Below are 57,671 nucleotides of genomic sequence, written 5' to 3' on the forward strand. Positions count from 1 at the left end.
TGAACATCGCTTGGGTGGTGCGGCCGGCCTTGGACTTCGTCCTGCACTGGAGCCGCTGGCGACGCCGCCATCAGGCCATCGCCAAACGCTGCCATTACCGACGCAGAGACCCTCGCGCCAAAGTCCCACTGTAGTACTAGGCGCATTTGAGATTCTCTGCGTTTAAAATCAGTTTCGGTAAGGACCATTCCAAGACTTCGCCCCAAGCGACCCCATTGAGAAAGGCGCCTTACCGAAACAGGAGCATCAGAGATTATCAAATCAGTCGTACAATAGCAGCTGCCATACCAGCCCAGTCAACGCGACCAGTTAGATGACACCACGAAATGCGCACGGCTCGGCGAACATCAGCGTCCGCGAATCCCATTGCCAACAACACATGGCTAAGCGTGTAAGACTGTGAAGTGCAGGCAGCCCCGTTAGAAACTGCTGAAATACCTTTCCACGCTAGCATCACAGCTTCCGAATCCACCCCCGGGAAGGATATATTCAGGACATGAGGCAAAGTGCGTTCCGTATCTCCGTGGATCGTAACATTTAGCGGTTTAAGCGAAGCCAAAGCCTCTTCACGCATTTTCAGAATCATGCGTTGCCGTCGCTCATTGTCGCACAGAGCTATTTCAGCAGCCAGTCCCAATCCAACAACAAGTGGCACAGCGACAGTTCCAGGGCGAAGCCCTCGCTCTTGCCCTCCACCCACCATCAAAGGGGTAAGCGGAACTCGCTCATAATCCCGACGCCGCATAAGGAGAGCGCCAACGCCTTTGGGGCCATAAATTTTGTGGCCACTGATACTTATTAAGTCAATTCTTGGGTTGCGTATCGCCTTGAACTCCTTGCCGAATCCCTGAGCAGCATCCGTGTGCAAATATGCTGGGTGATCCGTTAATACGCGACATATCTCATCCAGTGGTTGCAGGACTCCGGTCTCATTGTTCACGTGCATCACAGACACAAGCAGTGTGTCTGGGCGAAGTGCTGAACGGATTGCATCCGCGTCCACCCAGCCGCCCCCCGTAGGAGGAACGAGCGTAACCTCAAAGCCGCACTTGCGCAGTCGCTCAAGGGGTTCGAGTACAGCTTTGTGCTCGATCGCCGTGCTTACGATGTGCCGCCGCCCCGTTTTCTCACCGTGCGGCGCCAACCCGAGAATTGCCAGATTGTTGCTCTCGGTCGCTCCGCTGGTAAACAGGACTTCGTCCCGCTTCGCTCCAAGCACGGCTGCGACCTGCTCCCGGGCACGTTGGACCGCCTGCTGCGCCCGAATTCCGAAGTCGTGCGTCCGGCTGCCGGCATTGCCGAAATCCTCGGCCATGAACCGCAGCACTACGTCCCGGACCTCGGGCTCCATGGGGGTTGTCGCGTTGCAGTCGAGGTAGGCCGTCACCGCTGAGTCCTCCTTCAGGTGCGCCCAACTAGGTATACCCCCCGAAGTCAGTCGGCCAGGATCTTGATTTTTTCGCCCTGTTTGCTTTTTTGTTGACGTACAGGCGTCATCTTTCTTATTGACGCATGGGCGTCATCAAAGATACGCCACATGACTTCATGCGTCGTGCTCCTGGCCTATCTGATACGTCATCTTCCGGACGTCGGTCGCAATCTCCGGCCGCCTTTGGGTACGTATTCCCCGCCATCCGGGGAGTACAGGCCCACCGGGAGTTCTACGTCTCCATGTGCCCGCTGCGGCTCATCCCCCGCATCTTCCTCTTCAACGAGGACGAGCTGGTCCCAGAGCTGCGCGCACAGCGAGTCCTCAATAAGGGGCGCATCCCGGAAATGGCGCGCTACATCCTGGGGAACCGCGACTCCTACACGTTCTCGGCGCTCACCGCATCCATTGACGGAGACGTACGCTTCGAGCCCCTAGGCGAGACCGGCGACGCACAGAAGCTCGGTAGCCTCCAAGTGTCGATGCACGCGCGGTTCGTCATCAACGACGGGCAGCATCGCCGCGCCGCCATCGAGGCCGCCATCCGCGAGAACCCGGACCTGGCTGACGAGACCATCGCCGTCGTCTTCTTCCTCGACACTGGTCTCGAGCGCTGCCAGCAGATGTTCGCGGACCTCAATCGGCACGCCATCCGTCCATCGACTTCGCTGGGAGTGCTGTACGACCATCGAGAGGACGGCGCGAAGGTCGTCAAACACTCGGTGCTGAAGCTGCCTCTCTACCGTGACCTCACGGAGATGGAACGTAGCACCCTCTCTGCCCGCTCGCGGAAGCTGTTCACCCTGAGCGCATTGTACACGGCGACCCGAGCCCTCCTGGCCCGCTTGGAGGATCTCAGCGACGAGGAGCGCCGGGAATTGGCGACGGCCTTCTGGGATGAGACCGCGAAGCTGTTCCCCGAGTGGCAGCAAGTTCTGGAGCAGAAGCTGAGCGCCGCGGAAGTGCGTCGCGATCTGCTTCATACGCACGGAGTCGTCCTCCAAGCCCTCGGCCGTGTCGGCAATACGCTTCTGCGTGAGCAGCCACAAGCCTGGAAGAAGTCCCTGAAGAAGCTCTCGCGGCTCGATTGGTCGCGCTCGAACGCGAAGCTCTGGGAGGGCCGAGCCCTCGTGGGTGGCCGGGTATCGAAAGCCGGTACGCACGTCACCCTGACTACGAACCTCATCAAGGCCCACCTCGGACTCCTGCTGACTCCTGAAGAGCAGCGTATCGAGGACGCCTTGCTGCGAGGAGAACATGCAGCGAACTGATTCAAAGCGGGGCTCCGCCTTCGATGCCCTTGGCATGAAGCAGGTGATTGCCTCACTGGTCGAGGAGATCCAGGAACTCTATCTGGCAGACCAGGTTCCATGGGTGGTGGGCTACAGCGGAGGAAAGGATTCGACCGCGTGCCTCCAACTCGTCTGGATGGCGCTCGCCGGGCTTCCCGCAGAGAAGCGGACGAAGACCATCCACGTCATCAGCACCGATACCCTGGTGGAGAACCCGGTCGTTGCCGCCTGGGTGTCCCAATCGCTCGAGACGATGAAGAAGAGCGCGGCCAGTGCGGGCATGCCCATCGAGCCGCGCCGGCTCACCCCCGAGGTCACGGACACGTTCTGGGTCAACCTCATTGGCAAGGGGTACCCAGCGCCACGCCCTAAGTTCAGGTGGTGCACCTACCGGCTGAAGATCCGCCCTTCCAACGCGTTCATCAGCAACGTTGTCCGCAAGAGTGGCGAGGTCATCCTCGTGCTCGGCACGCGGAAAGCGGAAAGTGCCGCCCGGGCCCGCGCCATGGAGCGCCACGAGCGAAGGCGCGTGCGGGAACGCCTCAGTCCCAACGCCAACCTGCCCAACTCCCTCATCTACAGTCCCATCGAGGACTGGACGAACGATGACGTCTGGATGTTCCTGATGCAGTACCCCAATACCTGGGGTTACAAGAACAAGGACTTGCTGACCATGTACCAGGGGGCCTCCGCCGATGGAGAGTGCCCGCTCGTGGTCGACGACACGACTCCCAGTTGCGGAGACAGCCGCTTCGGCTGCTGGGTCTGCACGCTGGTGGAAAAAGACAAGTCGATGCAGGCCATGATCCAGAACGACGAGGAGAAGGAGTGGATGCTCCCGTTGTTGAAGCTGCGTGACGAACTGGATGTCACGGACGACAAGCACCTGCGCGACTTTCGCCGCATGAACGGTCTCGTTCAGCTCCATCACGGAAGGCCCATCCCCGGACCCTACACACAGTCCGCTCGTGAAAACTGGCTGTACCGTGTGCTCAAGGCCCAACGATGGGTGCGCAACAATGGCCCCGAGCACGTCCGCAGCATCGAGCTCATCTCGCTCCCCGAGATGCAGGAGATCCGACGCATCTGGGTGGTCGAAAAGCACGAGATCGAGGACAACCTTCCTCGTATCTACGCCCAGGCCATGGAGGAGCCCTACCCGGGTCCTGCTCTCGACGACAACCTGATCTTCAGCGCCGAGGACATGGAACTTCTACGCGAGGTCTGCGGGCAGGATCGCCTGCGCTTCGAGCTCGCACGCGAGCTGCTCGACATCGAGCGACGCCATCGCTCCATGTCAAGACGCACGGGTCTCTTCGATGCGTTGGAGGGTTCCATCAAGAAAGGCTTCTTCACGGATGCTGCCGATGCGACGAAGTACGCCGTCGCTCGGCAGGACGCACGAGAGAAGATCGACGAAATGCGTCAGACCCTGGAGCCGCAGCAGCTCGACTTGTTGTCCGGAGAGTCTTCGACGGACTCTCAGGACCAGGCCGTCTCATGATTCTCGACCAGCTCATCCTCCACAACTTCGGCATCTATCACGGGCGTCACGTCATCGAGTTGACGCCCACCTCGAAGAACAAGCCGATCATTCTCTTTGGCGGACTGAACGGCAGCGGTAAGACGACCCTGCTCGATGCCCTGAAGCTCGTTCTCTACGGAAAGCTCGCCGATTGCTCGAATCGCCGGGAACTCTCCTACGAGGAGTTCCTACGCCGTTGCATCCATCGCGCTATCGACCCACAGGATGGTGCGGCTCTTGAGCTACGGTTCCGCCACCGTGTCGATGGAGTCGAGCGCATCTTCCGAATTCACCGCGCCTGGTCCGCGAAAGGGCGGACGGTGCGTGAGCACCTCGAGGTGCTTTGCGATGGCAAACTGGATCCCGTCGCTACAGAGAATTGGACCGAGATGGTAGAGGAGTTCATCCCATCACGGCTCTCCGGATTCTTCTTCTTCGACGGCGAAAAGATCGAATCGCTCGCGGACCTGGAAGGCTCCGCGGATGTGCTGGCCACTGCGCTCCAGTCGCTGCTTGGACTCGACTTGGTTGATTTGCTCCAAACGGATTTGAAGGTGGTCGAGCGTCGCAACCGGGAAAAGCAACGCTCCCAAGAGGATCAGAACAAGCTCGCGGCTGCGAATACAGAGGTCGAGCAAATCAAGGAGCGCTACTCCGAGGCGGTCACAACCCGCGGGTCGAAACAGAACCAGGTCGATCGTCAGAAGAAACGCGTTCGCGACCTCGAAGAGAAGTTCCGCAGGGCAGGAGGCGAGCTCTATACCAAGCGCGCCGAGCATGAAGCAGCGCGTCAGACGACTGCTGACAGTCTCGAAAGAACCTACGATCGTCTCCGCGAGTTGTCTGAAAGTGCTGCGCCGCTGCTCCTGGTCAGGGAGCTACTCGACGAGGTGGCTGCCAGATCGGAATCCCCTGACTCCAAGTTGAAAGAAGAGCTGCTCACCGTCCTTTCCGAGCGGGACGAGAAGCTCCTGTCGGAAGCAAAGCGGGCCGGAACACCGTCCGCAGTACTGACCCGGCTCGCACGTTACCTGACTCAAGATCGGGAGAACCGTAAGCCTGTTCATTCCGAGGGACCAAGCCTTCGCCTCACGGACGAAGCCAACCGTGACCTGGCGAGCCTACGCGGCGCCCTTCTCTCCGAGGTCCAGGCGACCGGCACGGTGCTGCTGCGTGAAGTCGACTCTCTCCAACAGGAACTCACGCGGGCGGATCGTACGCTCGAGATGCTGCCCGATGAAGAAGCCATCGGTGACTTGGTCCGCCAGCTAGAGGAGGCCAGGAAAGCCCTCGCGAAAGCGGAAGCCGAGTTGCAGGTCGCCGCAGAAGAAGTCGAGCGCCTCCAGCTGGAACGCTCACGCAAGTGGGATGCCTATACCAAGCTGGTCGAGCACGAAGTGGATGATCGCTTCCGCCAAGAGGAAGCCAACCGCATCATCCAGCATGCACAAGGCGTCCGCTCGGCCATGGAGCAGTTCCGTAAAAAGGTGGCCGAGCGGCACGTGCGGCGCATCGAGCAACTCATCCTGGAAGGATTCAGCCACCTGATCCGCAAGGATTCGCTGGTGACTCGGCTGGCGATCGATCCATCGACGTACCACCTCTCGATGTTCGGCAGGGATGACCAGCCACTGCCTCCCGAGCGTCTTTCCGCTGGCGAACGGCAGCTGCTCGCGATCTCCATCATCTGGGGGCTCGCGCGTGCCGCCGGACGCCCCCTTCCTGTCGTCATCGATACTCCGTTGGGGCGGCTCGACTCTGTACACCGCAGCCATCTCGTCGAGCGTTACTTCCCCTTCGCCAGCCATCAGGTGATCCTGCTCTCCACGGATCAGGAGATCGATGAATCAGGCCTCGAACGCTTGAAGTCCTCCGTGTGTCTCTCCTACCGGCTGGCTTATGACGGTCAGGAGCAGTCCTCTCGCGTGGAAAAAGGTTACTTCTGGGGGTAGGGCGTACATGGTGATCGAGCACATCAAGCTGTCCCAGCAGGCGAAGGAACAGCTCATCAAGCTCAAGCGCGTCACGGGCATCATGCACTGGAACGTTCTGTGCCGGTGGGCGTTCTGCACGTCGCTTGCCGAGCCCACACCGCCGCATTCCATCCGGATTCCGGCGGACAGTTCGGTGGAGATGACGTGGAAGACATTCGGAGGTGAGCACGCAGAGATATACGAGGCCCTTCTGCGGGCTCGTTGTCTTCGTGATGGTCTGGAGCTCTCCGACGAAGTTCTCGCGGACCAGTTCCGACTGCACCTTCACCGGGGCATCGGGTACCTGTTCGCCGACAAGAAGATGCGCGATGTCGCCGACTTGTTCCGGCGCATTCCTGGACTCTCGCCGTGAGCGAGGCTGCACCGGGCTTCGCGCGTCACCGGACTGCACTCGCGCGAACGGACCTGTCTCGTCCAGCCCGTCTGGCGCTGAATGACGGCGTCATTACGCAGAGCACCCGCGTCCTCGATTACGGATGCGGGCGAGGAGGGGACATCCGGCGCCTGCGCGAGCAAGGCATTGATTGCGATGGGTGGGACCCCGCCCACCGTCCTGATGGACCTCGAAACCAGGCGGATGTCGTCAATCTCGGGTACGTCGTGAACGTCATCGAGGATGTGGCGGAGCGAGCCGAGGTACTCCGTACCGCCTGGTCGCTGGCCACGAAGGTCCTCGTCGTAGCAGCCCGACTCGAAGTGGAGGCCCATCAGATCATCGGTGGCTGCCACCAGGACGGGTTCGTGACTCGCCTGGGAACATTCCAGAAGCTCTACCACCAAGATGAGCTCCGCCGCTGGATTGACGGCACTCTGGAAGTAGCGAGCGTGCCCGCGGGTCCTGGCGTCTTCTACATCTTCCGAGACGAGGCTGCCCGGCAGACATTCCTCGCATCCCGGTATCGACGGCTCGGTGCGGCCCCTCGCGTCCGTCGCTCCGACGAACTCTTCGAGCGCCACAAGGACATCTTGCAACCGCTGCTCGATTTCCTTGGCCACCAGGGTCGACTGCCGCAACAGGAAGAACTGAGCGGCGCCCAGGCCATCTGCGAAGCGTTCGGCTCGATTCAACGCGCGTTCCGCGTCGTCCGCGCTGTCGTGGACGAGGCTCAGTGGGAGGACGTGCAGCAACAACGCACGGAGGACCTCCTCATCTACCTTGCACTCTCACGGTTCAGCCGGCGCCCTCGGCTCACCGAGCTTTCTGCCCCGCTCCAGCTCGACATGCGGGCGTTCTTCACCTCGTACAAGGCGGCCTGCGAACTGGCGGATGCTTTGCTGTTCTCAGCAGGTCACATGCCCAGTGTGGACCGGCTCTGCCAGCAATCGAAGATCGGCAAGCAAACCCCCTCGGCGCTCTACGTACACGTATCAGCCCTCGACAAGCTGGCCCCAGTGCTCAGAATCTACGAGGGATGCGCACGTGCCTTCATCGGTGCCGTCGAGAGCGCGAACGTCATCAAACTGCACCGCGGCAGCCCTCAAGTCTCCTACCTCTCGTATCCGGGCTTCGATACCGATCCACATCCCCGCCTGGATTCCTCGTTGCTCGTCGCACTCCAGACGTTCCGCATCGAGGTGCGGCACTTCAGCAACTCGAAAAACCCGCCCATCCTTCACCGCAAAGAAGAATTCGTCGCGGAAGCGTACCCTCAGCATGCGAAGTTCGCCCGGCTCACAGCCCAGGAGGAGCGTCATGGGTTGTATGAGTCCCCAGAGCGGATCGGCACACAGGCTGGATGGGAGCAGGTCCTTCAGGAACGCGGAGTGAGCCTCCGAGGGCATCGCGTCGTGTTGAGCAGGGGCTGAGCCTAGCCCGGTCTTGTGGCTCTCCCGTACTTCGTGGTTCAGACGTGCCTTCGTTCCGAGCCGCCGTCCCGGTCCTACTCCGCCGAGCGCACCGGTGTGAACAAGTCACGCGTGGGCGGACCGGGGTGCTCGCGGAGGTACGCCGTCACGGACTCGGGAACCGCGGCTCCCATGAGGGTGAGGTAACGCTGGATGAGGAGCACTCGGGACCGCTCGAAGAGTTCGCCGTCGCCGGGCACCTGCCAGGGCGTGGGGATGAGCTCTTGCGCAACCCCTCGCGCGAACGCGGCGTCCCCCGCGTCCCCCACCGCCTTCAACCACTCGTAGTCCTGCATCCCCAGGCGGATGAGCTTGAGCCGCATGGACGGCAGGGGCACGCCCGTGCTCCCCCCAATGGCGGAGACCGTCCCCGGATAGAAGAGCGTCCCGTCACCAAAACCTCCAAAGGCGTTCTGGTTCGTCCACGCCGTGGAGAGCATCTGCGCCACCTGATAGTAGAGCTCTCCCGTCGCGCCCACCTGGAAGGAGATCCACTCCAGTGCGCGCGCGCTCGAGGACGGACGGTCCACCATGTACGAGGGCCAATCCCCCCCTGGCGCGGCGCCGCCACAGCCGTGGGTCACACAGCTCTGGTAGACCCACAGCTCCCGCTCCCTCCGGCCGAGGAAGGCCTCGTAGCGAGAGATCGCCCCGGCCCCCACGCGTTGCTCCGGCATCGTGTAGAGCCAGATGACCGTCACCGTGGCGATGTCGATGAGCTCGCTCAACCCTTGCCGCTCCAACTCCTGAAGGGAGGAGATGGTGAGCACCGTGCGCAACCGCGGCTCCGCCTGCCGTGACAGCCTGGCACGGGCCCGCACCTCGTCGAACGAGATGCCATAGGGGGGCTCGTCGCCCGGAAAGCTCAAGGCACGGGGCAACCAGCCGCGCGCTCCCGCCTGGACTCCGAAGTCCGCGAGCGCCTCGGCAGTGAAATCGCCCAGATACTCCACGCTCGTCATCCGCGCTCCCGGCAGACGCAGGGGCGCGAGGCCCTCGACGTACGGGCCCCACCAGGTGTCGAAGGTGGCCCAGTCCGGACGATCCTGGGGATCGAACCGGCTGGAGAGCGTGATGCGGTGCTCGAGCCCCAGCTTCAGGAAGTCCGACGACAACCGGAGCTGCTCCTCCCGGGAGCACTCCCGCTGCCCGGTGAAGGCCATGCACAGGCTGGGAGTCCAGACGGAGAAGCTCGTCCGCAACGACGACGTGCTCGGCATCACCCAGTCCACCACGGTGAGGGACACCTCCACCCGCGCGAAGGACCCGCCGCCCACCACCTCGACCGAGCCGTGGTAGTCGCCCGGGGGTGCGCCCATGGGCACGTGCACGTCCACCCAGAGGGCACGCGACTCGTGCGCGGGCACGTCCAGGGGGAAGGCCAGACGCTTCTCGCCCACCGTCTCGTCGGTGTCTGGCACCAGTCCGTCTGGCCACGCCCCCACCTCCACGCCCGACAGCGACTGGTGGGCGACGGGCACCAGCGTCTCCCGGTAGAGGACGAGGTCCCCCCCCTCGATGCGGCCGGGGCCCTCCAACGCGGAGAGGCGTGCGCTCACCCCAGGCCAGCCCCAGTCCCCTCCGTGCAGTCCCACCTGGAAGGAGACGAACTCGTTGCGCGCGGCGAACAGCTGCACGCGCGAGCCGTCACCCGGTGGCGTCTGGGGCCGCACCTTCTCCATGGCACCCAACCCCCAGGCCGAGGGACCGGAGCCCGCCCTGGCGGGCATGCCGAGAACCAGCGCCAACACACCGACGACCCACACGAGAGCGCTCATGGTGTGTTCACCATGGGAATGAGTCCCGCCCCCGTCGTCCTGTCCTCCGGTGTCGGGTGAACAGAATGGGCGCGGAGGAAGGGGCAACCGCGGTGCTGGCCGTCCCCGCTCCAGGCAGCCCCTGGCACGTGCCCCCGGGTCCAGGTTGCCTTCGGGCTCGGGGCAAAAACACTACCCACTCCGACAGGATCCCTTACTCGAAGGTGGAGAGCGCTCCTCTGGGAGAAGTGACCGGGGACTTCCGGCGGTGGAGTTGCACCGGAGCTGGTGCCCGACAACCCGGCCCCCGCCACACCGCCCGGACGAGACCGGGAACACCACGGTGGGTGCTGGTGCAACGGGGACCGGTCCTCGCCTCCGGGCCTTCACCGCCCATGCCGCATCACTTCCCGCAGGTGTTCGGCCACTCCGATCAAGATGGCCGCTGCTCCCCGGCGGTTGAGTGGTGAGGTGGCCAGCTTCTTTCCCCTGGTACTCCAGGTCCGAGCCGAGCAGCAGACGGTCAGCTCCGCTCCTCGGTGGGGGGCGGTTGTTCCCCCCCTGCTTGTTGGGCTCGACGGGAGGGCTTTTCTCCAACGGAGGGATGGGCTCCGTTCCCGCTGCTGGACGGGGTTGCTCGGTGTCCTTCTGCTTGGACGGAGACGGCCTCGACATCGCGCTCCAGTCCCAGGCCCGCAGAACCACGTCATCCTTGTCCGCCTCCTCCTGGGCGGTGGCGTTGTGCGGCGTCATCAGGTGCGCCGGGTTCTCCTCGCCTCGAAGTACACGGCCGAGCTGATGCAGCCTGTTCTCCACCAGCAGCAGGATGGCGCTGATGATGACGGGCGCGCTGTGCGTCCGAGCCGGGTCGGGCACCGCGCCCATGGCGACGCTGTCCGCGATCCAATGGGCGCCCTCGATGGCGTAACGAATTTCCCCCAGCTCGGCCGAGAGGCCGATGTGTTCCATCTGCGTTCCTCCTCGGGTGGATTGGATGAAGGCGCACTAGCCGACCAGCCAGGACGTCAGCGGGGATGACCGCCATGAGCCTTATCCCGAGGAGCACGCGGCTTTGACGGGCCACGACTACGGAGATGCCGGGCCGCGCGAAGTTGGTGGGCGAGAACACCATCAGGCCCGAGGAGCAAGGACGAGTGGCCATGAAGGTGGAACTGTTCCATCCGGGAGCTATGCCGTGAATACCCACGGGGCAGCCCTGGTGGGCTCCAGGTGTGAGCCGCTGACGAGGCTGCCCCCCCTTCTGGAGCAGGTGTCACATCCCGGTCGCGGCATGTGCGATCAGGATCTACATCCGCATATCCGATGGCGCACGCGCTACGACACTCGCCTGCAAGGCGTCGTAAATTGTCGGTTGCATGCGGTACGCTCCTTCTGGGAGAACCCGCCGCCCGCCATGTCCAGCGACCCCAGTGACTTGAAGGTGTTCGCCGCTCCCGTTTTCCGAGGGGGACGATTCGACGACCACGCCATCCCGGTCGACGTGCTGCCGCAGTTCCTGGCCTACAAGAACTTGGTGCGGGACCTCGCGATGGCCCTCTTCCGGAAGAGGAACAACCGGATCCGCGTCCCCGCCCACTTCGAGGACGCGTTCCAACTTAAGTTGCAGAACGTCGAGAAGGACTGCGCCGTGCCGGTGTTTGCACGTGCGGAGGCGCAGTTCGCTGGCGTGACGATCGACCCCTTGGATGCTGGGCAGGCGGGCGACTACTATGACGAGGCCCGGGATATTATCTCGGATACAATCCACGCCCTGGCCACTCAGCAGGCGTTGCCCGACGACTTCCCCGAGGAATTTCTCGAGGACCTGCTCGCCCTCGGCAAGTACCTCCAGGACGATGAGTCGCTCGAATTCCGCGGCCCATCCCGGGCAGCAGGCCCCAGTACGACGCCATGGTGCGCGTGCTCATTGAGTCCCGCCTGGCACAGCCCTCCTATCGGAAGCTCGCGGAACTGAGCGAAACCGTCGTTGGCTTCGACTGGGATACCGGGCGCTTCCGCCTCCGCACTCTCGATGGTTACTACGTGGTCGGGAGTCACACTGCCAGTACTGCGGGCGCCTTGGCGAAGGCCATCAACGAGAAGAACTTCTCCAGGGTGCGTGTTTTAGGGGAGGTCACCTTTACTCACGACCACATTCCGCAGAAGATCAACGATATCCGCGAAGCGCGCGGTTGGTCTGGAAGCAACGAGGCGAGCGTGCGCCAGGTTGAGGAACGCATCAAGGAACTCCAAACCCTGAAACCAGGGTGGCTCGACAACGAGCATGGCCGCGCGCTACCTGAGGAAGGGTTGTCGTGGCTGGAGGGGTTGCTGATCGGCCTGATGGTTGAGCGCTACCTACCCAAGCCGCGCCTCTATGCTACTCCCGACGGCGAGGTAGAAGCCGAATGGTCGTTCGGCACCTGGGAAGTCAGCGCGACCATCGACCTTGAAAAGAAGAGCGCGTGGATGCACGCGGCGAATGTGGAGACGCTTGAAGACGCGGAGGAAACGCTGGACCTCGGAACGCGGACGGGAGTGGGAAGCCTCGTCGCATTCTTGATGCAGTACGGCACGTTCGGCTCGGAGGTGGCCTGATGTCCGTACTGAAGGAGGAACTGGTGCCGTCCGGCGAACACTTGTACCGCCAAGTGAGCCCAAGTAGTGCATGGCTGAACGACGGCCGAGTGACGAGTGTCGCGTTCAGTCCATGGCCCAAGGACGAAGGGCTCCTCTCGGTGTCATGCGGTTCGCGCACGAGCGCCGAGCAGAGCTACGAGCACTACACGAAGACGCTCGGCTTCCCCTCGGCGGGAGTGTGGGCCGTCACGACCCAGGAAGTTGCGGATGTTGGCATGAAGTCTTACTGGTCGCCTGTCGAGCCGCCCCACCCGCATCCAGATCCCGCGCATGGATCCATCGACTTTCGAGGGCTCGACCAGAAAGCCGTGAAGACGCGCAGCAAAGCGCTCGCGGCGAAGGCGCACAATCGCGGTCGGCGTCATCCGCCGATTGATCAAGCACAGCCGGCAGTGCCACCGCCAACTGCGGCACCCGCTTCGACTGACCAGTCAGCGACTCAAAAGTAGCGTCCGTAGCCGCCATTCCGGGCATCGTGGGGCGATGGGCTTGCCCCGGTAGCACCTACGATCACTCTGGTCGGCTCGTAGGTCCTGTCGGGGCAAGCCGCCTGCGTGCCTCTCTCAAGTAGCCGTCTCCCGGCCTCCCACACGTCGGCGGACACAGCGGTACGCAGGGGCTCGCCGCTCTTGGTCTGCGGACACCCCAACACGCCCGCGACACCCTCGGCATCGCCCCGGTACGGCTCCACGCTTCCCATCTTGGCGAAGCGCACCAGTTCCGTGACGTGCCAGCCGGTGCCCGCCTGCACATCCATCCCGTCACGCCAGTAGGGAGCCAGGTGCTCCCGGGCCAGGAGGTAGTGCTCTCGGGGAATCACCTTGTCCCGCTTCCACTGCTCGGGCCTCGCCTGGGGCACCACCAACGTCTGGAACGTCGGGTCCTCGTTCACCGAGAGCAGGTGCTTCTCCTTGCGCAGCCAGGAGTAGAGGCTCTTGAGCACCGCGATCCGGTGGGGGACGTTTCCGGCTGTCTTCAACGCGGGCTTGATGTGGTCCACGAGGCTGAGCTTCCGCAGGTCGAGCCCCTTGAGCTGGTCCGCCCACCACGCGAGGTAACGCTGCTGCTTCTCCAGCCACTCGCGTGAGTTCTTCTTCGTGTCCCGGCTCCACAGCAGGAACTCTTCCGCGAGCGGCGCATCCAGGTAGATCGGCTGCTCGTGCGGCAGGCCCGCCGGGTTGTAGTTCTCCGGGTCGGTCTCGAACCGCTTGAGCTGCTCCATGGCCGCACGGAGCGTGCTGGCCCGGGTGCTGACCTTGTAGCTCCGCCCGTTGATCATGCGGCGGATCACGTAGACCTTCCGGCCCTTCGAATCGTGGCGGACGAACCCGCCCTCCCACGTCTCCGCGTAGTCCTGGCTCTTGCTCGTGCCCTCGCCCATGTCCTCGACCTCCATTGGGGAGAACGTGCGGGGGCTTGCCCGTATTTTGCCCATGAGCTTCGCGGGTAAAAAGAAAGGGCGTCGAACCGAAGTCCGACGCCCTGAGAACTCTTTGCTTTGTGTGCCCAGGGGCGGAATCGAACCACCGACACGGGGATTTTCAGTCCCCTGCTCTACCAACTGAGCTACCTGGGCGTGCTGCTCAACCGCGCGAAGTACGGGCGATTTACGGGGACTCGGCCCTCCCGTCAAGCGGGTTCTTCAACTCCCCTCCACTTCTCCCCCTTCCCCTCTCCCGCTCGCACGCCCGGCCTCCGTCCCTCCTTCTCCCACGCACCGCCCGTGCGTTTTCCCGTTAGATCCTCCCCTGTCCTCCTGGAGGCCCCTCGCGTGAGCTGGCTCAACTACCACCACCTCCTCTACTTCTGGACCGTCGCCCGCGCCGGCTCCATCGCCAAGGCCAGCCAGGAGCTCCGCCTCGCCCAACCCACCATCAGCGCCCAGCTCAAGCTCCTCGAGGAGTCGCTCGGCCACAAGCTCTTCGAGCGGCAGGGCCGCCGCCTCGTCCTCACCGACGTCGGCCGCACCGTCCTGCGCTACGCCGAGGACATCTTCCGCCTCGGCAACGAGCTCAAGAACGTCGTCAACGGCCTCCCCTCCGGCCAGCACCTCCGCTTCTCCGTCGGCGTCACCGATGTCGTCCCCAAGCTCGTCGCCGAGCGGCTCCTCCAGCCCGCCTTCGACGTCTCCCCCGACATCCACATCACCTGCAAGGAAGGCCCCCTCCCCCAACTCCTCGCCTCCCTCGCCCTCCACGAGCTCGACGCCGTCATCGCCGACGCCCCCTCCTCCGAGCCCGTCAGCATCCGCGCCTTCAACCACCTGCTCGGCAAGTGCGGCGTCTCCTTCTTCGCCGCCCCCAGGCTCGCCCACCTCGCCAAGGGTTTTCCCCGCTCGCTCGACGCCGCCCCCATGCTCCTGCCCTCGGACTCCTCCTCCGTCCGCCGCTCGCTCGAGCTCTGGTTCGACTCCCAGGGCATCCACCCCGTCATCGTCGGCGACTTCGACGACAGCGCCCTCATCAAGGCCTTCGGCCAGCGCGGCCACGGCGTCTTCGCCATCCCCTCCGTCATCGAGGACGAGGTCTCCCGCCAGTTCAACGTCTCCGTCATCGGCCGCACCGATGACATCGAGACCTGCTTCTACGCCATCTCCGTCGAGCGCCGGCTGCGCCATCCCGCCGTCGTCGCCATCGCCGAGACCGCTCGCTCACGGTTGTTCGGGTAGGGGCTCCGGGGGGGAACCCGGGATGCGTGGCACCCTCACCCCGTCCCTCTCCCGGAGGGCGAGGGGAGATTGAACAGAGTGGGGGGTGCTGGTTCACGGGGAACGGTGCACCTCGCGGCCGTCCACCACCGTGGCCACCACCTTCGCGTCCACCAGGGCCTTCGCCTCGTCCGACACCGGGTCCACCGACAGCACCGTGAAGTCCGCGTCCATCCCCTCCACCAGACGCCCCCTCCGCTCCTCCGCGAACGACGCCCACGCCGGCCCCACCGTGAAGCCCTCCAGCGCTTCCTGTCCCGTCAGCCGCTCCTGCCGCTGCCACCCTCCCTCCGGCTTCCCCGCCGCGTCCTGACGCGTCCTCGCCGCGTACAGCCCCGCCAGCACGTCCGGGTTCTCGATGGGGAAGTCACTCCCCAACGCCAGCACCGCCCCCGCCTCCTTCAGGCTCTTCCACGCGTACGCCCCCTTCAGCCGCTCCGCCCCCAGCCTCGCCTCCGCCCACCCCATGTCGCTCGTCGCGTGCGCCGGCTGCACGCTCGCCACCAGCCCCGCTTCCCCCAGCTTCCGGATGTCCTCGGGCCTCAATATCTGCGCGTGCTCCACCCGGTGCCTCAGCGGCTTCGTCCCCGTCGCCGCCGACGCGCGGATCAGCGTGTCCACCACCAGCGTGTTCGCCCGGTCTCCAATCGCGTGCACGCACACCTGGAAGCCCCGCTCCATGAAGGCCCACGTCCTCCTCGCCAGTTCCTCCGGCTCCATCAGCAACAGCCCCGTCTCCCCCGGCGCGTCACTGTAGGCCTCGTGCAGCGCCGCCCCTCGCGAGCCCAGCGCCCCGTCCAGCAGGAACTTCACCGCCTTCATCTCCAGCATCCGCCCCCCGTACGTCCCCAGCTCCAGGTACGTGTGCCGGTCCTCCCCCTGCCCGTCCGCCATCGCGTACACCCGCACCGGCAGCCGCCCCGCCATGTCCCACGCCTGCAGCTTCCGGAACGTCCGCAGGTCCATCCCCGCGTCGTGCACCCCCGTCAGCCCCACCTGCGCGCAGCGCTCCAGCGCCGCCGAGAGTCTCGCCTCCAGCTGCTCGTCCGTCGGCGGCGGCACCCCCTTCACCACCAGGTCCATCGCGTTGTCCACCAGCACCCCCGTCGGCTCCCCCTTCTCGTCCCGGAGGATCCGCCCTCCCGCCGGGTCCGGCGTCTCGCGCGAGATTCCCGCTCGCCTCAGCGCCTCCCCGTTCACCCACGCCGCGTGGTGGTCCACCCGCGTCAGGTACACCGGCGTCCGCGGGAAGCGCGCGTCCAGCTCGCTCCTCCCGGGGAAGCGCTGGCCCGGCCACCCGTTCTGGTCCCAGCCCTTTCCCACCAGCCAGTCGCCCTGGAAGCTCGTCGCCGGGGCCTCCGCCAGGCGCCGCACCACCTCGTCCACCGATCGTGCGCCCTCGAGTCGCGCCACCGTCAGGCTCCGGCCCAGCCCCGCGATGTGCGCGTGCGCGTCCACCAGCCCCGGCACCATCACCGCGTCGCCATAGTCGACGACCCGCGCTCCCTCCCCCGCCGCCTTCAGCACCTCCTCCTTCGTCCCCACCGCCACCAGCCGCCCCCGCCGCACCGCCAGCGCCCGAGCCTCCGGCTTCCGCTCGTCCAGCGTCCGGATCCGCCGTGCCACGTAGACTGTCGTCTCCACTCGCGCTCCCTCGGGCGCCCTCCGGGCGCACCCCTGCCCCAGTGCCAGCACCAGTGCCCCCATCAGGCACATCCGCGCCGCACTCCGGGCTCTCGTTCCTGCTCCGTGTTGGGATGAACGTCCCCGCATCGACGGCGCCACTGTGCGCCAGCCGCTCGCCCCTGTCACCGTCCCCGTGGGACCCGGGGAGCTCTCGTGGGCTCGACCCGGGGTTCTCGATACCCTCACCCCCGGCCCCTCTCCCGGAGGGCGAGGGAGAGGAGCCACGGTGGGCTCCTCTTCACGAGGGCGACCTCGGCGGCTTGGGGCTACGGAGGCGTTCCTCCGTCCGTGTCCGTCGGGATGTTGAGCGGACCCGAGGGCCCCGGCGGCTCCGCCGGCACCAGCTGCGAGTCCTCCTTCTGCGCCGGATCCTGGATCGGCATCGCGTTCTCCGTTCCCGGGGGCTGTGTCGTCCGGCAGGCCAGCAGGGAAACGACCACTCCTATCGTGATGAGCAGGGCATGGCGCATGCGTCCTCCTGAAAGCATCCCCCTCCCACCGTAGGGAGCCCCTCCCTCCTCCGCAATGCGCTCCCTCGCCGCTCCGTCCTCCATCGGATGCACGCGCCCCGGGGGCGCTCAGTACGGCGACGCCGAGAGGACCCCATTGTTCACGCTGCGCAGGTAGTAGCCGCTCGTGGGCCACGTCCACAGGTTGAACTGCCCGCCGGCATCCACCCGCCAGATGCGGTAGTCCGTGTAGCTCAGCGCCACTCCCGGCTCGCACCTCTCCGGCGCGTGCGTGCCCTGGACGAAGTACGCCGGGCCCGCGCCCATCACCGTCGCCAGGCCGTTCCTGTCCACCACCACCGACGTCCCCTCGTTGATGCCCAGCCCCATCACCGTGGCGTCGTACCCGTCGCGGATCCGCCGCGCCACGAAGGCCATCAGCCGCCCCATCCGGTCCCGCTGCCCGAAGTGCGTGTCCACGATGACCTCGTCCATCTGCGGCCACAGGAAGAAGTCCTTCGAGAACGTCATGTACCGGTTGTAGGGGTTGGCCAGCGCCTCATCCGAGTACACGCTGCCACTGCACGCGTTGTAGATGTGCTCCCCCTGCACCATGGCCCCCGCGCTGGTGCCGCCCACCGTGCCGCCGCGCGCCCACACCGCGTCCACCGCGCGCTGCAGCCGCGTTCCGCTGTAGTACGTGATGTAGTCGCACTGGTCCCCGCCCGCGAAGAACACCACCTCCGCGTTGCGCACCGCCGTCTCCACCTCGAGCGTGTTCGCGTCGTTGTAGCTCGGCACCACCAGCGTCTCCACCGAGTCCACCCCGTTCATCGCGGCGACGGGCGCGTTGTAGCCATTGGTGCCCGTGGCGCGGATGACGACCACGTCCACCTTCGTCGCGCACGTGGTGCACCCGCGCGCCTGATCGATCATCCACTGGATGGCCGGATCCACGTCCGGACCGCCACCGCCCAGGTTCAGCGCCGGGCCGTACAGCGTCGGATTCACGTCCGCCGCGTTGCCCGTCAGGTACCGCGTCACCTTCGCCTCCGCTCCCGTCCCCACCAGCACCGCCGCCGTCACCAGCGCTCCACACGCCACACGCAAATCCTTGAACATCATGGATAGCCTCCACTCCGAGTGAGGCGCGGTTCTTAGGTGACGGCGTCGCGAAGGGTCAATCCTCGGGCCCCGCGCCTCGCGTCATGCCATCGTCATTCCATCGTCATTCCAGTGCCGTTGCGCGGGCCGCCGTCTCCACGGCGGCGCGCGGCGTGGACGGCTCCTCCATGGCTGTGCCAAGAGGCGCTCCGCACCGTCACCAGTGACGGGGAGGGGTTCATGCACAATCCAGGTTCATTGGCGCGAGCACATCGCGCCGTGCTGCTGCTCGTGTGGCTCGCGGCACTGCCCGCGCTCGCCCAGGGCACGTCGGTCATCACCGGCACGGTGATGGACGCGGAGACGAAGAAGCCACTGGCGGACGCGGTCGTCACCGCCACCTCACCCAACCTGCAGGGCGAGAAGGTGGCCCTCACGGATGAGTCGGGCCTCTACCGGCTGCCGCAACTGCCGCCGGGCACGTACACGTTGCGGCTGGAGCGCGAGGGCTACCAGCCCTTCGCCCGCGAGGACGTCCAGCTGCGGCTGGAGACCACCCTGCGCGTCAACGTGATGCTGCTGCCCGAGGGGCTCCAGTCCACCATCGACGTGGTGGCGCAGGCGCCCACGGTGGACGTGGGCTCCACCACCACGGGTGTCAACGTGAGCGCCGACTTCGCCCGCCGCATCGCCCTGTCCGCGCCGGGCAGCAAGGGCTCGGCGTCGCGCTCCTTCGAGTCGCTGGCCGAGGTGGCCCCCGGCGTCCAGGCCGACACCTACGGCATGTCCATCAATGGCACCAGCTCGCCGGAGAACGGCTTCGTCATCGACGGGCTGAGCGTGGGAGATCCCGCCTTCGGCCTGCTCGGCACGCAGCTGAGCGTGGAGTTCGTGCAGGAGGTCAACGTCATCAGCGGTGGCTTCATGCCCGAGTATGGCCGGGCCACCGGCGGCGTGATGAACGTGGTGACGAAGTCCGGCTCCAACCAGTTCCACGGCTCCGTCTTCGGCACGCTGGCGCCGGGCGGGCTGTACGCCGGCCGCATGAGCACGCTGCGCGAGGGCGCCATCGGCACGGACGTGCGCATGTGGAACCAGGGGGACGTGGGCTTCGAGCTCGGCGGTCCCATCCTCCAGGACAAGCTGTGGTTCTTCGTGGGCGCCGCCACCGCCGCCAACCGCCAGCGCCTGGAGCGCAGCCTCTACACCGTCGACTTCGACGCCGCCGGCAACGAGACGAACGCCACCCCCATCGCCAACACCCGGCGTGACTGGTTCGCGGATCAGCGCTCGTACCAGTACATCGGCAAGCTCACCTACAACCTCAACGCGGACCACGCGCTGTCGCTCTCCGTCATGGGCACGCCCTACGAGTCGGGCGGCAAGGGCCGCTTCGGCTTCGACCCCGAGGACGGCCGCGTGGAGACGCGCAGCCTCACCGGCAGCTTCGACGCCCTGGCGCACCGCTACACCAACGACTCGCGCGACGTGGCCCTCAAGCTCAACTCGTCCTTCCTGGACAAGCGGCTGCTGCTGGACGCGAGCCTCGGCTGGCACCACCAGAGCAACACCTTCCTCGCCTCGGACGGCAGCGAGCTGGGCGGGAGCACCGGCTTGGCCGGCGTCCCCCGCTTCAACTACCGCCGCGCCAACCCCCACTCCATCAGCGAGTTCGAGGCGCTGGAGGACCCCACGGTGTGCGACCCGGCCACGCCCGGCGGCACCACGCGCTGCCCGGCCTATACGTACGCCTACGCCGGCCCCGGCCGCCTCAATGACGACGTGCTGGACCGCTACCAGGCCAAGGTGGTGGGCACCTACCTGATGGAGGCGCTCGGCCACCACGTGATGAAGGCGGGCCTGGACCTGGACTACGTGACGGCCACCGGCCGCGTGGCCTTCTCCGGAATGGGCACGTACCGCGAGGACCGCCGGGGCCGCTTCTGGCAGCTCCACCGCTCCATGGGCTACATGCTCGGCCCCGACGAGCCGAAGATCCTCCCGCTGTGGAACACCGCCTCCTCGTCCAACGGGATTGGCGCCTTCGTGCAGGACAGCTGGAGCGTGCTGGACAAGGTGTCGCTCAACGTGGGCCTGCGCTACGACATGCAGACGCTCTACGGCGGAGACGGGCGCCTGGCCGTGGCCCTGCCCAACCAGTTCTCCCCGCGCATCGGCGTGGTGTACGACTTCACCCAGCAGGGCCGCTCCAAGCTGTTCGCCAACTACGCGCGCTACTACCAGAACACCGTCATGGAGATGGTGAACGCGCAGTTCCCCGGCGAGCGCCGCCTCCAGTCCTTCTACCGCGCGGCCCGCGGCACCACGCCCGGGTGTGATCCGCTCCGCCAGGAGGCCCCCTACGCCGAGTGCAGGGACCCGGGCAACCTGCAGACGCTCTACGACCGGGGCTACAGCAACGAGCAGGACCCCAACGCGAAGTGGCTCCCCATCCGCGGCGACAACGTGCCCGTGGATCCGAGGCTGGAGGCCCAGTCGTCGGACGAGTTCGTCGTCGGCGGCGAGTACCAGCTCTTCGACGACGCCCGGGCCGGCCTCACGTACACGCGCCGGTACATGAACGCCGTCATCGAGGACATGAGCAACGACCAGGCCACCACCTTCTTCCTGGGCAACCCGGGCCAGGGCATCGCCTCGTCGTTCCCACGGGCCGTGCGCGACTACGACGCCGTCACCGTCTTCCTCGACAAGCGCTTCTCCAACCAGTGGCTGGGCCAGATTTCGTACACCTGGTCCTCGCTGCGCGGGAACTACACCGGCATGTTCCGTCCGGAGAGCGGCCAGCTCGCGCCCAACATCACCTCGGACTTCGACCTGGCCTCGCTGCTGCAGAACCGCCTGGGCCCGCTGCCCAGCGACCGCGCCCACGCCATCAAGGCCTACGGCGCGCGCGAGTTCCTGCTTCCCGGCAAGGTGCTGCTGGACGTGGGCCTCACCTACCGGGGGCAGTCGGGCACGCCGCTGAGCGTGCTGGGCTCGCATGACCTGTACGGCGACGGCCAGGTGTACCTGCTCGAGCGCGGCGCCGCCGGCCGGCTGCCGTGGGTGCACAACATCGACGCCCGCGTGGGCGTGGGCTACCCCGTGGCCCGGGGCGTGGTGGCCACCCTCAGCGCCGACGTCTTCAACGTCTTCAACTTCCAGCAGGAGGTGGCCCGGGACCAGAACTACACGTTCGACGTGGTGGACCCCCTCGTCAACAGCCGCGACCTGGCCGCCCTGGAGGGACTCGACGTCAAGCGCAACCCCAACTACGGCAAGACGACGGCCTACCAGGCGCCCCGCAGCATCCGCGTCTCCGCCAAGCTGAGCTTCTGAGCACTCCGGGAAACCCCATGAGACCGAACATGAAGAGCCCCCTTCTGGGATGTGCCGTCCTCCTGTCACTGAGCGGCTGTGCCTTCGAGCAGCCCCCCGTGCGCTGCATCGTCGGCCGCGGCGGCCACGCCGTGCGCTACGTGCTCAAGGAGGGCAGCGGCGCCTGCGCCTCGAAGAAGCCGGAGATCGTCGGCGTGCAGAAGTACAACCCGCCCGGCGCGCAGACGCAGACGGTGGCGCTCCAACCGGACGCCCTGTTCCGGCTGGTGGGCGAGGACGCGGACGAGAGCCACTCGCCCATCTCCCTGGGCTCGCTGCGCGAGGACATGCCCGGCCAGGACGGCTTCTGCCGCGTGCAGGACGTGTCCGAGGGCCGCCAGCAGGTGACGGAGGAGCCGGGCGTGGACGTGCGCTACGCGTGGAGCGACGTGCGCTTCCACGTGAGCGCCGCCGCGCCGGGCACGCAGTGGCTCGCCACGGTGCGCTACACCGAGGGCACCTGCTCGGCCACCTACGAGGCCATTGGCGTCTTCCCCGCCGTCTCCTGCCACGTGCGCAACGACGACGGAGACCTCGAGTACAACGAGGACGGCACGCCGAAGACGGATGCCCGGCTGTGCCGCGAGCCCGACTACGACACCCTGCTCGCCCTGGACGAGTCGTTCCCCGTCCGGTGCGACGAGGCCAGCGCCCTGTGCGTGCTGGACTCGGACAGCGTGCCCGCCTTCAAGCGCGGCAACTGAGGCACGCCGGAGGAAGGACGAGGGGGCTCAGGGCCTGGAGCGGCCCGCCCGCACCAGGAAGGCGCACAGGCCCACCACCAGCGCCAGCGCGGCGAGGCTGCCCGCCCCCGCCTCCAGCAGGGGGAGCTTCGGCCGCGCATAGCCGAAGCCGCCCACCAGCACCGCCACCGCCAGCCCCGCGAGCCCCTCGCCCGCCACCAGGCCCGAGGCCGCCAGCACGCCGGGGCCTCCCTCCGCGTCCTCCTCCGTCTTCCGGCTCCAGCCGTCCGCGAGCCGCCGCGCCACGCCTCCCACGAAGATGGGCGCCATCGCCGCCAGCGGCAGGTACACGCCGATGGCGAAGCCCAGCCCGTTCACCCCCGCCAGCATCGCACCCACCGACAGCCCCGCGCCCGCCAGCACCAGGTCCTTGGGCAGCGAGCCCGACATCAGCCCCTCGATGATCGTCTTCATCAACGTGGCCTGGGGCGCCGGCAGCTCCTGCGAGCCGAACCCGTACGCCTTGCCCAGGAAGAGCAGCGTCGCCGCCACCGCCCAGCACGCCGTCGCCGCGCCGATGTACTGGCCCACCTGCTGCACCGCGGGCGTGGCCCCCACGAGCTGCCCCGTCTTCAAGTCCTGCGAGATGTCTCCCGCCTTGGACGCGGCGATGGCCACCACCGTGCCCACCATCAGCACCGCCGCCTTCATGCCCGGGCCCGTCCACCCCAGCAGCGTGAACACCCCGCCAATGCACAGCAGCGTCACCAGCGTGATGCCCGACGTGGGCTGCGACGACACACCCACCAGCCCCACGATGCGCGAGGCCACCGCCACGAACGCCACACCCAGCACGCCCACGCCCACCGCGCACACCACCCGCTGCACCAGGCTCAGCTCGCCGCCCAGCAGCCCCGGCACCACCACCAGCGCGCCCACCACCCCCACCAGCACCACCCCCACCACCCTGCCCGGGATGTCCCGCTCCGTCCGGCCCCCGGCCTCGTCCGCGGACTCCCCGCGCGAGCCCCGCCACCCGCTCGCCACCGCCAGGAAGGCCCCCGCCATGGACGGCAGCGCCTTCACCACCGTGGCGATGCCCGCCGCCGCCACCGCGCCCGCGCCGATGTAGCGCACGTACCGGCTCCAGATGGTGCCCGCGTCCATCTGCGACACCAGCTTCGTGGCCTCCGGCGCCAGCGGCACCGTCAGCGCCCCTCCCACGTGGGTGATGAGCGGAATGAGCACCAGCGAGGAGATGACGCTGCCCGACACCACGATGGCCGACTGCCGGAAGCCCAGGATGTAGCCCACCGCGATGAGCGCCGGGGCGATCTCCATCGCCAGCTCCGCGTTGCGCAGCCCCGGCAGCGCCAGGCCCACTTCCCCCGGCACCAGCCGCAGCAGCTCCAGCACCAGCTTCACCCCCGCGCCCAGCAGCAGGCCCCGGAAGATCCACGTCCCCGCGGACGTGCTCGCGCGCTCGCCCGTGGTGGCGTGGAGCACCTCCGCGCACGCCCGGCCCTCCGGGTACGGCAGCTCCTTCGCCGAGCGCACCAGCAGCAGGCGCCGCAACGGAATCATCGCCGAGATGCCCAGCAGGCCGCCCAGCAGCGCCAGCCCGGCGATCTGCCAGTACGACGGCACCAGCCCCCACAGGAAGAGCGCCGGCAGCGTGAAGATGGAGCCCGTGGCCAGCGCCGTCGACGCCGAGCCGATCGTCTGCGCCAGGTTCGCCTCCTGGATGGAGGCCCGGCCGCCCAGGGCGCGGAAGAGCGCCACCGTCATCACCGCCACCGGAATGGAGGTGGCCACCGTCATGCCCACCCGCAGGCCCAGGTAGGCGTTGGCCGCGCCGAACATCGCCCCGAACACCACGCCCGCCACCACCGCGCGCCGCGTGAGCTCCACGGGCGCCAGGGAGGAATCGGCCACGGGCACCGCGACCGGTGCCGCGGGCGTGGGCTCGTGGGAAGGAGCCGGAGAACCGCTCGCCGGAGAACCACTCATGGAGACACCGTCCGTTGCGGAAGATTGAAGCGCTGGCCATCCACCAGCACGTGCTGCACCAACCCCGAGACCGACAGGCGGTTGTCCGCCGTCCGCGTCACCCGCGCCTTCGCGGCGTCGTACAGCACCACCCACCCCTGCCCCACCACCTCCAGCGTCCCGTCCGGCTTCACCCACGCCGCCGTCGCCTCGTCGATTCCCACCCCCAGCAGCTCCGGGTGCTCCGCCACCAGGTTCACCAGCCGCCCCTGCCGCTTCCTCGCCATGAAGTGCGAGTCCACGATCGTCCCCGGCCACAGCCCGATGCCTCGCGTCGTCACGATGTTCGACGCGCGCAGCACCGTCTCGTCCCCCTCCCCCACGAACATCACCTCGCTCTGGCACGCCGCTCCCGCGCTCGTCCCCGCCACCACGCCTCCGCGCGCCAGCAGCTCCCGCAGCGCCTGCAACACCGGCGTGTCCACCAGCCGCTGCGCAATCCGGTTCTGGTCCCCTCCACCGAAGAAGACGCCACCCGCGCCCTTCACCGCCTCCACCACCTCGGGCTTCAGCGCGTCCCGGCGCTCGTCGAGGTGCACCACCCGCACCTCCTTCGCCCCCACCGCCTCGAGCTGCTTCTTCAGCTCCTCTCCCGACGGGCGGCTCTCCTCGCTCGCCATCGGGAACACCACCACCGGCCGCTCCGCCCCTCCCGCCAGCTCCACGAAGCGCTTCAGCACCTCCGGCGGCTTGAAGCCTCCCCCGATCAACAGCAGGTGCCCACCTCGCACCGGAGCCGGCGCCGGCGCCTCGGCGGGCTCGCGCCTCGAGGGCTCTCCGTCGCGCGCCAGCGCCGCCGCGCAGCCCGTCAGCGACAGCCCCAGCAGCAGCGCCACCGCCATCCGCACCCGCGCCACGCTCCGGCTCACGCGCGCTCCCCCTCGCCGAGGTACCGGCTCAGCCCCACCACGTTCATGGCCGCGCGCCGCGCCAGCGAGTCCACCACCAGGTACTCGTTCTCCGTGTGGAAGCCACCCCCCTCGGGCCCCACTCCGTCCAGGCAGAGGGCCCCCATCCGGGACACGTGGTTCATGTCCCCCACCCCCGCCGTGGCCACGCCCTGGATGTTCATCCCCAGGTCCCTCGCCGCCCCCACGTAGGCCTCCAGCACCGCCTTCGTGCGCGCCGACTCCGCCATGGGCGGCGCCTCCAGGCTCCCCTCGAAGCGCACCGGCGCCCCCGCCTCCGCCCCCACCCGCTCGGCGATGCGCCCCAGCTCCTCCAACACCGCCTCCCCCACCGCCAGCTCCGTGAAACGCCACTCCAGCTCGCACTCGGCGTGGTCCGGAATCATGTTCAGCGCCACCGGCCCCACCGCCACCTTCCCGCCCGGCGACACCGTCAGCCCGGGGAAGCGCGCCTCCAGCGCCTCGGCCGCCACCACCGCCCTCGCCATCGACGTGAAGGCGTTCACCCCCGTGTCGTGCGCGATGCCCGCGTGCCCCGACTTCCCCGTCGCGATGAAGCGCCCCGCCCCCAGCCCCTTGCGCGCCACCACCAGCCCTCCGCACGGCCTCGCCGCCTCGAAGCACAGCGCCAGGTCCACCCCCTCCGCCGCCTTCCTCAGCGCCGCCATCCCCGTCGGCGAGCCCAGCTCCTCGTCCGTGTTCAGCAAGAAGCGCCAGTGGGCCAGCCCCAGCGCCCCCAGCCCCTTAAACAGCTCGAGCGTCAGCAGCCCCGTCACGATGCCGCCCTTCATGTCCGAGACGCCCGGCCCCCTCCACCGCTCCGCGCTCCGCTCCACCAGCTTCTGGAAGCCGTGCTCCTTCGGGAACACCGTGTCCAGGTGGAAGCTCATCAGCACCGTGGGCCGCCCCCGCTCCGGCTCCGGCGAGCACGCCAGCAGGTGCCTCCGGAAAGGGGCACTCCCCGCCTCGCGCGGCTCCGGCATGGGGATTTCGAGCACCTGCGTCTCCAGGCCCAGCGCGCGCAGCCTCGGCTCCAGGAGCGACAGGCACGCCGCCACCCCCTCCGCGTTCTCCGCGTGGCTGTTGGTCTCCACCAGCGACGCCAGCAACTCGAGCGTCTCGGGCATCCGGCGCCGGGCCTCGGCGAGCACTTCTTCGGGATTCAGTGGGTTTCGGGACACGGCGGCGCGGTGTAGCACAGGATCGCCCCCGTACACCCTCACCCCCCGCCCTCTCCTCCGCCCCCGCATCCTCGAGCTGCTTCTTCAGCTCCGCTCCGTGGGACGGCTCTTCTCGCCCGCCATCGGGAACACCTCCACCGGCCGCTCCGCCCCTCCCGCCAGTTCCACGAAGCGCTTCAGGACGGCCAGCGACTTGATGCCTCCGCCCATCAGCGGCAGGTGCCCGCCTCGCTCGGGCTTCTGGTTCTCGACGGGCGACAGCGCCACCCCGGCGCCGGGATTCGGTTGGATGCGCTGCATGACTCCGCCCGTCTGTATCACAGGCGACACCCGGCCCTTTCCGGGCCGTGCTCGGCTGGATGGTTGCCTTCCAGGGAGGGGCGACACGCTGGCGCACAGTGGATATGTGGTCCGGGCTGATTCACGGACTGGAGTACGGGGACGGATACCCTCACCCCGTCCCTCTCCCGGAGGGAGAGGGGAAGGAGGCGCGATGGGTGGGTTGGGGCGTTCGGTTTGGACGGTGCTCCTGCTGGGTCTGTTGCTGCTCGGCCAGCCGGCCAGTCATGCGGATTCTCCCGCTCCTCCCATCGTCTCCCGCTGCGTCCTCGATGGCACCGTGGATGCCGGCTCCCGCGCCTACCTCGTCGACTGTGTCCGCCGCGCCCACGAGGCCGGTCATCAGGCGCTCCTCGTCCGCCTCGACACTCCCGGCGGTGAGCTCGAGTCCACCCGCGACATCGTCCGCGCCTTCCTCGGCGCCCCCATTCCCGTCCTCGTCTGGGTCGGTCCCTCCGGTGCCCGCGCCGGCAGCGCGGGCGTCTTCATCACCCTCGCCTCCCACCTCGCGGCCATGGCTCCCGGGACCAACATCGGCGCCGCACACCCCGTCGTCGGGCTCACCGGCCAGGACCCCGAGGACGCCGGTGGCAAGGAGATGGCCCGCAAGATCGAGAACGACGCCGTCGCCTTCGTCGAGTCCATCGCCAGACAGCGCGGCCGCAACGTCGAGTGGGCCATCCGCGCCGTCCGCCAGAGCGAGTCCGTCCCCGCCGAGAAGGCCCTCGCCCTCCATGTCATCGAGCACGTCGCCCCCTCCCAGGAAGCCTTCCTCGAGTGGGCCCATGGCCGCTCCGTCACCGTCGGCGACTCGCCCGTCACCCTGCGCACCGCCAACGCCCAGCTCGTCGAGCTGCACCCCTCCTTCTCCCAGCGCTTCCTCCACGCCCTCGCCCAGCCCGCCGTCGTCTACATCCTCTTCCTCCTCGCCGGCCTCGGCATCGCCGTGGAGCTCACCCACCCCGGCCTCATCGCCCCCGGCCTCCTCGGCGTGGTGTGCCTCGTGCTCGCCCTGCTCGCCTCCTCCGCGCTCCCCGTCCGCACCGGCGCCATCGTCCTCATGCTGTTCGGCATCGCCCTGCTCGTCGCCGAGCTCTTCGTCACCAGCGGTCTGCTCGGTGCCGCCGGCCTCGGGCTGCTCGTGCTCGGCGGCGTGTTCCTCGTGGACCGATTCGATCCGGACTGGTTCCTCGACAGCCCCCTGCGCGTTCCCCTGCGCACCATGCTCCCCACCGCCGTCTTCGTCGCCGGGGCCGCCGTCTTCCTCGCCTTCCGCGCCGCGGAAACCCGCCGCAAACCCCAGCTCGCCGGAGACGCGGGCCTCGTCGGCGAGATGGGCCAGGTGCTCGACTCCGTGTCTCCCTCCGGCGGCGAGGTGTTCGTCCATGGCGAGCGCTGGGCCGCCGTCTCCTCCTCTCCCCTTCCCGCCGGTGCCCGCGTGGTCGTGCGCCGCGTGGAGGGGCTCACCCTCTTCGTCGATGAGGTGAAGTCATGACCGATTTCTTCGGCGCCCTCGGGCTCCTCATTCCCCTGGGCATCCTCGTGCTCGCCTTCCTCTCCGGCGTGCGCATCGTCAACGAGTACGAGAACGGCGTCGTCTTCCGGCTCGGCCGCTTCGTGGGCCTCAAGCGCGCCGGCTTCCGGTGGCTCATCCCCTTCGTCGAGCGCATCGTCATCATCGACATGCGCACCGTCGCGCGCGACGTGCCCCCGCAGGACGTCATCACCCGGGACAACGTCAGCGTGAAGGTGAGCGCCGTCGTCTACTTCCGCGTCATCCACGCCGACAAGGCCGTGCTCCAGGTGGAGGACTACCTCTACGCCACCAGCCAGCTCGCGCAGACCACCCTGCGCGCCATCCTCGGCCAGGTGGAGCTCGACCAGCTGCTCTCCGAGCGCGACCGCATCAACCGCGACATCCAGAAGGTGCTCGATGCCCACACCGACCCGTGGGGCATCAAGGTCTCCAACGTCGAGGTGAAGCACATCGACCTGCCCGCGGAGATGCAGCGCGCCATCGCCCGCCAGGCCGAGGCCGAGCGCGAGCGCCGCGCGAAAATCATCGCCGCCGAGGGCGAGCACCAGGCCGCCGAGAAGCTCTCCCTCGCCGCCGAGGTGCTCAACCGCAACCCCATCACCCTCCAGCTCCGCTACCTGCAGACCCTGGTGGAAATCACAGGGGGCGGCAACCAGACCATCATCCCCATTCCCCTGGACCTGATACGGGCGCTCAGCCTGCAGCCCAAGTGAGCGCTCCCGTCAGGCCGCGATGGTGCGGCCCAGGACGCGCTCCCCATTCTCCAGCACGTAGTGGCACCCGCCCGTGTTCCACCCGCTCACTTCGTCCGGTTGAGCTGCGCGAGGACGTACTGGACGTTGTAGGCCAGCCCGCCCCCGTTCTCCGTCACCAGCCCGTAGAGCCGCTGGTACTCCGGCGCGCTGTTGTCCGGGCAGAGCTCCGACATCACCGCGAACCACGTCATCGGCACCGCGCCCGCCTGTACCATCCGCAGCTTCGCGTCGTGGTGCGACTCCGCGCTCAGCCCACCGGACGCGTCACTCACGAAGTACACCTCGTAGCCGTCCTTCAACGCCGACACCACCGTCTGCGCCAGGCACACCTCCGTCCACAGTCCGCACATCACCAGCTTCTTGCGGCCCGTCTTCTTGATGGCCTCCACGAAGGCCGCGTCCGACCAGGCGTTGGTGTTGTTCCGGTCGATGGGCTTCACGCCGGGGAACACCTGCGCGAGCTGCATGAACAGCGGATCCGCCAGCGGGCCGCCCTCGGCCGAGATGGTGGTGAGGACGGTGGGAATCTCCAGCGCCCGCGCCACCTTCGCCAGGCCCGTCACGTTGTTGATGAGCTCCTCGGGCGAGATGGAGCGGACCGGAAAGGCCACGAACGGCTGGTGGTCGATGAAGGCGAAGACGCAGTTGTCCAGGGTGAGGGCGTTGATGTTGCGCATGGGCTGTCTCCAGAAGGGTGGAAAGGGGTGCCGTCGCCGGCGAGACACACAGTAGGAGCGTCCGCCCAGGCGGACCAGGAGGCCCTTTCCGGATGCCCTGTTCGCGTGTACGAACAATGCCATGGTGGACCTCAATGAGATGCAGCTCTTCGTGCGGGTGGTGCGTGAACAGGGCTTCACCCGGGCGGCGAAGGCGCTCGGCATGCCCAAGTCGACGGTGAGCGAGCGTATCTCCCGGCTCGAGGAGCGGCTGGGCGTGCGGCTGCTGCATCGCACCACGCGCAGCGTCCAGGCAACCGAGGTGGGGCAGGCCTACTACGAGGAGTGCACGCGCATCATCGCCCAGGCCGAGGAGGCCGATGCCCGCGTGCGGGATGCCAGCACGGCGCCCCGGGGACTCGTCCGCGTCACGGCGCCCCAGCTCTTCGGACAGGCCTTCCTGGGCACCGCGGTGGCCGAGTTCCTCGCGCGCTACCCGGAGACGGAGGTGGAGCTGGTGCTCACCGACCGCAAGGTGGACCTCGTGGAGGAGGGCTTCGACCTGGCCATCCGCGCGGTGGGCGACACGGATGCCAGCCTCGTCATGCGCAAGCTGGGCGACGCGGACCTGCTCTGCTGCGCCAGCCCCCGGTACCTGCGCGCGCATGGCACCCCGGCCACTCCCGAAGCGCTCTCCTCGCTGGCGTGCATCGTCTTCGGAACGTCCCGGCAGGGGCACACCTGGAGCTTCGAGCGCGAAGGCGAGACGCGCCGGGTGCGCATCCGCGCCCGCTACGCGGTCAACTCCTTCCCGCTCGTCCGGCAGGCCGCCCTCGCGGGCCTGGGCATCGCCCACGTGCCGCGCTTCCTCTGCAGCGAGGAGCTGCGCACGGGCAAGCTCGTCCCCGTGCTCGAGGAGTGGAGCACCGGCCAGTCCACCCTCCGCGCCCTCTACCCGAGCCGGCGCCACCTCTCCGCCGCCGTGCGCGCGCTGTTGGATCTGCTCGTCGAGCGCTTCGCCCGGCAGCCCCCGTGGAAGTGAGTCAGTGCGAGTGCGAGTCCGAACGCACGTCGCCCACGTCCAGCCGCGCGTCGCCCTCCTCCTCCACGCGCGCCACCTCCTGGCGCAGCGGCACCTCCTCCGTCCAGGTGCGCCGCTCCACCGCCTTCTTCAGGTGCACCTCCTCGTAGACCACGGCGCGCTTCACCACCTCCACGTCCTCGCGCCACAGCGGGATGACCTGCTCGAGCTCCTCGAACGCCCCCGCGGGGGTGCCCTCGGGCGCGGCGGTGGCCCCCGGCTGCACGGGCAGGCGCTCCACCACGAGCTCCTCGCGCCGTACCTCCACGGTGAGCTGCTTCAGCTCGGTGCGCACCACCTTGCGCACGCGCACCGCCCCCACGTCGCGCATGCGCAGCAGCGGGTACGCGTCCTCGCGCGCCAGTGGCACCCGCACGTCGTCTCCCTCCTCGCGCACGCTGGCTCCGGAGGTCTCGCGGGCAAGGGACTCCCGCGCCTGGGCGGGCTCGCTCAGGAGGGCCCCGGTGTGCGTCTCGCGCAGCGCCGCGCCTCCGAGCAGCCGGACTTCCCCGTCCTTCACCGCGCCCACGTCACTGCGGGAGACGGTGAAGCGCTGCGGCCAGAAGAAGCCGCGCTCCACCACCAGCACCCCCGCATCGAGCCCCACCAGCGTGCCCAGGCGCCTGCCATCCGCCCCTCGCACCGCGAGACCCGTCCGTAGCTCCTCCGTCCCGTCTCCAGCCATGACTGTCCGCTCCTCGGTTGCCCGTCGTGTCGTGACTCGTCCCCACGGGTGTCCACCACCCGTGCCCTCTCCGTGCCCTCAGTGCAGGTCCTGGTCCGGACGCCCCGTGTCCTCGTGGGCCCCGGGCCGGCGGCCCTCTGGAGCCCCGCGCCGCGCCGTGAGCACCTCGCGCCACCGCGAGCGGACCTGGGAGACGCGGCCCGGCTCCTCCACGGGGTGGGCCCCGGTCGAGGGCCGGCGGCCGATGCCGTGGAACCCTCTCGGCGCGGACAGGCGGCCGGCGAGCAGGGCGCGTCCGAGCGCCGCGCCCACCACCGCGCCCACCACCGCCGCGAGCCCGCTCCACCCCGCGACCGGCAGGACGCCCACGCTGCCCGGCCCCACCAGCGCCGCGAGCAACAGCGCGCCCGCCCAGGAGAGCAATCCGTGCAGGTACGCGCCGAGAATGCCGCGCTCGCCCGAAGCGGACGCCCCCGTCCACGCCGCCACGCCCGCGGCGAGCAGCGGCGCCACCACCCACCACACCTGACGCCCGACTCCGGGCGCCTCTTCCAGCAGCAGCGCCCGGGGCACGTCGCCGAAGCGCAGCAGCACCAGCCACACCGCCGCGCCCAACAGCGCGCCCGTGGCCACCGCGCTCCAGCGCACCTCGGAGAGGGGGTGGAACGTCCTGCGATGGGTCTCGTCCATGGTGTCTCTCCTCGCTCGGGAGTAACGGTCGCGAGCACCCTGACGGGCGCTCCGCTGATCACCATGTGCAGTGCGCTTCCCGCGCGCAGCACCCCTCGGGAAGCCCCGCCTCGCCACATCGGGAGGGCGTCCAGGCAGCAGGGGCCACGTCACTCACCGCGAGGGCGGGCAGGCGGGCAACCCATGAGCCCGGTCTACACTCCGGACACTTCCACCAGGGCACCCCTCCGTATCGGGAGCACAGGCGGGCATCTCATCCAGCGAAGTCCGGTTCCTTCAAGGGACACCGCCAGAGCCGAAGGGCACGCTTTACCTGATTCCTGGTTCGTTGCTTCAAGCGTTCAATGGGGATACTCATGCCAGAGGCGCCAGTTCCGAACGCACAGGGATGGCAGGAGGTCGGCAGTGAGTCCTGAGGAATTGAAGTCCTACCTGAAGAGCGAAGATCCACGCCTTGAGTGGAAACAATCCTCCCGCGATTCGAACGAGATCCTCCAAGCGGTCTGTGCGCTGGCGAATGACCTGGGGGATAGCCGTAAACCCGGGTTCCTGCTCATTGGAGTCAGGAAGGACGGAAGCGTCTTGGGGATCGAAGCCCGAGGCACGAAGCTTGATGACGAGCAGCGGATTCTGGCGGACCGACTTCGCGCAACCAGGCTCTGGCCGACCCCCGCATTCGACATCGACATGGTCGAGTTCGAGGGAAAGTTCGTCTTCGCCGTACGAGTCGAACCCTATGCGGTGCCTCCTATTGTCACGGTGGACGGTATAGCGTGGGTGCGTCAGGGCTCTACAACCCGTCGTGCGACAGAGGCGGACATCCAACGGCTCCGAGAGAGACGACCCGAAAAGCATCACCCCTTTGATTTGCGTCCTTGGCACGGTGCCACCCTGACCGACTTGGACACCACCACACTCAATGCCCGGTACATTGATGCCAGAGAAAGTGTCGAGGACACCGATCTCTTCCCGTCACTTGAGTCCTGGTTAACCCAGGTGCAACTCGGGGCTTCCGTTCAAGGCACCTGGGTGCCCAATCCCACGGCCCTCCTGATCTTCGGCCTGAGTCCGCAGACATTCCTCCCGGGAGCCACCGTAGAACTCGTCCGCTATGTGGGAACGGACATTGATGCTCCGGTAGCCTGGAGGAAGACAGTCACGGGTTCCCTCCCCCAACAATTGGAAACACTTTGGGCTCAGATGAGTGCGCATGTCGTAGCGGTTCCTGGTTCTGTGCAAGGCATTCGCTCTCCCTTCGTGCCTGAATATCCGGTGGACGCCCTCAAAGAACTGGTGCGAAACATGATCCAGCATCGTCAATATGAGGGAACGCACGCGCCCGGACGCATTGAATGGTTCGATGATCGAATTGAATTCTCGAATCCTGGGGGACCTTTCGGCCGAGCGAGCGCGGGAGAATTTGGCACCCAGTCTGATTATCGCAATCCAAACATCACTGATTGGCTGGTCCAGCTCGGTTATGTCGAACAACTTGGCCGAGGCATCCGGCTGGTCCGCAGGTTCCTTGCGAAGAACGATAACCCCGAACTTGAGGTCGAGACGAATGGTTTCACCCGGCTCATCGTCCGGAGGAAGGCATGAAATCTCTCGTTCTGTTCAACAATAAGGGTGGTGTAGGAAAAACCACCTTGACCTTCAACATCGCGCACATGCTGGCCCGAAATGGGCATCGAACTGTCGTCCTCGACTACGATCCGCAGTGCAATCTCTCAGCTATCTTCCTCGGCGACGTACAGCTTTTCGAGATATGGAATGAAGAGAGCAAGGCGATGCAAGCCGGAAAAAAGTCCGGGCGAACAGTCGCGGGCTGCATTGACCTCGTGCGACGTGGAAAGGGGGATGTCCTAGAGCCAACGCTCGTCCCTGTTGCTCCGGACCTTTATCTGCTGCCAGGACACTTGAATCTCAGCAGCTTCGAGCAAACCCTGGCCGAAGAATGGCCCAAGAAGTCCTCCAGGAACAACGAACGCGCTCTCGACGTCACAACGGCCCTCGACGTCCTGTCGAACATGGCCGCAGAGCGTGTGAGTGCCGATATCGTCTTGTTGGATGTCGGCCCTAGCCTTGGTGCTCTGAATCGCGCGGCACTGCTGGCATGTGATGCGGTCATTGTTCCACTCGCGCCTGACCTCTTCAGCCTACAAGGGCTTTCGAACGTGGGCCCCACCCTTGTCGATTGGCGCCATGAATGGGAGGACGCCTGCCGCAACCATCTGAAGGGAAGAGTCCAGGAGTCTCTGCCCATCCACCGATTCAGTCCTATCGGATACATCGTCCAGCAGCACCTTGCACGAGCGGACCGAATGCCCTCGGGTTACGCTCAGTGGGCACTTCAAATTCCAAACTGGTTTCACCGATTCGTTCTTGAAGAGGAGCCCCCCCCCTCCTCACTGACGGTAGAGCAGGACGCGCAGTGTATCGCCTTCATCAAGCACTTCGCGAGCCTGGTGCCCCTGGCCCAGCAGGTGAGGAAACCTCTTTTCGATCTAAAACAAGCGGACGGTATCGGCGGCGGCCAAATCCAAGCCGTGGCCCGGTGTCGACAGCAGTTCACCAAATTGGTTGACCTCTTGCTGGAGCGGCTTGAAGAGGTGCCGGAAGCAACACCCTTCGAGGAAGAATCTCTTCGAGATCGACGTGGACATGGAGGTCGTCCATCTCACTCTTGAACGTAAGAACGGTCTTCAAACTCACGCGTCCCGGTCTCACCACCGCCACGAGAAGGAGCACCCCGCCCAGGCGAGCAGTCCGTGCAGGAACGCGCTGAGGGTGCCTCGTTCGCCCGAGGCCGACGCCGCCCCCGCCGCGAGCAGCGGCGCGACCACCCGCCACAGCTGGCACCTGACTCCGGGCTCCGCTGATGAGCATGCGCAGTGAGCTCCCCTCGCGCAGCACGCCCCGGGAAGCCCCGCCTCGCCACATCGGGAGGGCGTCCAGGCGGCAGGGGCCACGTTACTCACCGCGAGGGCGGGCAGGCAGGTGAGCGCTCTGGGACGCCCGCACATGACTTGTTAGCCTCCACGCCCACGGATGACTCCGGCGAAAAAGGCCGTCACCTTCGGATGTCTGGGGCTCGCAGGGGGCCTGCTCACCTTCCTCCTGGCGGCCATGGGCGCGTTCCAGTTCCAGGCCGGCCAACCCCTTCCAGAAGCACGACATCTGCTTCACCGAGGACCAGCCCGGCACCACCGGCCGCTTCACCGTCTATACGCCGGTCCGCTGCTCGGATGAGACGCAGCGCATCGGTCCCGAGCTGGGCGCCGATTACGCGACGTTGGACTTCGAGGACGTGGACGGAGATGGCACGCCCAAAGTCATCGTCGCCTCCCCCCGCTTCCGCTGCCAGTACTGCACGGGGCTCTGCTACGACGCTTGGCGCCTAGTAGCGAAGGTCTGCCCCACGTGCGATCCCATCTTCACGGTCATCGAGGAGCGGTACCTCGAGGAGCTCGCGCCACAGTGACCGCGGACGGCGAAGGGGAAGCTCAGCGCTCCTTCCGCTCGCCACCGGCCCCGGGCGGTACGACGACCCCGAACATCTCGCGCTTCTCCAGCTCGAGCGCGGCGCGCCCCAGCCGCAACGACGCCAGCGCGAACACCACGATGAACCCCAGCAGCACCACGCCCACCGAGAAGGACACCACCGGCGGCACGTCCGGCACGCCGAAGCGCCGCTGCGACAGGTACAGCAGCGACGTCACCACGAACGAGAGCAGCGCCGCGTAGGCCGTCGCCATCGCCCGCGCCAGCAGCAGGTGCCTCTGGTCCAGGATGCCCACCTCCAGCCGCAGCACCTCGCGCCTCGGACTGTCCTCCGGCAACGAGCGCCACTCCTTCAGCATGTCCCGCGTGCGCGACGTCATCCGTGCGATCTGGTTGTCCAACCCCGTCGCCAGGATGCCGCACGCCGACACCCTCACCGCTGGCGTCACCGCCGCTCCAATCACCCGGATGGAGGAGAGGTCCCACCCGCTCCCCCACCATGCAAGCCAGGTCGCCTGCTCTCCTACATCCCGACACTGGCTTCATGACAGTGACAACTCACCACTGATATCTTGACACCACCGGTGTCGGGTCTTATTGTCAGGGGCGTGAGCACGACGAACACACGCAAGGAGTGGAAGCTGACGGAGCTGGCCGAGGCGGCGGGCGTGTCCCCACGCACCGTGCGCTACTACGTCCAGCGCGGGCTCCTGCCCGCCCCGCCCTTCAAGGGGCCGGACACCGTCTATGGCGAGGAGCACCTGGTCCGCCTCAAGGCCATCCGGGCCCTGCAGGCGCGGTTCCTCCCGCTCGATGCCATCCAGGTGGAGCTGGCGCGGCTGGGCCCCGACGAGCTGAAGGCGCTCACCGAGTCCGAGCCCACCGCTGTCACCTCCTCAACGTCCGCCCCCGCCGCACCGGCCCTCCCCGAGCCGGTGAAGGCCGAGGCCCCTCCCAGCCCCTCCAGCCCGGTGACAAGCTGGCGGCGGTGGGAGTTGGCGCCAGGGCTGGAGCTGCACCTCGCCGATACGGCGGACGCGAAGACCCGGGCGCTCGCGGAACGCGTGCGCGCCCTCATCCAGGAGTCCCAGGAAAGGTAGAGCCATGGAGATCCAGAAGGCAGGGCTGTACACGCAGAGCGGTGCGCAGGTTCCCCTTCAGGGCGTGGACGTCAGCGGCGAGCTCCTCGGAGGCCACGCCCGCGTGCGCGTGCGCCAGCGCTACCGCAACACCGAGTCCAAGCCCGTCGAGGCCGTCTACGTCTTTCCCCTCCCCTCCGACGCCACCCTCACCGCGTTCTCCATGGAGTGCGCCGGCCGCCGCGTGCAGGGCGTCCTCAAGGAGCGCGAGGAGGCCTTCCGCACCTATGACACCGCGGTGACGGCCGGTCATGGCGCCGCGCTGCTCGACCAGGAGCGCCCCAACGTCTTCACCGCCCAGGTGGGCAACCTCCTGCCCGGCGAGGAGACGCTCGTGGAGGTGGAGTTCCTCCAGGCCATCCAGGTGGAGGAGGGCTGCGTGCGCTGGGCCCTGCCCACCCTCGTCGCGCCCCGCTACATCCCCGGCACGCCCTCGGGGGACCGCACCGCCCATGGCGCGGCCGAACCGACGAACCGCGTGCCCGACGCGGACCGCATCACCCCGCCCGTGGGTGACGCGCGCTATGGCCTCACCCTGGACCTGCTCATCTCGCTCGGCCGTGAGGTGGTGGTGGAGAGCCCCTCGCACAAGCTGGACCTCTCCCGCGCCGAGGGCGGCACGCGCGTGAAGCTCTCCCAGCCCCAGGTGGCGCTGGACCGGGACATCGTGCTGAGCATCCGCAGCCCGGACACCAGCACCCCGCTCACCACGCTCGTCACCCACCGCCAGGGCGAGGAGCCGGGCACCTTCGCCCTCACCGTGGTGCCGGACCTGCTGGGCATGGCCTCGGGCCCCAAGCGCCAGGAGGTGGTGTTCGTCGTGGACACCTCGGGCTCCATGGACGGCGAGAGCCTCCCCCAGGCCCAGGGCGCGCTCCGGCTGTGCCTGCGCCACCTGCGCGAGGGAGACCGCTTCAACATCATCGCCTTCGAGAACCGCTTCCACTCCTTCGCCCCGCAGCCGGTGCCCTTCACCCAGAAGACGCTGGAGCAGGCCGACCGCTGGGTGTCCAGCCTGGTCGCCAGTGGTGGCACCGAGCTGCTCCAGCCCATGCGGGCCGCGGTGCAGTCCGTGCCGGACGGCGTGGTGGTGCTGCTCACCGACGGACAGGTGGGCAACGAGTCCGAAATCCTCGATGCGGTGATGGGGGACCGTGGGACGGCGCGCATCTACTCGTTCGGCATCGGCACCAACGTGAGTGACGTGCTGCTCAAGGACATGGCGAAGCAGACGGGCGGCGCGGTGGAGTTCATCCACCCCGGCGAGCGCATCGACGACAAGGTGGTGGCGCAGTTCTCCCGCGCGCTCGCGCCCCGCGTCACCGGCGTGGAGGTGCGCTTCGAGGGCGTGGAGGCCTCGGAGCTGGCCCCCGCCGAGCCGCCCCAGCTCGTGGACGGCACGCCGTGGAGCCTCTTCGGCCGCTACACCACGCCCGGCAACGGCAAGCTGGTGCTCAAGGGCAAGTCGGGCGCGGAGACCTTCTCGCTCTCCATCCCCGTGAGCTTCCCCGCCCGGAGCGACAGGCCCGCGGTGGAGAAGCTGTGGGCCGCCGAGCGCATCCGCTCTTGGCAGGACGCGGCGCTGGTGGGCCGGCGTGCGCAGGCACTCAAGGAGCGCATCGTCCAGTTGGCGCTCGCGCACGGCATCGTCACGCCGTACACGTCCTTCGTCGTGGTGGAGGAGCGCACGGGAGAGCGCCGCGCCTCGGGCCAGCCGGAGACGCGCGTCGTTCCCGTCAACGCCCCCGCCGGCTGGGCCATGTTCGGCACGGCGAAGCGGGAGGAGGCCGCGGACTCCCTCACCCTGGGTGGCTCGAGAGGCGGCGCGTCGCGGCAGCGCACCACGGGTTCGTTCCCGGCAGTGCCCGCGAAGTCCGTCTCCGCCAGCTCCACCCTCGCGGGTATGCCGCCTCCGGGCGTGGGCGCGATTCCTCCCCCCCCGAGTGCGCCGCGTTCCGCCCCGGGGGCCGCGCCGCGTCCTGGGGCCCCCATGGCACCCGCCCCAGCGGCTCCGGCTCGCGCCGCCGCTCCGGCTCCCCAGGAGGCCGCGAAGAAGAAGGGAGGGTTCTTCGGGGCCCTGTTCAAGGACAAGGCCCCGGAGCCCGCGGGAGGGGTCGGCATGGCCGCCCCGAGCGACGACGCGGCGGATGGACTCTCCCTGGGGGCCAGCATGGATGAGCTGAGCTACGAAGGCGAGGCGCAGGCGTTCGAGGAGCTGTCGTTGAGCGCGCCCGCGGCCGAGGCGCCCATGGAGCCGGAGCCCGCGGTTGACGGCGGGGTGGGCCTGCTCGGGACGCAGCTCGCGAGCGGCCTGTGGGCGGGCACGGGTCCGGGCGCCGAGCCCGTGCGCCAGGCCCGCGCCACCGCGCTCGCCCTGCTGGAGCTGCTGCGCCAGGGCATCACCAGCAGCCATGCCCTGCACGGCGCCCAGGTGAAGAAGGCCGTGGAGGCACTGCTCGCGCTCGTCCCGCAGCTCGGCGGCACTCCCGACGTGGCCGAGCTCGCCCTCGGCGTGGCGTGGCTGGTGGCCGCGGGTCCTCGCACCCGTGGGCGCATCGCCCAGGCCGCTCAGCCCATCGCCGGGCTCAGCTCGCGACTGCAGAACGAGGTGGACCTGCGCCAGCACGTCGACGCACTCGCCGCGCGCTGAGCCGGGAATCGGTGCCGGGGCGCAGGACTCGCGCCCCGGCGCCCGCCCTCACTCGTTGGCCACCTTGAGCACGAGCTTGCCCGTGTTCTCGCCCTTGAAGAGCTTGAGCAGGGTGTCCGGGAACGTCTGCAGCCCCTCGACGATGTCCTCGCGCGACTTGAGCTTGCCGGCGGCCATCCAGCCCGCCATCTCGCGCGCGGCCTCGCCGTAGCGCGCGGCATAGTCGAACACCACCATGCCCGTCATGCTCGCGCGGTTGACGAGCAGCGACAGGTAGTTGGACGGGCCCTTCACCGGCGTCGTGTTGTTGTACTGGGAGATGGCGCCACAGATGATGATGCGCGCGCGCATCGCCAGCTGGGTGAGCGCCGCGTCGAGGATGTCGCCCCCCACGTTGTCGAAGTAGACGTCGATGCCGTTGGGGCAGTGCGTGCGCAGCGCCTTCTTGACGTCCTCGGACTTGTAGTCGATGGCGGCGTCGAAGCCGAGCTCCTCGACGATGTACCGGCACTTGTCCGCACCACCCGCGATGCCCACGACCCGGCAGCCCTTGAGCTTCGCGATCTGCCCCACCACCGTTCCCACGGCGCCCGCCGCTCCCGAGACGACCACGGTGTTGCCCGGCTGCGGCTTGCCGATGTCCAGCAGCCCGAAGTACGCCGTCATGCCCGGCATGCCCAGCGTGCCGAGGTACACGGGCAGCGCGGCGAAGCTCGTGTCCACCTGGGTGACGCCCTTGCCGTTGGAGAGCGCGTACTCCTGCACGCCGAAGTAGCCGGAGACATGGTCACCCACCGCGAAGCCCGGGTGCTTGCTGGCGATGACTCGGCCCACGGCGCCGGCTCGCATGACCTCGCCGATGCCCACGGGCGGGATGTACGACTTGCCCTCGTTCATCCACCCGCGCATCGCCGGGTCGAGCGAGATGTAGAGCACCTTGACCAGCAGTTCTCCTTCACCCGGCTCGCGCACGGGCTCTTCGGTGTAGGACCAGTCTTCACGCTTGGGCATGCCCATGGGACGGGCGGCGAGACGGAACTGATGATTGGTGGGGGTCATGGGGCCCCCTCTTAATCTCCAGGGGATGCACGGGCCAGGGGAACGGGGACGGATACCCTCACCCCGGGGGGCTTGCCCCCCCTTTGAACGACGGGGGGCTCCTCTCCCGGAGGGCGAGGGGTGATGGGCACGGTGCAGCCGCGGGACCGTGGTTCCACGGCTGACCTGGTTACAGCGACTCGAGGAAGGAGAGGAGTGCTTCTCGCTCGTCCCTCGAGAGCTGACGGACGGCTTCCCTCGAGGCCTCGGCCTCGCCTCCGTGCCAGAGGATGGCTTCCATCAACGAGCGCGCCCTCCCATCGTGCAGGAAGCGCGTGTGTCCGTTGACCGTCGCCGTGAGTCCGATGCCCCACAGCGGCGCCGTCCGCCACTCGCGCCCCGTCGCCTCGAAGTCCGGCCGTCCGTCCGCGAGTGCCTCGCCCAGGTCGTGCAACAGCAGATCCGTGTAGGGACGGATCGTCTGTCCGGCGAGCTCCGGGTAGCCCTCCAAAGTCCCCGTGCCGAGCGTGGGCCGGTGGCAGCCCGCGCACCCCACGCGGTGGAAGACGGCCTTGCCCTGCAGCACCCGGGGCGCGTCCACGTTCCGCCGCGCTGGCACGGCCGCCACATGCGAATAGAAGGTGAGCGCCGCCAGCCGGAGGGACTCCACTTCCGGAGCGCCACCCGTGGGCGCGTCCCCACAGGCCTGCTCCGCTGGAGTGCAGGGTTGCGCGGTGAAGAGGGGCGTGGTGAGCCCCATGTCTCCCTGGAAGGCCCCCGCGTTCTGCTGCTCCAGGTCCGGCTGGTTGGCCTTCCAGCCGAAGCGTCCCAGCACCTGCCGGCCCTGGCGCACGCTCCACACGCGGTTGGGCCTGCCGGAGATGCCATCTCCATTCGCGTCGTCCGGATCCGCCCACTCCAGCACCGTCTCCTCGGGCACCGCCGCCAGCAGGCCGAGCCCGTGCAGCGGCTGGGCGAGCCGGGGCGAGAGCATCGTCTCCGGGTGCAGCGGGCCATGAGCCGGTGCCTCCAGCACGTACTCCGGAGCCTGCAGGGTGAAGGCCTCTCCGTCCGCGAAGCTGCCCTCGCGCGGCGTGTGGCGCACCACCACCCGCGCCTCGGCCGGCACTCCGGGAATGCCCTTCGGCTGGAGCTGATCTCCATAGGTGGGCTCGGGGAGCGGGCCTCCATTCGGCGCCGTGCCCGGAATGCTCAGGCGCACCAGCAACGCCTCACCCGTGGAGCCGGGCTCGTCCGGCGGCGCGGCCCGCCCATTGGCCGGGTGGCACGAGATGCATGCCACCGCGTGGAAGAGGGGCCCCAGTCCGTCCCGGTCCGCCCGGCTGCTCGAGGCCGGTGCCGGCACCCAATCAATCTCGAAGAGGCCCCGCCCCGAGACGAACCCCGAGCGCCGCTCCAGCGTCAGCGCGGGCAACGCCTGGGAGAAGGCCTGTGCGCCCGTCTGGGTGACGGTGCCCGCCTCACCCCCCGACAGCTCCTCGCCGGGCTCCACCACATCCCAGCGCACCGGAGGCTCCTCGCCTGGAGGAGACGGAGGCTCCTCGCGGCACGCCGCCGCCACGAGGGCCAGTGCCGACGCCAACATCCAGCCGTGGCGTGTCCTCATGGGAGCTTCACCTTCACGGGCTCGGGGTAGGTCCAGTTGTTCTGCAGCTCGTCATTGCCGAGCGAGCCATTGCTGCTCCACCCCCACCCGAAGAGCTGGCCATCCCGGCGCAGCCCGAACCCGTACGTGGAGCCCGCGGCGACGTCCCGCAGCTCCGACAGTCCCACCACCGCCGTGTCCGCGAGCGGATGGGCCTGCTGCTCCGAGCCACTCAGCCCGTTGCCGAGCTGCCCGTTGAAGTTCTGGCCGAAGCCCCACAGCGTGCCATCCGCCTTGAGCGCGAGGCTGAAGTTGGAGTTGGCGGCCACGGCCACCCCCTCCGTCAGGCCCACCACCTTCACCGGCGCGTGCACCTCTTTGCCCGTGCCACTCTCGCCATTGCCCACCTGACCGCTGACGTTGAGTCCCCAGGCGGACACCGTGCCGTCCGCGTGGAGCGCCAGCACGTGGTCGCGTCCGCTCGCGATGTCCACCACGCCGGAGAGGCCCGGCACCCGCGCGGGCTCGGCGTGCGCCAGCGAGTCCTCCGTGCCCTGCCCCAGGTTGCCGAAGTTGTTGTTGCCCCACACCCACACCGAGCCGTCCCGCGTGAGGGCCACCGACTGCTGCGAGCCGCCCGCCAGCTTCACCACGTCCGTCAGCCCACGCACGGGCACCGGGTAGTCGCGGTCCGTGGTGGTGCCATCCCCGAGCTGGCCGTTGTTGTTCTTCCCGAAGGCCACCACCGTGCCGTCCGCCTTCAGCACGAGCGAATGGCTGAAACCGAGCGCTCCGGACACCGCGTCCGTCAGCCCGGGCACCTGCGTGGGCCGGTTGCGGGCCACGGTGTCCGGCGTGCGCGTCTGCCCCTCCACCGGAGGCGTCCCCAGGCCGAGCTGCCCACTGGCATTGGCGCCCCACGTCCACACCGTGCCGTCCTCGCGCACCACCAGCGAGGTGTTGCTGCTGAAGGCGATGGAGGCCACCCGGGTCAGGTCCACCACCGCGGGCGTGGAGCGCGCCGTGGTGTCCCCCACCCCGAGCTGGCCCTGCGTGTTCTGCCCCCACGTGTACAGCCGTCCGCCGCGCACCGCGCCGCCGTGCAGGCCTCCCGCCGACACGAGGTTGCCGAAGTGGAAGGAGACGGACGCCTCGGCCACGTGGCCCACGGCGTCCTCCGCGCGCACCACCACGGTGTTGGCTCCGGGCCGGGGCATCACCTCCAGCGAGAAGGCCCGCCCGCCCTCCGCCTCCGTGGACTCGAGCACCTGGGACTCACCGTCGTTGAGCCGCCAGGTGAGCCGCGCCACGCCGGTGTCATCACCCGCCGTGCCCTCCAGCCGCACGGCCTGGTACGTGCCCAGACGCCGCGCCTCGTACGGCGAGGCGAGCAGCACGGCCGGCGGAGTCAGATCCACCGGAGACGGGGGCGTGTCGGTATCGGGCGGCTTGCCACCACAGCTCCACAGCAGCACGGCTCCGAGCAGGACATGAGGCGAACGTCGGTACATGGCTCTCCCTTCACCGGAGCGGTCCTCCGGCGGAAAGCCTTGCCGCTAACCCATTCCCCCACGGGAGGACAAGCCGCCCCTCAGCGCTCGCGCAGCGGAGGCGTGACCGTCTGGCCCCCGTCCACCGGCTGGGGCCAGCCCGACTGCTCCCGCTCCGGCTGGTAGTTCTGCACCTCGCGCACCATGAAGAAGGCCACCGCCGACAGCACGCCCACGTCGTCCAGCCAGCCCAGGATGGGCAGGAAGTCCGGCAGCGCGTCCACGGGCGACACGAAGTAGATGACGGCGAACAGCCCGGCCAGCCTCCGCCACAGCGGCACGCGCGGGTCTCGCACGTAACGGAAGAACCGGGTCCCCATTGCTCGAAGGCCTGCGACGTTCATGTCCTCTCCTACGAATGGAGGGCGCGCTCCATTGCGACCCCTCCACCGTAGGTGCCTGGCCGCTCGCGGGGCAAGCGGCCTCGCTCGCGAGTGTCCTCAGTCGACCTCGTCCTCGCACCGGTCCTTGTCCGGCTTGTCCTTCCCGGGCTTGTCCGCCCGCGCCCCGCGCACCTCTGGCTCCTTGCACTCGTCATCCGGGTCCGGGTGCTTGTCGAAGGGCGGGCGCCGCGCGAGGAAGGCCTCCAGCAGCTGCTGCCGCGGCGGGAGGAAGGTGCCCACCAGCGCCTCCGAGAGCCCGAAGCGCGGGCCATCCGGCCCCACATCCGTCGTGCGCTCGCTCACGTGCACGAAGGTGAAGAGCGTCGTCTTGCTGGGCCAGGTGAGCCCACCACCGAGGTCCGCCTTGGTGCTCAGCTGGTGGCACCCCGCGCACGAGAGCGTCTGCACCCGCGCGACGATGTTGTCCACCGTGAGCGGGCTGCCCAGCTCCTCGAGCCGCTTCTGGAGCTTCCTGCGCAGCGGGCTGTCCCCCTTCCCCATCTGGTGGGCGTAGAGGTTCTCCGTTCCGTTCGCGTGGCTCTGCCCGCTGTTGAACCGGTCGTCCACGTCCAGCCTGTAGCGCAGCAGCTCATTGCCCGCCAACGTCTCCACCTGGGACACGAGCGACTCCGAGAACGCCTCCTTCAACGGGTGCTCCTGCTTCGTGCTGAAGAGCACGCCGGCCGGGTTCGTCTTCACCGTGTCCGGCTCGAAGCGCATCACGCACGAGTCCCCCGTGCACCGCTTGCGCAGGCGGAACTCACGCAGCGTCCACGTGCCCTGCACGCTGCTCTGAATGAACTGGTTGGTGCGCACCTGCCCCGTCGCCTGCTCCGTGGCGTTGCCGAGGTGGTCGGGGTGGATGACCGGCGGGAACTTCCCCACGCCCTCGAAGTAGAAGCGGTGCAGCGCCTCGGCGCGCGCCGCCGGGTCGGGCTCCTGTGAGAGCTCCGCCCAGAAGCGCGCCACCTTGCGGCACCCCTCCAGCCCCTTCTTCGGCTTCGGGTTGGGCAGCACCCCCTCGAAGGCGATCAGGTTGCGCTGCCGCGCTTCGGTCATCCCCGAGCGGCGCGCGAAGACGATGCGGTACTCCCCGCAGTCGCTCCCGTCCTGCGCCGCCAGATCGAAACGGTTGAAGAGTCCAATCGGCACGTACGCCGCCGGGTTCGTCGCTGGCTCGAGGAAGGGATTCTCCAGTGCCTGCTTCCACTCCTCGCGCGGACACGAGTAGGGGTAGCTGTTGAAGATCGGCTTTCCATCCGGCAGCTGCTCGTCATCGCAGTGCGGGCCGCCCAGCCCCAGCCCCGGCGCCTTCCGCTGCGAGTCCCACCACTCCTGGTACAGCCTCAGCCCCGTCAGCCCCGGAATGCCGCTCTGCTCCGCCAGCCGGTTCATCACCTCCTCGAACCTGAAGCGCGCCAGGATGACCTCGTCCGTCACCGCCAGCGAGCGCCGCGGCTCCACGACGATGTCCTCCCCCGGCTCCGCCAGCGTCCGCGGCCCACTCACTGCCAGCAGACTGATGCCCCGGCGCTCCGGATGCCGCGAGACCTGGGGCTCCGTGGGAACAGGTGGCGACTCCACGGACGCACGACAGGCCGTCAGGGCCGTGGCTCCCGCCAGGGCCAGGACCAAGAACGAACGCATTGAACCCCCCTCCGCAAGCCTCCAGAACTTAATGATGCGTGCAAGGCGGGGTTGACCGTCCGGCCCAGGACAGCCGGTACGGGGTTTCCTCGTGCGCGTTCTGTGCGGGGTTCCACTGTGGGCCTGCCCTCGAGGGCGACCGTCATCCCTCACCCCAGCCCTCTCCCAGAGGGAGAGGGGGCTTCACACGGGCTCAACTCGCGGCCCGGATACCCTCACCCCGTCCCTCTCCCGGAGGGAGAGGGGTTGTGGGGGCGAGTGGGGTGGGTGATGGGGATGGAGTGATGCTTCAGCTCTGCTCGGGCTCCGGCTCCGAGTCCGAGGACCCGGTGTCCGGCGACGGCTCTTCGCTGCTCTCCGTGGCCGCTCCGGTGTCCGACGGCTCCTCCGACGCCACCGCTTCCACCGGTGGTGTCGTCTCGCCCCCGTTCTCCGTCTCGTCCTCCGACTCCGGCAACTTCGAGATGCCCGTCACCTTCTCGTCCGCGCTCTCCAGCGCGATCAGCCGCACGCCCTGCGTGTTGCGGCCAATGACGGAGATCTCCTTCGCCTTCATCCGGATGAGCATTCCGCCGTTCGTCACCAACATCACCTCGTCCTTGTCCGTCACCTGGACCAGGCCCACCACCTTGCCGTTCCGCTCGGTGGTCTTGATGTCGATGATGCCCTTGCCGCCTCGGCCCTGCTGACGGTACTCGCTCTCCTGCGTCCGCTTGCCGTAGCCGTTCTCCGTCACCGTCAGGATGGTGGTGTCCTTCTCCACCACGTCCGCCCCCACCACCTCGTCCCCGTCCTCCAGCGTGATTCCCTTCACGCCGTACGCCTGACGGCCCATCGAGCGCACCTCGCTCTCCGGGAAGCGGATGCTCATGCCCGTCGCCGTCGACAGCAGGATGTCCTTCGTCCCGTCGGTGATCTTCACCGCCACGAGCTCGTCACCCTCGTCGATGCCCAGCGCGATGATGCCGCTCGCCCGCACGTTGGCGAACGCCGACAGGTCCGTGCGCTTCACCACGCCGCGCTTCGTCACGAAGAACACGAACTGGTTCTCGGCGAACTCCCGCGTCACCAGCACCTGCGCCAGCCGCTCGCCCTCGCCGAACTGCACCAGGTTCACAATGGCCTTGCCGCGCGACGTCCGGCCCGCCGACGGAATCTCATGCACCTTCAGCGAGTACAGCCGGCCCTTGTTCGTGATCGGCATCAGGAAGGCGTGCGTGCTCGCCACGAACAGGTCGGTGACGAAATCGTCTTCCTTCGTCGTCGCCCCCGTCTTGCCGCGTCCACCGCGCTTCTGCGCCCGGTACTCGGACAGCGGCGAGCGCTTCACGTAGCCCGTGTGCGACAGCGTGACCACCATCGTCTCCTCGGCGATGAGGTCCTCGCTGGTGATTTCGTCCACCGCGCCGGTGATCTCCGTGCGCCGCTTGTCACCGTAGCGCTCGCGGATCTCCTTCAGCTCCGTCTTGATGACGTTGAGCAGGCTCGACTCGTTGGCGAGGATGTCCTCCAGGCGGAGGATCTCCCGGATGAGGTCCACGAGCTCGCGGAACAGCTCCTCGCGCTGCAGGCCGGTGAGGCGCTGCAGGCGCATCTCGAGGATGTTCTTCGCCTGCTCCTCGCTGAAGCCCGAGCCCTCGTACTTGTGCTCCAGGCCCGAGTAGCTCGGCACCTCGGCGCGCGCGCGCGAGACGAGCAGTTCCATCTGCGCCTTGGCCTTCTCGTAGTCGATGCGCTGCAGGTTGCGGAAGCGCTCGTGCTCGTAGAGGGCCGGCGAGAGGATGTTCATCAGGCCCCAGCGCGCCTCGTCCGGATCCTTCGAGGCGCGGATGAGGCTCACCACCAGGTCGATGAGGTCCTGCGCGACGAGCAAGCCCTCGACGATGTGGCGGCGGGCGCGCGCCTTGCGCAGCTCGAAGCGGCTGCGGCGCGTCACCACGTCGCGGCGGTGCGAGATGAAGCGCTCGAGCAGCTCCTTGAGCGTGAGCGTGCGCGGCTGGCCGCCGTCGATGGCCAGCATCACCGCCCCGAAGGTCGTCTCCAGCGGGGTGTTGGCGAACAGGTTGTTGAGCACCACCGCGGACATCGCATCGCGCTTGAGCTCGATGACGATGCGCATGCCCTGCCGGTCGCTCTCGTCGCGGATGTCGCTGATGCCCTCCAGCTTCTTCTCGCGCACCAGGTCGGCGATCTTCTCGATGAGCCGCGCCTTGTTCACCTGGTAGGGAATCTCCGTGACGATGATGGCCTCACGGTCTCCCTTCTTGGAGGTCTCGATCTCCGTGCGGGCGCGCAGGGTGATCTGCCCGCGGCCCGTCTCGTAGGCGCGGATGATGCCCTCGCGGCCGGAGATGAAGCCGGCGGTGGGGAAGTCCGGACCGGGGATGAACTGCATCAGCTCCCGGACGGTGGTCTCGGGGTGGTCGATGAGGTGCAGCGTCCCGTCGAGCACCTCGGTCATGTTGTGCGGCGGGATGTTGGTGGTCATACCCACCGCGATGCCCGTGCTGCCGTTGACCAGGAGGTTGGGGAACTTGCTGGGGAGGACGAGCGGCTCGACGGTGGAGTCGTCGTAGTTGGGACCGAAGTCGACGGTCTCCTTGTCGATGTCCGAGAGCATCTCCTCGGCGAGGCGGTCCATGCGCACTTCGGTGTAGCGCATGGCGGCGGGGGAATCGCCGTCCACCGAGCCGAAGTTGCCCTGGCCGTCCACCAGGAGGTAGCGGAGGCTCCACTCCTGGGCCAGACGCACCATGGCGTCGTAGACGGCGGTGTCGCCGTGGGGGTGGTACTTACCGATGACGTCACCCACCACGCGCGCGGACTTCTTGTAGGCGCGGTTGTGGTAGTTGCCCAGGTCGTTCATCGCGTAGAGGACGCGGCGATGCACGGGCTTGAGGCCGTCACGCACGTCGGGCAGGGCGCGCCCGATGATGACGGACATCGAGTAGTCGAGATACGAGCGGCGCATCTCGTCTTCGATGTTGACGGGGATGAGTTCTCCCACGCTGCCCGAAGGCGGAGGAGCGGGGGGCGTTGCCGGCTTGTCGGTGGTGTCGTCGGCCATGAAATCTGTGAGGTGTCGAGGGGGCCCGCACGAGGGGGCCCATCTGGGTAACGTGGTTACCTAACCCCCGGATTTTCCTGCGTCAACAAGGGAAACACGGGGGTGGTGAGGGGTAGCCAGAAAGGCGGTCCCGAGCCTGCTCGGCCGGGGGGTTCCAAGGCCCCTTCCGGGACCGTTTTTCACCCCTTCAACGGATGAGCGAGCGCGCTTGTTGCACCAGCGGAACCAACCGTGACGAATCCTTCCAGCCCCGCAGGCTCTCGGAGCCGATGCCGTGCCGCTGGATGAGCGAGCGGAGGACGTCGCGAACCCGCTCGCCGTCCGCTCCGGTCCGGCCCTCATCCGCTCGCCAGGACTGCTCCTCCAGCCGCGTCCAGCGTGCGGGCGTCCACCGTTCGTCGTCGGGAATATCCGGGCGCTGGGCGTCCCACAATTCGTAGGCCACTTCGATCAGCCCCGCCCGGGCGTCCTCGATGGCCTCCGAGGGGAGGAGCCGGACACGGGGCACGTACTCGCGCTCGAAGAGCCACCAGAGCACGGGGGCGAACTCATGCGGCTCGGGCGAGAGGGGGGCCAGCCGGGCCAGGACGAGTTGCCGCATCCGGGCCGAGGCCTCCTGGTGCCAGTACTCGGCGTGAAGCAGGCGCTCGGGGCCGTTGCGGGGCGGGTGGGACGGCGCCCGGGCGGCGCGCTTGCGGAGCTCGGCCACCATGAGGCCCTTCGCGTCCACGTCGGACAGCCGGCGCCACACCGAGGCCAGCGCGGCCTCTCCTCGCTGCCACCCCAGCTGCAGTTCCTCGCGCTGCGCCTGGGTGAAGGGGATGCGGCCGGTGAGCAGCATGGGGTGGGCGAAGAGCGGCTCCAGGAAGGCCCCGAAGGCGGCGGCCTCGCGGAGCGCGGGCAGCGAGTCCGGGAGCAGCTCCAGCGCGGTGCTCGCGCGCAGGTGCGGAGGGATTTCGCGGGGGATGGTGACGAGCCACTCCTCCAGTGCGTCCATCAAGCGGCCCAGGGGCTCCTGGGGACTGCGCCCGAGCTTGCGGGCCACGTCGCGGACGAGCTGCTCGTGGAGCGAGTGGACCTCGTGGAGACAGCGGACGGTGGGGTTGCTGGTGGGCCAGGCCTCGGCCTGGGCGCGGCGCAGGGCGGGGCCGAGCATCGCGTCCAGGGCGTCCTGGTGGGCCGCGATGTCGCGCAGCAGGGGAAGTTCCCGCCGCAGCCGCTCCTGCCAACGGGACTCGGCGAGCACCAGCACCAGCCGGTAGTAGCGCTCGCGAGCGGGCTCCAGCAGTTCCGCCCGGCCCTCGAGGCGCCGTTGGTATTCGTCGCGCGGAGCTCCCATGGTGAGGAGGAGTATACCTCCCGCGACGCGGTCCTCAGGTGACTCGTTCCCGGGACAGGGCGTCGTATTCCGCGCAGCGCTCCAGGAACCGCAGGATGGCCGCCCGGTGGTCTCCCCCGGCCTCTTCCAGGTACAGCCCGGCCCATCCTCTTCCTGAGGGGAACTCGTTCCGAACGTCGCGCAGCCAGGCGCTGAACTCCTGGTAGCGCGAGTCCTCGACTCCCCCGCAGTACAGGTGGAAGCGCACGCCGTGTACGAACGCGGCCGCGGCCTCTACATCCAGCCTGCCGAAGAACATCTCCGGCATCACCCCACCCAGAATCTGTTCCCGGATGAAGCGCAGCACATCCAGGGTCGAAACGAATTGGCCCTTCCACGCCTCGGGGGGACGAATCGCGCTCATGGAGTCACCGTGTACTGAAGCGTCCCCAGGTACGTCATGGCTGCTTGATACTCGGCCCAGGTCATTCCCACCGATCCTGTAAAGGCATCAAAGATTCTTCCATCATTGCGCACGGCCACATGGAAGTTGTTGTCCGCATGTCTCCAGCCGTGCTCGAGATGCGGATGAGTTGGGGACTCTGACCCAACTGCCTGAAACCCTCGGCGATCGCGTTGGCCGTGGACTGGCAAGCGTTGGGAGCACGGCTTGCCGTATCGAAAGCCTTCTGAAGTGCCGTGAACCACCTCGGCAACTGCGATGCGCCCGTGGCCAGCAAGTAGTAATCGCCGGCCGCCGCGACCTCGCCGCGCAGAATCAATACGAGCGTGTGCGTCCGGACCGAATCGGGAACTCCGCCGGCCAGGTCGGTGAAACGGATCGGATGGCCCAAGGCAAGGACTGGCGTCGGATGACCGACAGCCCCGGATGCATCCGCGTCCTGAAAGGGGGCGAGCAGCAGCACGGCACACATCAGGATTCGAAGCGCCCGGCCCATGACCACCTCCAAAGCTCGAGAACGAGGATACGCCTCCTCGTTCATGGGCATCAGCCCACCTGAGCCATGGTGTTGTCTTTGGGACGCAGCGGAGCGGCGAGCCGCTCGGCCTCGGCGCCCAGGGGACCTTCCGGGTCCAACTCCTTGGCGCGCTCGAAGGCCGCGAGTGCACCCGTGCGGTCTCCCTTCAGCTTGAGGGCCACTCCCACGTTGAGGTGCGCGCCGATGTTGTCGCGGTCCATGGCGAGCGCATCGCGGAAGTGCGTCAGCGCATCGTCCAGGTCACCCGCGAGCAGGGCCTCCTTGCCGGCCTGCACGCGCTTGTCCGCGTCGTTGACGAACTCCACCTGCAGCAGGCTGCCACCGGCCACCGTGAAGACGAGCGCGCGCAGGATGCCGCCCCAGTAGAACGTCAGGCCCTCGGCGGCGACCACCGCGGCGATGGGCAGATCCGGCAGCAACTGCTTGCCCCGGAACTTGAAGCGCACCTTCGTGTACCGGCCCTTGTTGGCCCAGTGCACCAGCTCGCCGCGCAACTTGCTCAGGCTCTCCTCGACGCGCTTGGGATCGATCTCGAAGGGCAGCGTGGGGCCAGCCACGGGCTCGCCCGCGGGCAAGGCCTTCATCTCGGACTCGGGCTCGGAGATGGGGAGCGCCGCGTCCGCGGTGATCTCCTCGGGCTCGGGAGCGGACACCGGGGCGGCGCGCTTCTTCGCGGCGGCGGGCTTCTTCTTCGCCGGAGCCACACGCTTCTTCACGGGCGCGGGGCTCTTCTTCGCGGAAACGGCGCTCTTCTTCTTCGGAGCCTCGCGGGTGGCCTTCTTCCGGCTCGCCGGGGCCTTGCGGGATGCGGTCTTCGCCATGGTGGGTAGACTCTAACCAGTCGCGAGCCGGCTTGCTCGCGGGTGCGCCTCGCCGGGCGGAACCCGGCGCTCCCCCGTCCCCTCCGGCGGCTCAGCCGCGCATCGGCAGCACGAAGCCCAGCTCCAGCGGCATGCCCGCGTACTCCGGCCGCACCAGCGCCGTCACGCGCACGCCCCGGGTGCCCTCGCCGGTGGGCACCACCTCGCCGCGCACCCGGCCCGCGGGCGCCGCCCCGCCGAACAGGAACACGTCCGCGGCCTGCGAGAAGAGCGTCGACACCTCCGCGTCCCCCGCACCGGACGGGAGCTGATCCCTCACCCACTGCGCGAAGCGCACGATGCGGCCCGTGAGGATCTGCGCCGGCAGCGGCACGCGGTGCTCGCCCCCGTACACCATGGGCGCCGCCGTGAGCTGCAGCACGTCCGTGTTCCTCCCGCTGCCCAGTCCCAGCACGCCCAGCTCGGCCAGCCGCGACTGCGTGCGCACGGGGAAGAACGTCTCCGTGGGCACCGCCGTCCCGCCCTCGCGCCCCGGGGGCAGCTGCCACACCGCGGGCGCCTGCACCCCGCCCGGGCCCCCCACAATCCGCGCGAAGCTCCCCGTCTCGCGGAAGCTCGACGCCAGCATGCAGGCCACGCCCAGGGCCGCGCTGGTGAAGCTCGTCCGCCGCCGGGCTCCCTGCCCATCCACCATCACCACCACCCGGTGCAGCGCCGCACACAGCCAGCGCGAGGACTCCTCGGCACGCAGGGCGGCCCAGGCCTCGGACACCCCACCGCCCTCCTCCTCCACCCGCGTCACCACCTCCGCGGCCGACGTCACGCCGAAGAGCGAGGGCGGCACCTCCACCACCACCGGGAGCTGCGCCCGCTCGCCCAGCGCGGCCAGCCTGCCGAGCAGGGCCACGTCGTCCACCGCCTCCACCACGAAGAGGGCATCGGGGCGCTCGAAGCGATCGAGCGGGAGCTGGTTCTCCAGGCCATCCACGGCCGAGGGCCCCTCCACGTCGAAGACCTCCAGGGCCATGCCGGACGACGCGGGGCAATGGTCCACCAGCATCTTCAGGCCGCGCCAGGCCGACTCGAGCCGCGCGACGAGCGGATGGGCGAGCACGTCCCGGGCCGTGGCCAGCACCGCCTCCTCCACCAGGGCGCGCGCCGGAGCCGTCGCCGAGGCGGGATTCGCCGGAGGCGCCGAGCGCGTCCCCACCGCGCGCAGGAAGGCATCCACGCCCGCCTTCGCCGCCTGCTCGGGGCGGGCCGCGTCCGTCCGCTCGAAGATGGCGTCCACCAGGTCCGGCTGCCGGGGCGCCGCGGGCGCATGGGGGGCGACGCCGTTGCCGACGCCGTGGCCCGTCTTGGGGGCTGGGGCGGCCGGAGCCTGCTTCTCGCGAAGCACGGCGCCCACCGACTCGGAGAGACGCCCGGCGCCCACCACCGCCTCGATGCTCTTGACGGCCGCCTCCGCGGGCAGCTTGTCCAGCCCGTCCATGAGGGCCTTGAGCGCGCGCAGCTCGGGGAGGGCGGACACCACCTCCGCCACGATGAAGGAGCGCAGCTTGGGGAAGGTCAGCTCGAAGGCGCGCGTCTCGCCCGCGCCCAGCCGGTCGGCCACGCTCACGCGCAGCCCGGTGGCGGAGCGCGCCAGCTCCTCGGCGAAGCTGTCCGGCGTCACCTGGAAGCGCCTGCCCGAGGGGCTCTGCGTGAAAGCCCCCGCGACCCACCACCTCACCTGCGAACCCGCTGTACCCTCATGGCTCATGCTGGCGTCCCCCCTCGGTTGGAGTGGACGCCGAGGTTAGCCCGATTCAACGGGTCCGGGACAGTTCCCGGACACGCCTCGGCCTCAGGACGGCAGTTCCCAGTGGATCGGCTCGCGCCCCGCCTTCTTCAGGGCCTCGTTGGCGCTACTGAAGGGTCTGCTCCCGAAGAAGCCCTTCTTCGCCGACAGGGGCGAGGGGTGCGGCGCCTCGAGGATGACGTGCCGTGAGGTGTCGATGAGCGCCTTCTTCTTCTGCGCGTAGCTGCCCCAGAGGATGAACACCACGGGCTCGGGCTTGCCGCTCACCTTCTGGATGACGGCGTCCGTGAAGTGCTCCCAGCCGTGCCCCGCGTGGGAGTTGGGCTCGCCCTGGCGGACCGTCAGCACCGCGTTGAGCAGCAGCACGCCCTGCTCCGCCCACGGCACCAGGTTGCCATCCCCGGGCTTCGGCGCGCCCACATCGCTCCGCAGCTCCTTGAAGATGTTCACCAGCGAGGGCGGCGGCTTCACTCCCGGCTGCACCGAGAACGCCAGCCCATGGGCCTGCCCCGGTCCGTGGTACGGGTCCTGCCCGAGCAGCAGCACCTTCACCTGCTCGTAGGGCGTCAGCCGGAAGGCCGAGAACAGGTCCTCCTCGGACGGGTACACCGTCTCCTCGCGCCGCTCCTCGGCGACGAACGCCTCCAGCTCCGTGAACTCCGGACTCTCCAGCACGTCCTTCAGCACCGTCCTCCAGTCCTTCGGCAGCCGGTCCTTCATCGAGCCCATCACGCCTCCTGGTATCGAGCCCCGTTGAAGCCTCCGTCCTACACTACTTCTGCGGTCGGATGGCGTATGTCATGTTCCTGGCGACTTTTCCAGGCGGAGGCTCATTGGGCAGGCCGGAGCGACTGGTATAGGAGCGGAGGTCCCCCATGCTCCCCTCCACTCCCGTTCCCGCTCCCAGCCCCAACGAGCCTTCCCTCGAGCCCGACCACACCGGACCCTCCCGGCTCTCCTCGGCGCAGCTGGGCGAGCAGCTGCGGGGTGAGGCAGCGGTTTCGCGCGTGGCGGCGCTCACCCTGCTCGGGCGGCTCCAGGCCGTCCACGCCGTCCTGACGGGGGTGGAGGACGCGGCACTCGCCGCGCGCATGGCCGGGGTGCCGGAGTCCCGGGAGGAGGCGGACGCGGAGCGTGAGCGCCTGCGCCCCCTGGCGCTGGAGGCGCTCACTCGCCACCCGGAGCTGCTCGCGCGGACGACCTCGACGTACTTCCGCGACAGCTCTCCGCTCGCCGCGCTGCCCGCGGAGTCCCTGCCGGCCCTGGTGCCCGCGGTCCGCGCGCTCCTCGCGACGACACAGTCGCTCGAGCCCGTCCGCACCGTGCAGACGTTCCTGGCCCGGGCCGCGCCGCGCCAGGTGGTGGAGACGGGGCTCGCCACGGATGCGCACCCCCGCGTCCGCCACGCGGTTCTCCAGGCGCTCTGCCGCTCGCGCGTGGACGGAGCCGTGGAGGTGCTCCGGCGGCTCTGCGCGCGGCCGGAGCTGACGGCCGTGGACCGGGGCCTCCTCCTGGACCGGCTGGAGGCGCTCGGCGAGGACGTCTCCCTCCTGGACACGGAGCGCACGCTCCCGCTCGAGGCCTGGGTGGAGCTCGCCCGGGCCGAGGGCGCCGCGGACGCGGTGCCGAAGGACCTTCGCGGGCTCCCACTCGTCACCGCGCTCGCGCCACTCGGGGAGCTGCCGGTGCGGTGGCTGCTCACGCGGGCCAGGGAGCTGGGGGAGGAGCGGCTGCCCCGCCCGTTCCGGCACCTGCTCGGACAACACCTCCCCCCTCAGACGCTCCCGGTACTCGGGCGGCACGCGCTGGAGAGCTGGCTCGCGGTGAAGGGCAAGACGGGCGCCGCCTGGATGCTGTCGTTGATCGCGGAGTACGGCGGAGACGAGGCGGTGACGACCCTCTGCCGCCGGATTGACGAGTGGCGCCGCCACCAGAAGCCCAAGGCCAACACCGCCATCCGCGCCCTCGGCAGGATGGGCACCGTCTTCGCCCTCTCGCAACTGGAGCGCATCGCCTCCGCGGGCGGGCGGTACACCGAGTCGCTCGTGCAGAACGCACGCGAGGGGCTGGCGGAGGCCGCGGCCGCGCGTGGCCTGACACCCGAGCAACTGCGTGAGGAGCTGGTGCCGGACCTGGGCCTCACGCTGGAGGGCCTGGGGGTGGACCTGGGCCCCCGCGGGCTCCAGGTGAAGGTGCGGGCGGACCTCTCGCTGGAGGTGCACCACGAGGGCGGCAGGGTGACGAAGTCCTTCCCGGCCCTCCGCAAGGACGAGGACCCGGTGAAGCACGCGGAGGGCAAGCAGCGCTTCGACGTGCTCCGCAAGAACCTCCAGCCGGTGCTGAAGGCGCAGCTCGCGCGGCTCGAGGAGGTGCTCTTCGTCCAGGGCGACTACCCTCAGGAGCGCTGGCAACGGCTCTTCCCGCGTCACCCGGTGCTGCGGCTCGGCATCCAGGCCGTGCTCTGGACCCGGCTCACGCCCACCGGCGAGGTGATGGGCTCGTTCCGCGTCGCGGAGGACGGGACGCTGGTGGACGCGCAGAACGCGGAGGTGCGCCTGCATCCCTCCGAGCGCGTGGGCCTCTGGCACCCGGTCCTGGAGGATGCGCGCACGCACGCGCTGTGGGGGGAGCACCTGTCGGACTACCGGCTCGTGCAGCCCTTCCGCCAGTTCGAGCGAGAGGCCCTCCGGCCCACCGGCGCGGAGCGCGGGGCCACGGCCATCACCCGCTTCCAGGGCGTGTCCCTGTGGGCCAGCCGGCTGAGGAACACCCTGGAGCGGCTCGGGTGCAGGGCCCCGGTGGGGGACAGCGGCATGCTCCACGAGCACGCGCGCGCCCTGCCGAACCACGGGGTGGCCTTCCGCGTGCTCCACTCCCCCATTCAGCGGCGTTTCGAGTTGGAGGAGCGGGTGGAGCTGGGGCAGCTCGAGTACACGCTCGAGCCGCGGTACCGGCAGCGCCACGGCATCGCACAGGAGGGCCAGCCCACGCTCGGGGAGCTGCCGCCGGTGCTGTGCGCGTGTCTGCTCGACGTGATGCGCTCGCTGGCGCTCCAGGCGGATACGCCCTGAGCCCGCGGGGCGTGTCGTCCCTCCCCATGCGGCCCGCTTACCCGGGCCCACTTCTTCCTCATCCATCGTGCTCGTAACACCTCCTCCTTCTCTTGGGGGAGCACAGCTTGCGTGTATCATCTGCCATCCAGCACGGAGAGCAGCAGGGTGGCCTACCTCTTCAGCTACTGCATCCCGATCGACGATGGCGCGGCGCCAAACCCATTCTGGGGCGTGTGCACGCTCGTCATTTGTAAGCCTGACATTCGTCGAGTCGCGCAGGTTGGCGACTGGATCGTGGGCACTGGTTCACACCGATCGCCGATCGGCGACGTCGCCACAAAGGTCGTCTACGCGATGCGTGTGACCGAGAAGCTCACGATGCAGGCGTACAATGCGCGGACGCGGCAGAAACTCCCCGAGAAGATCCCAGACTGGGGCAACGCTGACTATCGCCGCCGACTCGGTGATTCCATCTACGACTTCACCGTTTACCCGTACGTCATACGCAAGAGCGTCCACGATGAGCGCAACCGCGAGCGCGACCTGAGCGGCAAGTATGCGCTCCTCTCGACGCACTTCTTCTACTTCGGAGACAAGCCGATCGAGTTGCCGGAGGATCTCCACAAGATCATCAAGGCTGGACAGAAGCACTTGCGGATTGGCGACCCAGAAGTCGTCGACCGCTTCGTCGCGTGGATCGAGGGGTTGAACATCGCGCCGAAC

47 protein-coding genes and 1 tRNA gene (1 of these 48 running past the window's edge) are annotated in these 57,671 nt (G+C 68.3%); 21 read left to right on the forward strand and 27 right to left on the reverse strand.

All coding sequences use genetic code 11. The features are described 5' to 3' along the window. Positions 1-256: 256 nt before the first annotated feature. Positions 257-1,387, reverse strand: a complete 1,131-nt coding sequence (gene dndA, locus VFZ09_RS13015) for a cysteine desulfurase DndA (protein WP_329727866.1) — start codon at positions 1,385-1,387, stop codon at positions 257-259. Positions 1,388-1,545: 158 nt separating this feature from the next. On the opposite strand from dndA, the gene dndB reads away from it, so the two are divergent. Genes dndB through VFZ09_RS13040 form a run of 5 tightly spaced genes read left to right on the forward strand, consistent with a single transcriptional unit; the run spans position 1,546 to position 8,046 of the window. Next, complete coding sequence (gene dndB / locus VFZ09_RS13020) at positions 1,546-2,700, forward strand: DNA sulfur modification protein DndB (protein WP_329727932.1); 1,155 nt, start codon at positions 1,546-1,548, stop codon at positions 2,698-2,700. Beyond that, positions 2,687-4,225 (forward strand): DNA phosphorothioation system sulfurtransferase DndC, encoded by a 1,539-nt coding sequence (dndC, locus tag VFZ09_RS13025; RefSeq protein ID WP_329727867.1) that lies wholly within the window; start codon positions 2,687-2,689, stop codon positions 4,223-4,225. Before dndB ends, dndC begins: the two co-directional genes overlap by 14 nt. Continuing rightward, positions 4,222-6,198: a DNA sulfur modification protein DndD gene (gene dndD, locus VFZ09_RS13030; RefSeq protein ID WP_329727868.1), complete on the forward strand. Its 1,977-nt coding sequence runs from the start codon at positions 4,222-4,224 to the stop codon at positions 6,196-6,198. The genes dndC and dndD overlap by 4 nt, the downstream gene beginning before the upstream one ends. A 7-nt stretch (positions 6,199-6,205) precedes the next feature. Further along, on the forward strand, positions 6,206-6,592 hold the full coding sequence (dndE, locus tag VFZ09_RS13035) for a DNA sulfur modification protein DndE (protein WP_329727869.1): 387 nt from the start codon (positions 6,206-6,208) through the stop codon (positions 6,590-6,592). Then, positions 6,589-8,046: a DNA phosphorothioation-associated putative methyltransferase gene (locus VFZ09_RS13040; RefSeq protein ID WP_329727870.1), complete on the forward strand. Its 1,458-nt coding sequence runs from the start codon at positions 6,589-6,591 to the stop codon at positions 8,044-8,046. The genes dndE and VFZ09_RS13040 overlap by 4 nt, the downstream gene beginning before the upstream one ends. 74 nt (positions 8,047-8,120) lie before the next feature. On the opposite strand, the gene VFZ09_RS13045 is transcribed toward VFZ09_RS13040, so the two are convergent. Then, complete coding sequence (locus VFZ09_RS13045) at positions 8,121-9,863, reverse strand: glycoside hydrolase domain-containing protein (RefSeq protein ID WP_329727871.1); 1,743 nt, start codon at positions 9,861-9,863, stop codon at positions 8,121-8,123. Positions 9,864-11,256: 1,393 nt separating this feature from the next. Between VFZ09_RS13045 and VFZ09_RS13050 the strand changes: the two genes are divergently transcribed. The 3 genes from VFZ09_RS13050 to VFZ09_RS13060 are packed head-to-tail and all read left to right on the forward strand — an operon-like array spanning position 11,257 to position 12,931. Beyond that, positions 11,257-11,817 carry a hypothetical protein gene (locus VFZ09_RS13050; protein WP_329727872.1) on the forward strand — a complete coding sequence of 187 codons (561 nt, stop codon included), beginning with the start codon at positions 11,257-11,259 and terminating at the stop codon, positions 11,815-11,817. Continuing rightward, positions 11,754-12,440, forward strand: a complete 687-nt coding sequence (locus tag VFZ09_RS13055) for a hypothetical protein (protein ID WP_329727873.1) — start codon at positions 11,754-11,756, stop codon at positions 12,438-12,440. The genes VFZ09_RS13050 and VFZ09_RS13055 overlap by 64 nt, the downstream gene beginning before the upstream one ends. After that, positions 12,440-12,931 (forward strand): hypothetical protein, encoded by a 492-nt coding sequence (locus VFZ09_RS13060; RefSeq protein WP_329727874.1) that lies wholly within the window; start codon positions 12,440-12,442, stop codon positions 12,929-12,931. Before VFZ09_RS13055 ends, VFZ09_RS13060 begins: the two co-directional genes overlap by 1 nt. Here VFZ09_RS13060 and VFZ09_RS13065 read toward each other — a convergent pair. Continuing rightward, positions 12,922-13,863, reverse strand: coding sequence for a hypothetical protein (locus VFZ09_RS13065; RefSeq protein ID WP_329727875.1), 942 nt, complete (start codon positions 13,861-13,863; stop codon positions 12,922-12,924). The two genes, VFZ09_RS13060 and VFZ09_RS13065, sit on opposite strands and share 10 nt — an antisense overlap. Positions 13,864-13,985: 122 nt before the next feature. Continuing rightward, a tRNA-Phe gene (locus VFZ09_RS13070) sits at positions 13,986-14,058 on the reverse strand. 195 nt (positions 14,059-14,253) lie between these two features. On the opposite strand from VFZ09_RS13070, the gene nhaR reads away from it, so the two are divergent. Further along, entirely contained in the window at positions 14,254-15,150 is an 897-nt protein-coding gene (gene nhaR / locus VFZ09_RS13075) for a transcriptional activator NhaR (protein ID WP_329727876.1), read from the forward strand. A gap of 93 nt (positions 15,151-15,243) precedes the next feature. On the opposite strand, the gene VFZ09_RS13080 is transcribed toward nhaR, so the two are convergent. The 3 genes from VFZ09_RS13080 to VFZ09_RS13090 all read right to left on the reverse strand — a co-directional run bounded on the left by VFZ09_RS13080 (position 15,244) and on the right by VFZ09_RS13090 (position 18,449). After that, positions 15,244-16,833, reverse strand: a complete 1,590-nt coding sequence (locus VFZ09_RS13080; RefSeq protein WP_329727877.1) for an amidohydrolase — start codon at positions 16,831-16,833, stop codon at positions 15,244-15,246. Between the two features lie 308 nt (positions 16,834-17,141). Further along, complete coding sequence (locus tag VFZ09_RS13085) at positions 17,142-17,345, reverse strand: hypothetical protein (protein WP_329727878.1); 204 nt, start codon at positions 17,343-17,345, stop codon at positions 17,142-17,144. A gap of 108 nt (positions 17,346-17,453) precedes the next feature. Next, on the reverse strand, positions 17,454-18,449 hold the full coding sequence (locus tag VFZ09_RS13090) for a cyanophycinase (protein ID WP_329727879.1): 996 nt from the start codon (positions 18,447-18,449) through the stop codon (positions 17,454-17,456). A gap of 219 nt (positions 18,450-18,668) precedes the next feature. On the opposite strand from VFZ09_RS13090, the gene VFZ09_RS13095 reads away from it, so the two are divergent. Beyond that, positions 18,669-21,767, forward strand: a complete 3,099-nt coding sequence (locus VFZ09_RS13095) for a TonB-dependent receptor (protein WP_329727880.1) — start codon at positions 18,669-18,671, stop codon at positions 21,765-21,767. A 29-nt stretch (positions 21,768-21,796) separates the two neighbouring features. Beyond that, entirely contained in the window at positions 21,797-22,510 is a 714-nt protein-coding gene (locus VFZ09_RS13100; protein WP_329727881.1) for a hypothetical protein, read from the forward strand. A gap of 27 nt (positions 22,511-22,537) precedes the next feature. On the opposite strand, the gene VFZ09_RS13105 is transcribed toward VFZ09_RS13100, so the two are convergent. The 4 genes from VFZ09_RS13105 to VFZ09_RS13120 form a co-directional block, all read right to left on the reverse strand. Next, positions 22,538-24,499: an OPT family oligopeptide transporter gene (locus tag VFZ09_RS13105; protein WP_329727882.1), complete on the reverse strand. Its 1,962-nt coding sequence runs from the start codon at positions 24,497-24,499 to the stop codon at positions 22,538-22,540. Then, on the reverse strand, positions 24,496-25,407 hold the full coding sequence (locus VFZ09_RS13110) for a cyanophycinase (RefSeq protein ID WP_329727883.1): 912 nt from the start codon (positions 25,405-25,407) through the stop codon (positions 24,496-24,498). The genes VFZ09_RS13105 and VFZ09_RS13110 overlap by 4 nt, the downstream gene beginning before the upstream one ends. After that, entirely contained in the window at positions 25,404-26,627 is a 1,224-nt protein-coding gene (locus VFZ09_RS13115) for a M20/M25/M40 family metallo-hydrolase (protein ID WP_329727884.1), read from the reverse strand. The genes VFZ09_RS13110 and VFZ09_RS13115 overlap by 4 nt, the downstream gene beginning before the upstream one ends. An 84-nt stretch (positions 26,628-26,711) precedes the next feature. Then, positions 26,712-26,927 (reverse strand): hypothetical protein, encoded by a 216-nt coding sequence (locus tag VFZ09_RS13120; RefSeq protein ID WP_329727885.1) that lies wholly within the window; start codon positions 26,925-26,927, stop codon positions 26,712-26,714. A gap of 202 nt (positions 26,928-27,129) precedes the next feature. Here VFZ09_RS13120 and VFZ09_RS13125 point away from each other — a divergent pair, with 202 nt between their 5' ends. After that, complete coding sequence (locus VFZ09_RS13125) at positions 27,130-28,461, forward strand: NfeD family protein (RefSeq protein WP_414640698.1); 1,332 nt, start codon at positions 27,130-27,132, stop codon at positions 28,459-28,461. Then, positions 28,458-29,216, forward strand: coding sequence for a slipin family protein (locus VFZ09_RS13130; protein WP_329727887.1), 759 nt, complete (start codon positions 28,458-28,460; stop codon positions 29,214-29,216). Before VFZ09_RS13125 ends, VFZ09_RS13130 begins: the two co-directional genes overlap by 4 nt. 86 nt (positions 29,217-29,302) lie before the next feature. Here VFZ09_RS13130 and VFZ09_RS13135 read toward each other — a convergent pair whose 3' ends face one another. Beyond that, positions 29,303-29,935 carry a hydrolase gene (locus VFZ09_RS13135; protein ID WP_329727888.1) on the reverse strand — a complete coding sequence of 211 codons (633 nt, stop codon included), beginning with the start codon at positions 29,933-29,935 and terminating at the stop codon, positions 29,303-29,305. A 121-nt stretch (positions 29,936-30,056) separates the two neighbouring features. Between VFZ09_RS13135 and VFZ09_RS13140 the strand changes: the two genes are divergently transcribed. After that, the gene (locus tag VFZ09_RS13140) at positions 30,057-30,956 is read left to right on the forward strand and encodes a LysR family transcriptional regulator (RefSeq protein ID WP_329727889.1); all 900 of its coding nucleotides are present in this window, start codon (positions 30,057-30,059) and stop codon (positions 30,954-30,956) included. Between the two features lies 1 nt (position 30,957). Here VFZ09_RS13140 and VFZ09_RS13145 read toward each other — a convergent pair whose 3' ends face one another. Further along, the gene (locus tag VFZ09_RS13145; protein WP_329727890.1) at positions 30,958-31,680 is read right to left on the reverse strand and encodes a YsnF/AvaK domain-containing protein; all 723 of its coding nucleotides are present in this window, start codon (positions 31,678-31,680) and stop codon (positions 30,958-30,960) included. 78 nt (positions 31,681-31,758) lie between these two features. Further along, positions 31,759-32,370 (reverse strand): hypothetical protein, encoded by a 612-nt coding sequence (locus tag VFZ09_RS13150; protein ID WP_329727891.1) that lies wholly within the window; start codon positions 32,368-32,370, stop codon positions 31,759-31,761. A gap of 405 nt (positions 32,371-32,775) precedes the next feature. Between VFZ09_RS13150 and VFZ09_RS13155 the strand changes: the two genes are divergently transcribed. From VFZ09_RS13155 to VFZ09_RS13165, 3 genes are all read left to right on the forward strand, one after another. Then, a complete protein-coding gene (locus tag VFZ09_RS13155; RefSeq protein WP_329727892.1) occupies positions 32,776-33,972 on the forward strand; it encodes an RNA-binding domain-containing protein in 1,197 nt (398 codons plus the stop codon). After that, positions 33,969-35,060 (forward strand): ParA family protein, encoded by a 1,092-nt coding sequence (locus VFZ09_RS13160; protein WP_329727893.1) that lies wholly within the window; start codon positions 33,969-33,971, stop codon positions 35,058-35,060. Before VFZ09_RS13155 ends, VFZ09_RS13160 begins: the two co-directional genes overlap by 4 nt. Before the next feature lie 605 nt (positions 35,061-35,665). Continuing rightward, positions 35,666-35,854, forward strand: coding sequence for a hypothetical protein (locus VFZ09_RS13165; RefSeq protein WP_329727894.1), 189 nt, complete (start codon positions 35,666-35,668; stop codon positions 35,852-35,854). A gap of 22 nt (positions 35,855-35,876) precedes the next feature. Here VFZ09_RS13165 and VFZ09_RS13170 read toward each other — a convergent pair whose 3' ends face one another. Then, positions 35,877-36,323 (reverse strand): DUF2721 domain-containing protein, encoded by a 447-nt coding sequence (locus VFZ09_RS13170; protein ID WP_329727895.1) that lies wholly within the window; start codon positions 36,321-36,323, stop codon positions 35,877-35,879. Between the two features lie 159 nt (positions 36,324-36,482). On the opposite strand from VFZ09_RS13170, the gene VFZ09_RS13175 reads away from it, so the two are divergent. After that, positions 36,483-36,974, forward strand: coding sequence for a helix-turn-helix domain-containing protein (locus tag VFZ09_RS13175; protein ID WP_329727896.1), 492 nt, complete (start codon positions 36,483-36,485; stop codon positions 36,972-36,974). Positions 36,975-36,978: 4 nt separating this feature from the next. Further along, on the forward strand, positions 36,979-39,663 hold the full coding sequence (locus VFZ09_RS13180) for a VIT domain-containing protein (RefSeq protein ID WP_329727897.1): 2,685 nt from the start codon (positions 36,979-36,981) through the stop codon (positions 39,661-39,663). 48 nt (positions 39,664-39,711) lie between these two features. Here the strand turns inward: VFZ09_RS13180 and VFZ09_RS13185 are convergent, their stop codons facing one another. The 12 genes from VFZ09_RS13185 to VFZ09_RS13240 all read right to left on the reverse strand — a co-directional run bounded on the left by VFZ09_RS13185 (position 39,712) and on the right by VFZ09_RS13240 (position 54,615). After that, positions 39,712-40,722 (reverse strand): NADP-dependent oxidoreductase, encoded by a 1,011-nt coding sequence (locus VFZ09_RS13185; RefSeq protein WP_329727898.1) that lies wholly within the window; start codon positions 40,720-40,722, stop codon positions 39,712-39,714. Between the two features lie 169 nt (positions 40,723-40,891). Continuing rightward, positions 40,892-42,328: a di-heme oxidoredictase family protein gene (locus tag VFZ09_RS13190; protein WP_329727899.1), complete on the reverse strand. Its 1,437-nt coding sequence runs from the start codon at positions 42,326-42,328 to the stop codon at positions 40,892-40,894. Further along, entirely contained in the window at positions 42,325-43,818 is a 1,494-nt protein-coding gene (locus VFZ09_RS13195) for a chromosome condensation regulator RCC1 (RefSeq protein WP_329727900.1), read from the reverse strand. Before VFZ09_RS13195 ends, VFZ09_RS13190 begins: the two co-directional genes overlap by 4 nt. Before the next feature lie 80 nt (positions 43,819-43,898). Continuing rightward, positions 43,899-44,201 (reverse strand): YkvA family protein, encoded by a 303-nt coding sequence (locus tag VFZ09_RS13200; RefSeq protein ID WP_329727901.1) that lies wholly within the window; start codon positions 44,199-44,201, stop codon positions 43,899-43,901. 96 nt (positions 44,202-44,297) lie between these two features. Then, on the reverse strand, positions 44,298-45,887 hold the full coding sequence (locus tag VFZ09_RS13205) for a hypothetical protein (protein ID WP_329727902.1): 1,590 nt from the start codon (positions 45,885-45,887) through the stop codon (positions 44,298-44,300). Positions 45,888-46,176: 289 nt separating this feature from the next. After that, positions 46,177-48,954, reverse strand: a complete 2,778-nt coding sequence (gene gyrA / locus VFZ09_RS13210) for a DNA gyrase subunit A (protein ID WP_329727903.1) — start codon at positions 48,952-48,954, stop codon at positions 46,177-46,179. A 187-nt stretch (positions 48,955-49,141) separates the two neighbouring features. Further along, positions 49,142-50,293: a hypothetical protein gene (locus VFZ09_RS13215; RefSeq protein ID WP_329727904.1), complete on the reverse strand. Its 1,152-nt coding sequence runs from the start codon at positions 50,291-50,293 to the stop codon at positions 49,142-49,144. A 34-nt stretch (positions 50,294-50,327) separates the two neighbouring features. Continuing rightward, complete coding sequence (locus VFZ09_RS13220) at positions 50,328-50,696, reverse strand: hypothetical protein (protein WP_329727905.1); 369 nt, start codon at positions 50,694-50,696, stop codon at positions 50,328-50,330. Between the two features lie 61 nt (positions 50,697-50,757). Next, a complete protein-coding gene (locus tag VFZ09_RS13225; RefSeq protein ID WP_329727906.1) occupies positions 50,758-51,276 on the reverse strand; it encodes a hypothetical protein in 519 nt (172 codons plus the stop codon). Between the two features lie 5 nt (positions 51,277-51,281). Next, the gene (locus tag VFZ09_RS13230; protein WP_329727907.1) at positions 51,282-52,094 is read right to left on the reverse strand and encodes a hypothetical protein; all 813 of its coding nucleotides are present in this window, start codon (positions 52,092-52,094) and stop codon (positions 51,282-51,284) included. A 91-nt stretch (positions 52,095-52,185) separates the two neighbouring features. After that, a complete protein-coding gene (locus VFZ09_RS13235; protein WP_329727908.1) occupies positions 52,186-53,856 on the reverse strand; it encodes a type VI secretion system contractile sheath domain-containing protein in 1,671 nt (556 codons plus the stop codon). A gap of 84 nt (positions 53,857-53,940) precedes the next feature. Then, on the reverse strand, positions 53,941-54,615 hold the full coding sequence (locus VFZ09_RS13240; RefSeq protein WP_329727933.1) for a uracil-DNA glycosylase: 675 nt from the start codon (positions 54,613-54,615) through the stop codon (positions 53,941-53,943). Positions 54,616-54,770: 155 nt separating this feature from the next. Here VFZ09_RS13240 and VFZ09_RS13245 point away from each other — a divergent pair, with 155 nt between their 5' ends. Together VFZ09_RS13245 and VFZ09_RS13250 are read left to right on the forward strand one after the other, a co-directional pair. After that, a complete protein-coding gene (locus VFZ09_RS13245; RefSeq protein ID WP_329727909.1) occupies positions 54,771-56,966 on the forward strand; it encodes a DUF4132 domain-containing protein in 2,196 nt (731 codons plus the stop codon). A 147-nt stretch (positions 56,967-57,113) separates the two neighbouring features. Then, positions 57,114-57,671 carry the 5' portion of a hypothetical protein gene (locus VFZ09_RS13250; RefSeq protein WP_329727910.1) on the forward strand. The gene runs 72 nt beyond the window's last position, so only the first 558 of its 630 coding nucleotides appear in the window; its start codon is at positions 57,114-57,116; the stop codon falls past the right edge of the window.

The sequence above is a fragment of the Archangium sp. genome, assembly GCF_036277355.1.
Classification (GTDB): domain Bacteria; phylum Myxococcota; class Myxococcia; order Myxococcales; family Myxococcaceae; genus Archangium.

Bases quoted from the DNA above. Each gene is read 5' to 3' on its own strand.
- VFZ09_RS13145 (WP_329727890.1), bottom strand. From the start codon at position 31,680: ATGGCTGGAGACGGGACGGAGGAGCTACGGACGGGTCTCGCGGTGCGA.
- VFZ09_RS13065 (WP_329727875.1), bottom strand. From the start codon at position 13,863: ATGGGCGAGGGCACGAGCAAGAGCCAGGACTACGCGGAGACGTGGGAG.
- VFZ09_RS13140 (WP_329727889.1), top strand. From the start codon at position 30,057: ATGGTGGACCTCAATGAGATGCAGCTCTTCGTGCGGGTGGTGCGTGAA.
- VFZ09_RS13240 (WP_329727933.1), bottom strand. From the start codon at position 54,615: ATGAAGGACCGGCTGCCGAAGGACTGGAGGACGGTGCTGAAGGACGTG.
- VFZ09_RS13050 (WP_329727872.1), top strand. From the start codon at position 11,257: ATGTCCAGCGACCCCAGTGACTTGAAGGTGTTCGCCGCTCCCGTTTTC.
- VFZ09_RS13160 (WP_329727893.1), top strand. From the start codon at position 33,969: ATGAAATCTCTCGTTCTGTTCAACAATAAGGGTGGTGTAGGAAAAACC.
- VFZ09_RS13245 (WP_329727909.1), top strand. From the start codon at position 54,771: ATGCTCCCCTCCACTCCCGTTCCCGCTCCCAGCCCCAACGAGCCTTCC.
- VFZ09_RS13045 (WP_329727871.1), bottom strand. From the start codon at position 9,863: ATGAGCGCTCTCGTGTGGGTCGTCGGTGTGTTGGCGCTGGTTCTCGGC.
- VFZ09_RS13190 (WP_329727899.1), bottom strand. From the start codon at position 42,328: ATGAGGACACGCCACGGCTGGATGTTGGCGTCGGCACTGGCCCTCGTG.
- VFZ09_RS13085 (WP_329727878.1), bottom strand. From the start codon at position 17,345: ATGCGCCATGCCCTGCTCATCACGATAGGAGTGGTCGTTTCCCTGCTG.
- VFZ09_RS13215 (WP_329727904.1), bottom strand. From the start codon at position 50,293: ATGGGAGCTCCGCGCGACGAATACCAACGGCGCCTCGAGGGCCGGGCG.
- VFZ09_RS13220 (WP_329727905.1), bottom strand. From the start codon at position 50,696: ATGAGCGCGATTCGTCCCCCCGAGGCGTGGAAGGGCCAATTCGTTTCG.
- VFZ09_RS13100 (WP_329727881.1), top strand. From the start codon at position 21,797: ATGAAGAGCCCCCTTCTGGGATGTGCCGTCCTCCTGTCACTGAGCGGC.
- VFZ09_RS13180 (WP_329727897.1), top strand. From the start codon at position 36,979: ATGGAGATCCAGAAGGCAGGGCTGTACACGCAGAGCGGTGCGCAGGTT.
- VFZ09_RS13205 (WP_329727902.1), bottom strand. From the start codon at position 45,887: ATGCGTTCGTTCTTGGTCCTGGCCCTGGCGGGAGCCACGGCCCTGACG.
- VFZ09_RS13055 (WP_329727873.1), top strand. From the start codon at position 11,754: ATGGTGCGCGTGCTCATTGAGTCCCGCCTGGCACAGCCCTCCTATCGG.
- VFZ09_RS13195 (WP_329727900.1), bottom strand. From the start codon at position 43,818: ATGTACCGACGTTCGCCTCATGTCCTGCTCGGAGCCGTGCTGCTGTGG.
- VFZ09_RS13095 (WP_329727880.1), top strand. From the start codon at position 18,669: ATGCACAATCCAGGTTCATTGGCGCGAGCACATCGCGCCGTGCTGCTG.
- dndB (WP_329727932.1), top strand. From the start codon at position 1,546: ATGCGTCGTGCTCCTGGCCTATCTGATACGTCATCTTCCGGACGTCGG.
- gyrA (WP_329727903.1), bottom strand. From the start codon at position 48,954: ATGGCCGACGACACCACCGACAAGCCGGCAACGCCCCCCGCTCCTCCG.
- VFZ09_RS13105 (WP_329727882.1), bottom strand. From the start codon at position 24,499: ATGAGTGGTTCTCCGGCGAGCGGTTCTCCGGCTCCTTCCCACGAGCCC.
- dndD (WP_329727868.1), top strand. From the start codon at position 4,222: ATGATTCTCGACCAGCTCATCCTCCACAACTTCGGCATCTATCACGGG.
- VFZ09_RS13135 (WP_329727888.1), bottom strand. From the start codon at position 29,935: ATGCGCAACATCAACGCCCTCACCCTGGACAACTGCGTCTTCGCCTTC.
- VFZ09_RS13200 (WP_329727901.1), bottom strand. From the start codon at position 44,201: ATGAACGTCGCAGGCCTTCGAGCAATGGGGACCCGGTTCTTCCGTTAC.
- dndE (WP_329727869.1), top strand. From the start codon at position 6,206: ATGGTGATCGAGCACATCAAGCTGTCCCAGCAGGCGAAGGAACAGCTC.
- VFZ09_RS13225 (WP_329727906.1), bottom strand. From the start codon at position 51,276: ATGAACGAGGAGGCGTATCCTCGTTCTCGAGCTTTGGAGGTGGTCATG.
- VFZ09_RS13230 (WP_329727907.1), bottom strand. From the start codon at position 52,094: ATGGCGAAGACCGCATCCCGCAAGGCCCCGGCGAGCCGGAAGAAGGCC.
- VFZ09_RS13130 (WP_329727887.1), top strand. From the start codon at position 28,458: ATGACCGATTTCTTCGGCGCCCTCGGGCTCCTCATTCCCCTGGGCATC.
- VFZ09_RS13060 (WP_329727874.1), top strand. From the start codon at position 12,440: ATGTCCGTACTGAAGGAGGAACTGGTGCCGTCCGGCGAACACTTGTAC.
- VFZ09_RS13235 (WP_329727908.1), bottom strand. From the start codon at position 53,856: ATGAGCCATGAGGGTACAGCGGGTTCGCAGGTGAGGTGGTGGGTCGCG.
- VFZ09_RS13150 (WP_329727891.1), bottom strand. From the start codon at position 32,370: ATGGACGAGACCCATCGCAGGACGTTCCACCCCCTCTCCGAGGTGCGC.
- VFZ09_RS13185 (WP_329727898.1), bottom strand. From the start codon at position 40,722: ATGACCCCCACCAATCATCAGTTCCGTCTCGCCGCCCGTCCCATGGGC.
- VFZ09_RS13090 (WP_329727879.1), bottom strand. From the start codon at position 18,449: ATGATGTTCAAGGATTTGCGTGTGGCGTGTGGAGCGCTGGTGACGGCG.
- dndC (WP_329727867.1), top strand. From the start codon at position 2,687: ATGCAGCGAACTGATTCAAAGCGGGGCTCCGCCTTCGATGCCCTTGGC.
- VFZ09_RS13120 (WP_329727885.1), bottom strand. From the start codon at position 26,927: ATGCAGCGCATCCAACCGAATCCCGGCGCCGGGGTGGCGCTGTCGCCC.